Source organism: Paenibacillus vini, from assembly GCF_018403325.1.
GTDB lineage: Bacteria > Bacillota > Bacilli > Paenibacillales > Paenibacillaceae > Fontibacillus > Fontibacillus vini.
Genome location: NZ_BOSL01000001.1, coordinates 402648 through 460318 on the forward strand (window position 1 = coordinate 402648; position 57671 = coordinate 460318).

A 57671-nucleotide genomic window follows, 5' to 3' on the forward strand; every position below is an offset into this window, starting at 1 on the left:
GATGAAGATGGAAGCCGAGTTCGAAACGAGGAATACGACCAAGACAAAGAAGACAATTACGCTGCTGGCGACCAGCGATATTCACGGGTATCTCTATCCGACGAATTACCGGACGCGGGATGAAGTAGACCTAGGCCTTGGGAAACTGGCGGCCATCATCCGCGAAGAACGCAGGCAAGACCCTGATTTGCTGCTGCTGGACAATGGAGATATCATTCAAGGTTCGCCGTTAGCTGCGTATGCGATAAAGCATGGAGCTGAAGTTCATCCTGCGATCGAGGCGCTGAACGCGCTCGGTTACGATGGCGTCGTACCCGGTAACCATGAGTTTAATTACGGCCTTGAACCGCTCAGCAAAATAATGAAAGATTCTTCGTTCCCCTGGTTGTCCGCCGGAATAACGATGCAAGGGAGTTCGGAGCCTGCTTTTGGCCAGCCGTATCTCATTAAAATGATAGAAGGCATTAAAATCGCAGTACTGGGCGTCACCACGCATTACGTTCCAAACTGGGAAAATCCCGCGAACATCCAGGGACTTCGTTTTCATAATACGCTGGCAACGGTGAAGGAGTGGGTACCCCGCATCCGGATGGAGGAGCAGCCGGACGTGATGATTGTGGCCTATCACGGCGGATTCGAGCGGGATTTGCGGACCGGCGAGGCGGCGGAGAAATTAACCGGCGAGAATCAGGGGTATGCGATGTGCGCCGACGTGGACGGCATCGATGTGCTGATCACCGGGCATCAGCACCGGTTGCTTGCCGGAGAGGTTCGCGGCGTAACGATCATCCAGCCGGGCTGCAACGGCCAGGCGATCGGCAAAGTCAGCGTGGAGCTGGTCCATGAACAGGGCCAATGGACGATCCGGCAGAAGCGGGCGGAGCTTTTGAAGCCCGATGGGCCGCTGGAAGCCGAAACAGCCGTGCTTGCATTGAGCCGGGAGCTGGAGGAGCGGACGCAGCGGTGGCTGGATGAGCCAATCGGGCGGACCCAGGGCGACATGACGCTGGATAGCCCGCTGGGATGCCGGCTTGCGGAGCATCCTTTTATCGAATTCGTCAACCGGGTTCAGATGGAGAAGGCGGGCGTTACAGTTTCCTGTACGGCGCTGCTTCACGAGGAATCACCGGGATTCGGGGAGATCATCACCCGGCGGGATGTGCTTGCGAATTTCGTGTATCCGAATACGCTGGCCGTGCTGCGGCTGACCGGACGGGATATCCGGGCGGCGCTGGAGCAGACGGCCTGTTATTTCACGGTGGGGAAGGACGGGGACCTAGAAGTGAATCCGGTTTATCTGGAGCCGAAAGCCCAGCATTACAATTACGATATGTGGGAAGGCATCGAATACGTATTGAATGTGGCTAAGCCTGAGGGAAGCCGGGTAATCCGATTGCTGTATGAAGGCGCTGAGCTATCGGATGAGCTGGAGCTGGATGTCGTCATGAACAGCTACCGGGCAGGCGGGGGCGGGGATTACGATATGTTCCGGGGCAAGGAGGTCATCAGGGAGATTTCCGCGGATACCGCCGACTTGGTCGAGGAGTATATCGGTCGGCATATGACGATATCAGCACTTTGCAACAACAACTGGAAGGTGGTGCTGGAGCCTTAAACCGCGACCAACGGCCAATCAGCACTGTCATCCTTTTTGAGATCCGTTTAGAATGGAATTATGGCGCCCGGCAGCAGTACCGTGCTCGCCTTAAGTGATAACCAAAGGGGCTGTAACATCTATGACGATCTCCGCCCATACCTTGCTCTCGGGCCTTTTTCTATTCATCGCATTACTGGCGGCGTTATCCATCGTCTTCTCCAGTTGGAGGAACGGGATCTCGCCTATGCCTACCTCGGCCCCCGTACGACAAGCGGTCATTACCGAACTCAGCAAGCTGAGCGGCATCGAAACGATCATTGAGGCCGGGTCGGGCTGGGGGACGCTTGCTTTTCAGGCCTCGCGTCTAAATCCTGGATGGCGTATCATCGGCATCGAGAATTCGCCCGTGCCGCTCGCGGTTTCCCGCTTGATATCAAGATGGCAGTCTAACCGGAATACCGTTTTTATTAACAAGGATTTGTATGAGTATGCCTTTGAGGAAGCGGATGCGGTCCTCTGTTATTTATATCCCGGAGCGATGAGCCGGCTTGACCCGATTTTTCGTGAGAAGCTGGCTTCCGGAACCTACGTGATCAGTATTTGCTTCGCGCTTCCCGGCTGGACGCCGGAACGGGTGGTCACTTGCAGAGATATGTACCGGACGAAAATCTACCTATATAAAACTCCGCTTTAGAACTCCGCAACAGACTCGGCACCAAAAATTTCCTCATTAATTGCATAATTCGACATAATTCTTCCACGTGGAACATTTTTCGACAAGAGCCTCGCGTTGCGGGGCTCTTTGTATAGCTTTAGTAATTTATTTTTGCTTTAAAAATTCATGTGTGTTCAGCGGTTGAAGGTACGTCGGGTAGACGTTTTCTTACGCCGTCTTAGGTGCTGGGGAGAATCGTTCGATCAACGCTGCCCGGGTCATTACCAGCCGGAGGGGGATCAGTTTCTCGGCATGAGGGCCGATGCGGGCTCCGTTCCGCGGGTGGAAAACCGTAAGCAGCAGCCGTAAGTAAGAGGTGGTCAGTGACCGGAAGGTGCCTTGTTTCAGAGGATGCGTTTCAAAACCTAATCCGTGGGTAATACCTCTGTGCAGCAAGGTGATCCCCTGCAGTGCTTTTACATGCCTAAGTTGGGGAAGATTTTTCACTTCCTCGCTGATTTGGCGCATGGAACTGCGCGTCAGCCGGGCTACCCGCAGCGCGACCTGGTTGGCATCGTGGGTACGAAGCATATCCAGAATGAACCGGTTATCCAGATGGAGCTCCCCGATCCAATCGCCCGTACGGATCAAGGTCCCATCCTGACAAGCAATGCTCGGCCCATGGTATTTGATCACGAACATTTTACATATGCCGTAATGCCCGGAATAAAGAGAGCGGGCCCTGCCGAAACGGTCGAACCATTGCTCCCAGCCCATCCAGGCCCATTGAATGAACCGTTTTAAATATGTGGCGTTCGCAGGCTGCATCTTTGATCCTCTCTTTCACTATACATATCGTAATGCCGTCTTCAGTATAACGACTGCCGGGGCTTATGAAACCGGGCGGATGTCGCAATCCCGGCAGGACTGAAGTCCAGTCTCTATACTAGACCCTGTGCTTGTGCGCAAGAACTCGACAAGAAACATTTTTGTAAAATCAAGGGAAAGATCGCGGTTTTGTAGTAAAATAAATAAAACATCAAGCCGGTAATGGAGGAAAGGGATGAAGGATTTTAGGGATCGATTCAGTTCCATCAGAGATAAACAAAATCAGCTGAGCAAGGAATATCAGGACCTTATGGCCGAGTTTGAAGCCAACGATGCGGTAAGGGAGAACGAGAAGCTGCGCCGGGAGTATGAAGAATACAAGCAGCGGGTCGGCGTACTGGAGGCTAGGCTGCATGTTTTGGAAAAAGAAAACGGCGGGCTCCGCCACGCCCTCTCCGAACAGATTCTGGACGAGAAGCTTAATTTGATCAAAGCGTCGCGGGAAAAGCTGGAGACTTATTTTGCAACTACGGGGCCTGGGCATATGAACCGTTTGGATGCGGTGGATTATGGCGCCAGACAACGGATGCATGCGCTTTACGAGCAAGCGGAGAGACATCTGGGAGCGGATAAGGAGGTCATCACCGCCAAACTGGGACAGTTCCAGGAAGAACTGAACCACCGTATGGCGGACCATCGCCGGCATGTATTGGAGGAGGACCGGAAAATCCGGCAAGAAGCGGCGCAGGGATATGAGCAGCTGGTAACGGAAGGCGTTAGCGAAGAGACGATGCAGCGCCGGATGAAACAGAACCGGTTGGAAATGAAAATCGGAATGAGCTGGATCAACAAGCTGGCGATTTTGCTCATCATTTTGGCGGTAGGCACATTTTTTAGATATTCCTTTTCCGCCTGGTTCAACGACTATATGAAGGGTGGAGTCATCTTCTTGCTGGGGGCGCTGATGCTGGCCGGCGGAGCATGGCTGTTCCGGAAAAACAAACAGGTCTTCGCGCTGGGGCTGCTCGGCGGAGGCATCTCGGTATTGTACGGATCGGTATTTTACAGCTATTTTTTATTGGAAATCCTCAGTTTATTTGTGGCGCTGGCCATTTCGATCCTGATCACGGCCACGGCCATTTTGCTGTCGCTCAGGTATGAATCCCGAACGATCTGTTCCTTCGGGTTGGTAGGCGGATATCTGCCTTTCTTTTCTTACATGGCGGCATACGGTCTGGAAGGAAGCGCCGTATATGTCTCGATGGGCTACCTTTTCCTGTTGAATGCGCTGATTCTGATCATTTCATTCCGCAAGCATTGGCTGGTCGTCAATTACATAAGCTTTGTTTTTAACATCGTGTCGATGCTGGTGCTCGTGTTCATTGCGGATCTTCCGGCGGTAGGCATGCTGTATTCCGTCGTTACGTTCCTGATGTATCTGGGCATTACCTTGTATGTTCCGTTTAGAAATAGAACCAAGCTCTCCTGGTGGGATTTCGCCCTGCTCACGCTGAATACGGTCATCAATTGCGCGACCCTGTACAGCTTGCTGGAGCGTGCGGATTGGAACCATCTCAGGGGCTTGCTGGCACTGGTATTCTGCGCGGCGTATTTTGGGCTTGCCCGGATGTCCCGCAAGTATCTGGAGCCGGAAAAAGAAACCCGACTGCTGTTCTACGGAACTTCGCTTACGTTCTCACTGCTAATCGTTCCGTTCCAGTTCGGCATTGCTTATATGTCCCTGGCATGGCTAATCGAGGGGATTCTACTGTCGGTACTCGGCCACCTTTACCGTTACAAGCAGCTGGAGCGGATCGGCTGGGGGATCGTGGGGCTTTGCCTTGGCGCCTTCTTGCTGGTCGATTCCTGGGTCAGCCTGTTTAATCAGGATGCGCTTGATTTTTCCTGGAAGTACACCTTTGTCTCGCTGGGGCTGCTGGGGCTCATTTTGTTCTATGCCATTCGGCTGCAGGATGCGGGAGATGCGAGACGCTACGGTTCGGGAGAAACGACTCTGCTTTCGGTTATGAAATATGTGGCGCTCGTCAATACCTGGCTGTACCTGCTGTATGAAACTGGCCGTATCTATAAACAGCTTATGCCTGGGGGAGCGGACCTGTACGACTTCTACAGAGTGCTCCTGATCGGCGCCGTCACGTTGGTTGCGGCTTACGCCTTGTCCAAGACAACGGTTCTCTATGATAGTTTCGTCAAGTATTACACCCGTATTTTGTACGGTATCGGATATCTTGCTTGTATGGCGGTCACCTTTACGATCCCGGCGCTAAATCCGTCCGGTTCCTATAATTCAGCTGAGAATATAATGGCCCTGGTGATTCTGATCGGCTTTAATTTACTGGTCTTTTTCAGCGGACGCGATTTGATTATCAGCATTTTTGAAGAACAAATGGGGATGCGGGAATGGATTCCGGTCATTCTTGCGGTGTACCTGTTCGGTACGATTACGGCATTCCTTGGCGTGCAATTCAGGCTGGGGCATATCGGATGGCTGTTTAGCCTGACGTATTTGCTGCTTGCGATCGGATACATCGTTTACGGGTTCCGGCATAAATATCTCGTGATCCGGCGGGTTGGATTGGGCTTGACCCTGCTTTCAACCGGTAAAATGCTGCTGTTCGATTTGAACCTGATGTCGACGGGCAGCAAAATTGTGGCTTATTTCAGTTTCGGGGTCGTGCTGCTGGGGATTTCCTACATTTATCAGAAGGTATCCAACAAGTTGGGAGCAGAAGAGGAGAACATCTCGGCGGACTCGCAAGGTTAAAAAGATAAAGGGAGACTCTCCTGATGAACATGAACTGGAGTTCGGGGGCGGCAAAAGGCTTCCGCTTAATTTCCACCCTGCTGCTGTCATTGGCGCTTATGATTGTGGTAACAGGGTGTTCGAGTGATAAAGCGGCCGGGAATTCCCCGGCCCCACATTCTATAGCTCCTGATAAAATAGCCCCGGATTCTACAGCTGCGACCGTGGTGCCTGGACGATACTTGATTTCAAACTACAGTCCTGTAAATGTGGGTTTCGCTGAAGTGACCGCCCTGAACGCAGAACAGAGCCGATATCATTTAAGCTTGTCGGTCGTCAGGGGATTCAGCCACCATAACGGCGCTATGGAATTTGATTTCGGATGGGACGCAGACATGTCCGAATTTAAGCCGGAGGATGAGGAGTTCAAGGATGTCTCCTTACGATTTACGGAAAATTCACTTACTGTGGATTATCCGGGCACAGGATATGGCGGCATGAACGCCGAGCCGAAGGGGACTTACTACTTATCGAATTCCGATAGCAAGGAGGCGTCGTTTCTAACGAAGCTATATGAATTGTTTGGGCTGCCGGAAGCCTATAGCAGCGGTTATTCCGACGTTTACACCTTCGAGCTCGACGACACACGGCTTTTGTTGCTTGTAGAGTCTCAAAACACTCTCGATAAGAGCGAAGTAGCCGAGCGACATCTGGCTCTGTATGATATTCCGGCCCGAAGCCTGGAGAATTTGGGGGAGGCAGCGGACTACAATGTGGCTGATAACCGGGATAAGCTGCAGTCCTTGGGAGCGGATAAGGATCTTGTCTACAGGGTGCTCCGCAAATCCTACCATGATCGGCTCATCGATTTGGAAATGCAGAAGTTTGATGAGGGCGAGCCGGGATTTTTGAATACGGAGGAGTACAAATTAAGTGAGCAAGAGGCCTTCTATATTGCAACTGGACTGAACAACATGACCAGGTACGTTAATAACGCCCGGGGAGAAGACAATATCGGGTCGATCTTTATTATGGAGGTTGACCGCTCGGATGAAGCAACCGTGGTCGTTCACCTTTACGAGCTTGTTCGAAACGGGGAAGATGACGAACACACCGCCACCAGTGACTGGCTGGAAGTAGACCGTGCCTCGGGCCGGGTAAGCAGCAGTTTGTTTGATTAACCGAATAGAGTTATGCGGCTTCGCCCCGTATCACGCTTGGCATAAGTTATCGACAATGCCAAGCGTGGTGCGGGGCTTTTGTGTAACTAAATTTGCATCTAATTCGTTTGAAGAACAGGTATTACGGGAAATAGGAATGAAACGGATGATGCTTCACGGGAATGGAACTTTGTGTATAATAAGGCCAATGAAGAAGGAAGGTAGAGTCTGCGCATGACTACGTTGCTCATTGTGGAAGATGACACTAGCTTGAATAAAGGGATCGCCCTTACTTTAGCGCAAGACGGAATCGCGATCGAACAAGCCTATGATTTGGCCGGGGCGGAACGCCGGTTTGCCCAAGGCGGCATCGATTTGATCGTGCTGGATGTAAACTTGCCGGACGGAAGCGGGCTGGATTTTTGCGAACAAATCAGACGGACCTCGCAGGTGCCCGTCATTTTTTTGACGGCCAATGATATGGAGTCCGATATTGTGCTGGGCTTCGAATTGGGCGGTGACGACTATATCACGAAGCCCTTCAGCCTGATGGTGCTGCGCTCGCGCGTGATGGCGGTGCTCCGCAGAAGCCGTTCGCTCTATGAGGAGAAGCTGGTCATCGGTCCGCTTGAACTCGATTTTGGGAACATGGAATTCCGTAAACAGGGCTGCAGCCTGTCTCTAAGCAAAACGGAGCAGAAATTGCTCAAGGCGCTGGTGTCCAACCGGGGCCGGATTTTGACGAGAATGCAGCTTATGGATCAGATCTGGGACCGGGAAGCGGAATTTGTGGATGAGAACGCACTGACGGTTACGGTGAAGAGACTGCGTGCCAAAATCGAAGACGATCCGTCCTCGCCGGTCTATCTTAAAACCGTTTATGGGTTGGGTTATGTATGGACTGAAGGAGCGGGCGATGAGAAAAAAGGGTGATTCCCGCTGGGGCATCATATATGCGGTATTTGCGGGGCTTTTTGTGCTGGTGACAGGAGGATATATCGGAGCCGTGACGTATTTTACCGGCCTCGATACGGCGGTAGGATGGGCTTCGGCGGCGTTCGTTATTCTATTGCTTCTGCTTGGGGGGCTCCTTGTGGGAACGATGAGGTCGGAGGCATCCGCAACCGTCACGGCGCTAAACGAGATGATGGACCGGGCCATGGGCGGACAGCCGCGGCAAACCGGTTATACGGAAAGCCGGGTTTCCTCTCTTGAGCACAAAGTTATGCGTTATGTCGAGTTGTCTAACACTCATAAACGAAAGGCGGAGGCCGAGAAGAGCAGCATTAAGGCGCTGATCTCGGATATTTCCCACCAGACCAAAACGCCCCTCACCAACATTGTTCTGTACACCGATCTTCTCGGAGAAACTCCGGGACTCGATGAAGAGGCCCGCCAATATATTGCAAGGATTAGGGATCAATCGGGCAAGCTGGATTGGCTGATTCGTTCCCTGATCAAAATGTCGCGGCTGGAGACAGGCGTCATAGCGATCCATACGGAACTCGCTCCATTGATCGGAACGGTATCGGGGGCTGTTTCGCAAATTTATGCCGCGGCGGAGCGCAAAGGGATCGAAATCAGGATCGATTGTGATCCCGGAACGATGGCCAGGCATGACGCGAAATGGACGGCGGAGGCGCTGTTCAATCTGCTGGAGAATGCGGTGAAATACAGCTATTCTACCGGCGGGGTGATTTCCGTTACCGCCCGGGCGAACGAGATGTTCACCCGGATCGACATCGCCGATAACGGCATCGGGATTGAGGAAGGCGAGTGGAATGCCGTCTTCAAGCGGTTCTATCGCAGCCCGAGAACGGCGGATTACGAAGGCGTCGGTATCGGCTTGTACCTGACCCGTGAAATCCTCACGGCCCAAGGCGGATACATTAAGGTATCCTCCGTGCTTGGCGAGGGCTCCGTTTTCACGGTATTCCTGCCTGCGCTTTGAGGAGACAATATGACCATTCCGTTATATTTCGGACACCGGGGTGTCAGATTGATTTGCTATATTGAGTCTGTACCGTCAGGTGCGGACTCTTATTTATGTAACGCAGACATCAATAAACCCGGAGGAGAATACGAATGTCGATATTGCAAATCGATCAATTGAAAAAATATTACGGCAAAGGCGAATCGGTAGTCAAAGCCCTGGATGGAATATCGCTCACGGTAGATCGCGGCGAGTTTGTAGCAATCGTCGGAACAAGCGGAAGCGGCAAAAGCACGCTTTTGCATATGATGGGCGGCCTGGACCGCGCGACGGAAGGGAAAGTGCATGTGGACGGCAATGATATTTTTGCCATGAACGACGAGCATCTGACCATATTCCGGCGGAGGTCGGTGGGCTTTGTGTTTCAAAGTTATAATCTCATTCCGATCTTGAATGCCTATGAAAATATTGTGCTGCCGATCGAGCTGGATGGCACCCGGGTGGACAAGGAGCATGTGGACCGGATTATTGGTGCGCTAGGGTTGAAGGAGAAGGTGCTTCATTTACCGTCCAGCTTGTCGGGGGGGCAACAGCAGCGGGTAGCGATCGCCAGAGCGCTGGCGACGAAGCCGTTCATCGTGCTGGCGGACGAGCCTACGGGGAACCTGGACAGTAAGACAAGCCAGGAAGTGATGATTCTGCTGAAGCAGCTCAGCGAAAAGTTCAATCAGACCATAGTGATGATCACTCACAATGAGGAAATTGCCCAAACTGCGGACCGGATTATCCGGATCGAGGACGGCCGGATTGCACCCCGTCCCGGAGCCGGCGGAGCGGGGAGGTAGGCTATGAGAATACGCAATAAAAACGGACAAGGGATTTACCGGCTGGCCAAGCGAAGCCTGCGGACCAACCGCATGCGCAACCTGATCATTGTTTGTGCCGTTGTACTGACGACGCTGCTGATCACCTCTGTGTTCACGATGGGCTTCAGCATTAATCGTTCTATGGAGCTGTCGAAAATGAAGACGGTGGGCAGCGATTACCACGGGGGCTTCAAGTATCTTACGCCGGAAGAGACGGACAAAATTGCCCATCACCCTTCGATCAAAGAATACGGCAAGTTCATCCATGTCGGTGATGCTATGAATGAGGTGTTCCGGACCTCACGTATGGAAATTAGCCAGTTCGATGAAAACACCGCCAAACATAGCTTTATCCATTTTAAAGAAGGCGGGCTGCCGGACGGCGAGAATGAAATCGCCATGAACACCTGGGCGCTGGATTTGTTGGGCGTTTCGCATCAATTGGGGGCCAAGGTGCCGCTGGAGATGGAGATCAACGGAGAGCGGATGTCGAAGACGTTTGAGTTGTCCGGCTTCTACGAAGCGGATCAGTTCGTCGCCATGGCGGGACTAGCCTTTGTTTCGGAGGCATTTGTTCAGGAGAATCTTTCGGGGATCAATCCTGAGCAGACAAGACTTACGGGAACCTACACGAATACGACGGATCTGTCCGTCATGTTTAACAATTCTTTTGGCATTGAGGATAAAATTAAGAAGGTCCTGGCGGACACCGGAATCAAGGCGGAATATGGAGTAAACTGGGCGTACGCCAGCGTTGGGATTTTTGAAGATCCCATGAATGTGCTGCCTTATGTAGGGCTGGTACTGATCATCATGCTGAGCGGATATTTGCTCATTTATAATATTTTTCATATTTCCGTGGTCCGGGACATTAAATTTTATGGCTTGCTGAAAACGATCGGGACGACGCCAACGCAGCTCCGCAGGATCATAACGATGCAGGCGAACCGGTTGTTCTTGATCGCGTTGCCTTTCGGCCTGGCCGCCGGCTATGGGATCGGTGTCTGGCTGACGCCGATGATGAGCACTTTTTCCTCGATGGAAGAGGAAACGGCGTTTTCGGTTAGCCCGTTGATTTTCATCGGAGCGGCGGTGTTCTCGTATCTCACCGTCCGGATTGCCGCCAGCAAACCTGGTCGAACTGCCGCGCGGATATCTCCCATCGAAGCCGTCAGGTATACGGGGTTGGGCGATGTCAGCCGTAAAAAGAAAAAACGCTCGACGCAAGGGGCCAAACTGCTCCGCATGGCCTGGGCGAACCTGTTCCGGCATAAGAAAAAGCTGGTTTTGATGCTGGCTTCGCTGTCTCTGAGCCTGATCCTGTTCAGCATCATATATACGGTGATTTCGTCTTTTGACGTAAACAAGTATCTGAGCACGTTTATTTCGGGCGATGTCGTTGTGAAGGAAATGCCGGATCCATCCCAGCGCGGCTCGGTGGGAGGGACTACTGCGATCACAAAGGACATTATCCAATCGCTTGCGGCAATCGATGGCGTTGAGCACTTGGATAAGGTGTATTTTCGCAGCGAAAGTCTGAAAATCGACGAGAAGATCAAGCGGTATTTAGAGCCATTGGCAAAAGACGAAGATCCGAGAATGCCTATATATACTTCCGTACTTGGTAGCGGCGCGGTCTGGGTGCAACTTCATGGAATTGATCCGGGTTGGAATGATGTCCTCCAGAAAGGCGATATTCTCTCGGGTTCCTTTGACCCGGAGAAATTTGCCTCAGGCCAATACATGCTGATCACAGTAGCAACTCTGGGAGAAGACGAAACGGCTTCCTATTTCCGGCCGGGTGATCGCATTCAACTAGAGGGGATGGATAAAAGCTATGAGGTAATGGCGGTGCTCAAGCAAGAAGCGCTCTATGCCGCAGGAACTCAGTCTTATACGTCGGGCGGATTCAATGCTTATATACCGGGGGAGGAGTTTGCACGATCTGTTGCGGATCCCGGCATCCTGTCAGCCACCCTGCACGCCGATCCCGCCAAGCTGGAGCAAGTATTGGGGAGCTCTCAAGCATTGGTCGACTCGTATCCGGACTTGATGATGAAATCCAGGGAAGATTACCAGAAGGAGATGGACGGATTTATCCGCGTCTTCCAAACCATCGGCTACGGACTCAGTCTCATCATTGCGCTAATCGGTATCCTGAACTATATCAACACGGTTATCACGAGTATCATTACCCGGCGCAATGAATTCGCGATTCTGGAGAGCGTGGGCATGACCCGCAAACAGTTGAAGAAGACGCTGATTTACGAAGGATTATATGGAGTTGTGCTAGTCGCGTTGATCGGCGGCACCGCCGGGTTGTACCTGACCTATGTCGTTGCCAAAACCATTTCCGTGAATCTTGCGTTCACGGTGTTCCATATGTCCGTATGGCCCGTCGCTTCTGCGATCCCGCTGCTGGCTGTGATCTCTCTTGCCATAACACTGATCGCATATCGTTGGCTGTCCAAGGCTTCGATTGTGGAAAGGTTGCGGGAGGCGGAGTGAGGGAGATAGGCGTTAAAATGAAGAAAACCTCCAAGTAATTGGAGGTTTTTCTTTATCATGTTACGTTAATTTGATATGTAGGGAGTTCTAATTAAAGGCTTCCATGTTGGCCAAGAGTTGTGAAAATAGGATCGGATACAAGAAATACCACCGCTAAAACCAAGCCACCTGCTAATAAAGCCGCCTTTCTTTTCATACGGCCGCACACACCTTTCTAATAAGATGGTTATATGATAAGTGTATTTCACTGGATGCCTGATCCCTATATTCCTCAAATAACCCGACATACTTTAAAATATGCTGCTCATTATTTATTTTACATGAAAAATCCAGACCTTGTAACAAATTTGTAAAACCATTTTCGAAATCACCCGTCCGAAGATAATATAGGGTCAGTTCGTATAAGAAACTGTCATAGTAATCAAACATAATTTCGGTTCTGTATAGCTGATTCTTTTGGGGAGCAAATGCTTTGATTTCTGAATCAAATTTAAGCAGAACGGAATTTAAATCGAAATGATGCCGATTTGCGGCGAATAACATATTTAATAGCGCCGTAATAATTTCATCAGGCTTAGTTTCAATATAATCAACGTAATCCGGAAGTACACTGGAATCTCCGCTCATAATCCGATTTGCGAAGATGTTGGCCTGTGCCCATTCTGCAAAAAGCAGTTTCCAATGTTCCGTATCTTTATCGGATTCTCTCACCCAGCTTAAATCGGCATATTCATAGGTGTATTTTAAGGCCAGATCATAATCTCCCCTTCCTTCGGCAACACAAGCATAAAGAAGACTCGCATAAGCGATATATGTAAACATCGGCCTGCCTAATTTGTTCTGGTACTCCAAGAACACCCGCTCGGAACCCGGCTTATGAAAATATAATATTTTGGCCTTATTCTCCATCTCGCGGGTGAAAGTTTCTACATTGTCCCACTGTTGAAGAGATCGATACACATTGGCTAAATCCTTAAGGGCCTCAATTTGAAATACTTCATCCAGTCGATCTACGTAAGGTTCAAATTGACAGACGGTTTTGAAATTCAGCATTTGGTCTTTTCCTACCCGGATCTTAAACAGCCGATACTGGCACATCGCCAACCGCTCGGAATGCTGTTTCCGCTCACTGTCTGCCACATTTTCATAGAGGATTTCCGCTGCTTTATAATTGCCGGCCTGGAATAATTCCTCTGCCATATCAAACAGGGGTCCGGCATAAATCAAATGATCCAGCAGTAAATTTACGACATCCTGAATGCAGTCCAGCTGGTCCAGTTCTGCGCAATTTAATAGCAGAGGGCGGATGCGGCGCCAATCGGAGCGATTCCCATCCAGGTACTCACGAATGTAGTTGGTATAAAAATGGCCTCTAGGATAACCCAGCACCTCAGTAATGGAGTCCAACTGATCAATCGTCAGCTTACGTGTACCGCTTAATATGTAACTAACCGTTCCTACATTGAAATCCAGCTTCTTTGCTAATTGACTTACACTAAGCTCATTACGTTTCATAAATAAATTCAATTCCGATAGAATCGAGTGAGAATTCAATGGCACCACTCCTAGAGTCATTCTCATACCAAGGATATGAAAATTACTAGTAATGCATTGGAGGATTTATATCTGGTATAACACTAATATATCCATATACTGGGATGCGGTCAATTAATTTACTGTGAAATGAGAGATTAGAGAAATAAGGGGCGTTTTTGGAGGTCAAACAGACAAAAAAGGCCCTAAGCGGGCCTTATCTGTGATAGGAAATTTCCGGAGAATTCCGATTAAGCGGCTCCGTTACCTTGCTTCCGCTCCTGGGCATAACTGATGGCACCAATGATAAGAGCCAGCGTTACGATCGCCGCTCCCACCCAAGGGAGCGAAGCAAGCCCCATATGGGTAATCACGAGTCCGCCGATAAAAGCGCCTGCGGCGTTTCCGAAATTCCCGGCCGAGTGGCTGGACGTCGAGGCGAGCGCAGGGGCCGCTTGGGCCAGATTCATGATCCGTACCTGTAGGCCGGGCATTACGCCGAAGGAGGCGACGCCCCAGAAGAAGATCGTAATGACCGCAAGGACAGGGCTCTGAATCGTGAAGGTAAAGACGCCTAAAATCACGGCCACCATTAGATAGAGCCCGAGCAGGGAAGGCATGAGCTTCCAGTCGGCAAGCCGCCCACCGATCATGTTGCCGAGCGTTACGCCGCAGCCGAAGATCACCAGAATCCAGGTGACGCTATGCTCGGCAAAGCCGCTGATTTGCTGGAGCAAAGGGGCGATATAGGTAAAGACAGCGAACAGACTCGTGTTGCCGAGCGCTCCGATCAGCAGGAACAGCAGCAGCTTGGGACGGAGCAGTGCGCGAATTTGCTGGGCTACGCCGCTTTGCTGCTCTTGGCGCAAATGCGGGACAAACAGCAGGATTCCTCCCAAGGCGATTACGCCCATCAGGGCGATGGCGCCGAAGGAAGCCCGCCAGCCGAGCTGCTGTCCGATAAAGGTTCCAAGCGGGACGCCGACGATATTTGCAATGGTCAGGCCGGCCATCATGATGGATACGGCTCCGGCACGCTTTTCCGGCCGGACAAGTCCGGCGGCTATAACGGCACCGACGCCGAAAAAGGTGCCGTGTGTCAGCGCCGTCAGAATCCGCGCCGCCATCAGTACGGCATAGGTCGGAGCAAAGACCGATATCCCGTTGCCGAGAATGAACAGGATCATCAGCAGGCAAAGCAATCCCTTTTGAGGAATACGCTGGGTCAGCAGTGTCAAAATGGGTGCCCCAATGGCGACGCCCATGGCATAAGCGGTAATCAGCTGCCCTGCCGAAGAAATGCTGACATGCAGGTCGTCCGCAACATTTGGTAAGAGTCCCATAATTACAAATTCGGTCATGCCGATGGCGAACGATCCGACAGTCAGGGACAGTAGAGCGACCGGAAATGGTTCTTTTACGGCCGGTTTTTCAGAGATGATTGGAGTTGTATTCATGGTGTACACCTTTCAATTTACTATAAAAAAGTAAGTTCAGTTCCTAATTATTGAGCTTAACCGGAATAAGATCAAGGGCAAATTCTGGGTGATAACGCTTTAATGGAATAAACATTTTAGCGGGGACCAAAAAGCCTCCGATTCATCCCATACGGATGAGTTCGGAGGCTTCATTATTGGATGGTTTACAGGTCGGCGCCGTTGCTCTCGATCACCGAACGGTACCAGCGGCCGGAGTCCTTGATCGTCCGTTTTCCGTCGGCGTAATCGACATGGACGAGCCCAAACCGTTCATGGTAACCTTCGGCCCATTCGAAATTGTCCATAAAGGACCAGCAGAAGTACCCTTTGAGCGGCACGCCTTCGGCTGCAGCCCGGCGGTATTCCCGCAAATAGCGGTGTAAGAAGTCGATCCGCTGAGAGTCATGCACCTGTCCGTCCAGGCTCACCCAATCCATGCTCGACAGGCCGTTTTCGGTGATCATGATCGGCAGCCCATATCGTTCGTGGAACATTTTCGGTCCCCAATACAGCGATTCCGGGGTTACCGTCCAGCGGATCATCGTTTCCGGATGACCGACCGCATTGCCGATGATTTCCGGCTGTCCGTCCGGCCCCGCTTGCACGGGAGTTCCATGATAAATGTTCAGACCCAGGAAATCCAGCGGTTGGCAAATGGTCTCCATATCGCCTGGCTTAATTTCCGGCAGCCAAGGCTCGAATACGCGCAGTCCGTCTTCCGGATATTTCCCGAGGAATACCGGGTCCATGTACCACGTATTCATCCAGAAGCCCGGATCCGTAATACCGAAGGTTCGTGCTCGTGCGGCTTCGATATTTTCCGGTGTCGGCGTGACCGGGAAAGAGGTGATGCCTACCGGTGCATAGGCGATTTCGCATGGCTGTTTGGAGGTTTGACGCAGCGCTTGAACCGCTTTGCCGTGAGCCAGCAGCGAGTTGTGCGTCGCCTGCAGGAACTCGGCCATGCCGAGCTTGAGGCCCGGGGCATGCTCTCCGGTAAAGTGGCCTAGCCCTAAGTAACATTGCGGCTCGTTTTGCGTGAACCAATGGGTGACCCGGTCGGACAGCCGGTCTGCGATGACCCGGGTGTACTCCGCGAACCAGTCGGAGCTGTCGGGATGCAGCCAGCCCCCTTTTTTGTACAATTCATGAGGGTAGTCCCAGTGGAACAAGGTTACATAAGGATCAATGCCGTTCTCAAGCAGTTCGTCGATCAGGCGATCATAGAAATCGAGGCCTTTCTCGTTGATTCTTCCGGTCCCCTCTGGCAGTACACGCGGCCAGGAAATCGATAACCGATAGGCTTGGAGCCCGACTTCCTTCATCAGTTGAACGTCTTCTTTATAACGATAGTAATGATTGCAAGCGGTATTTCCGGTGTGCCCGCTTTTTACGAATCCGGGAATTTGGGAGCACATATCCCACACGGACAAGCCTTTACCGTCTTCTCTTGCAGCCCCTTCAATTTGATAAGCGGCCGTTGCGGCGCCCCAGACGAAATTAGGTTGAAAGCTCATAACGATCTCCTTTGTATGCGTTTGTTATCATTAATTATAGTATATGTAATAACAAAATAACACGACTTGAACCGAACATTGATAGAGCGAGGAATGGCGCTAACGTTAACCAAAGCAAATGGGGTGCCCACGAGTCTCGTAATAGACGTATGCCTTCGTCGATCAGGTCCATATTGATGCCTCCGAACCCGATCATAAAGCGTTTTTCTATGCGTTCCTCCGGTTTGTTCCAAAAAAATGCGGCGGAGGAGACCCGGACACCGGCCTGATCGGCCAGCGCAATCAGTTCAGCCTCCGGCAGCGGCGACCGGACTTCCAGGATGATATGCAGTCCGGCGCTGTCTCCAAGGATATCGGCATGGCTTCCGAAGTGATTTCGGATGGAGGCCGTCAACTGCTGGTTCTTTTTACGGTACACGTTTCGCATTCTCCGGACATGCTTTTCGAAGTAGCCCTTTTGCATAAACAATTGCAGGGTACGCTGATGGATTCGTGAAGCCGAGGCCTCGAACATGATGTCCCGCCGCATTTCATGGAAGGACGGAACCAATCGTTCGGGAAGGACCATGTAATGGATGCAAAAATCCGGAGCCAGTACCTGAGAGAAACCTCCAAGGTAGATAACGTGATCGTTCGGTAGGAGTCCTTGGAGAGAGGGAACCGGCTTGCCCTGGTAACGGAATTCTCCGCCATAGTCGTCTTCGATCAGAAATCCGTCAGTTTCCTTAGCCCACTCCAGTAATTCCAGTCTGCGGGTGAGCGGCATGACGATGCCCAGCGGAAACTGGTGAGAGGGAGAGACGCTGGCGATTCGTGCGGAGCTCAGGCGAAGTAAATCGGGACGCAATCCCTCCTCATCAAGAGAGATCGGGTGTACATGGTATCCGATGGCACGCAAGGTTGCCGGGATGATTCGATACCCGGGATCCTCTACGGCTACGGCATTGCCATAAGGCTTCAACATTTGCCCAAGAAACTGGATAAGCAAATGCTGCTCCGCTGCAATGACGATCCGGTCGGGGTGGCAGACGACGCCGCGAAACTGGCGAAGATACGACGCAATTTCCTGGCGCAGACCTGCCTCCCCCTGGGCTTCCCCATAAAACAGCAAGTCTCCAGTCTCCGGTTGAAACAGCTGGTTGAATAACCTTTTCCAGATGGAAAAAGGAAACGGGCTGAAGTCGTTTTTAGACAAATGAAAGTCGTATGTCCAATCTTTTCGCTTCGGAAGAGGTGCAGGCTCAACCGCGGAAGATGCAAGTGGACTGCGCCCGGTTCTCTGATTTTGTTCTTGTCCTTCACTAAAGCTGCTGTTCAGGCTCAATTTCCCGTAGCTTTCCGGCAGCTTGACGACAAAGTACCCTTTTCGCGGCCGGCTCTCAATAAAACCTTCGGCAATCAGTTGCTGATACGCGAGCTCGACGGGTGTGGTGCTGACGGACAGAAACTCAGCCTGTTTCCGAATGGAAGGCAGACGATGTTCTTCCGGCAGAACGCCCGAAATAATGTCTTGTTTCATCGTTTCGTAAATTTCCATGTACCGGAAGGCAGGCTTGGAACTCGCCGTGTACGGACGCGGTAAGTGGTACATCCCATCACCTCAGCTAATCAATCTGTCCTTTAATTCTAAATAGATTTGTATATTTTTTAATATACAACAGCTTGATATAGTTGGGACAAGAGAATTATAGAGAATTATATTGAAGGAGATATGAAAAAGATGACGGTTCAAGCAAGGTTTTTGGAAGGGGAGCAGGTCTATTTGCGCCCCATTGGCGCGGAGGATGCGGAATGGTATTTTCATAATTTATACGACCCGGAGACAAGAAGGCTGACAGGAACCCAACGGCATTTTACGAAGGAGGGCATCTCCGCTTATATCGAGCGTAAAATCCAGGATGACTCCAGCGTGTTGTTACTGATTGCCCTGTGCGAGAATGACGAGCTGATAGGAGACATCGCGTTGCAGGACATCGATCCCTATAATCGGAACTGCAATATCCGGATTGCTATAAGCAGTCTGGCCCAGACCGGCAAAGGCTACGGCACGGAGGCGTTAAATCTGATGTTGGATTACGGATTCGGCATTCTGAATATGCACCGGATTGAACTGAATGTTTTTGATTACAATCCAAGGGCGCTGCATGTTTACGAGAAGCTGGGCTTCAAACGGGAGGGTGTCCAGAGAGAGGCCTTGTATTATAATCATGAATATCATGATTCAATTACGATGGGCCTGCTGGAGGATGAATTCCGGGCAAGGAAGTGAAGAGGGAAGTATATAGATGAAGGAAACGTTGAAGAAGGATCAGACCGGCCAAAGTAATAGAAGGGAATCCAAACCGGAAGAGGCGATTGCGGTGTTCTTTTCCTTTTCCTTGGTTTGCGCTGCGGTTATTATGCTGCTGGTCGTTCAAGGGACGTATAGCCTGCCGGATATCTTATCTTTCAAAAAGTCTCCACTGGAGTGGGCGCTCTATACCTTAATTCCCTTAACGGGAATCCTGTTGCTCGGGGTGATTCTGACGAAGCGCCTTTCCTCAGAGCATATTGACGACGCCAACAAGAATTATCAACATCTTTCATTAATGAAGATAGTGCTGTTCATGTTCTCGGCAGCCTTGTTCGAAGAACTGTTGTTCCGTGGTCTCATCCAAAACGGACTGCTGTTATTTTTGAAAAAGGAATGGTTAGCGATTCTGGCGACGGCACTCCTGTTCTTGGCCTTCCATGTGCAATATTACAAGAAGCCGCTAATGCTCTTAAATATAACCGTGCCCGCTTTGGTCTTTGGTTGGGTTTATGCCGAAACCGATAATATTCTCGTCCCTTTCTTCATTCATTTCCTCTCGAACCTGTTGATGACCCTATTTTTTAAATATAATTGGATCAGACTAAAGGAATGAACCTGAAAATGATCCTACCATAGAGAAGCTTATTTCTGTCCAAAAAAAGGGGCGGGAATAGGCTTTTTTTGTTTTGACTTAGCTATTGTATGAAATGGGTCATTCTAGTAAAATACCCAGTTAGATACTGTTAAATGGAAAAATTTATCTCTTCGATTAAAGGAGGAAATTATGATGAAAAAGGTACTATCGATGTTTACGGCAATTCTTGTATTGGTTACGATTCTCCCGGCTAGTTCGTTTGGGGCGGCGGTTAAAATGCCGTTGAGGGTAGAAGTGAATGGAGAACGAATTTATTTTCCTGACGCTCAGCCATTTGCGGACAAAAACCAGCGGGTACAGGTTCCGGTGCGTTTTGTGAGTGAGGCTTTAGGGGCGGATGTGGACTGGAAGTCAGCCACAAAAACAGTGACGGTAGTGTTGGATTCCGATTCCATTATTTTGACCTTGGATAAAAAAGCGTACACCTTAAACGGACAAAAGAAACAAATGGATACGGCCGCACTCCGTAAAGAAAGCCGAACGTTCGTCCCGCTGCGCTTTGTGAGTGAAGGACTCGGCGCTACGGTGGAATGGGATGCTGCGATCAATACGGTGCTGATTACAACTTCTGATATGAGCGCCAGCGGCAGCAATTCGGCCAGTACCGGCGGTAACTCTTCGACGGATCCGAAGGAACCGGTCGACTCAGAGAACCCGAAAGATCCAGCCAAACCAACCAATCCTGAAGAACCTACAGGCCCTAACGGTGGGTCAGACGAAGATACGGTAAAAGAAGATGTGATCCATGGATTTAAGGTGTATTACAATACGGGGTCTAAATTGAGTATTGATGACGATGGAAAGTATGACAAACTAAAGTCGGGTAGTTTTGTGCTTGGATTAAGAGTTACATTTACAACCAAGGGTAGAGATTATAACAAACAAGTTGAGGAAATGGAGGCTGTTTTAAGGCAACAGGTAGAGTCAAAGACAGTGGATACCATTATGGCATACGTGAAAAAGAAAAAAGTACGGGGGGATATCCTTGAAACAAAAGTGTTCAAGGATGATACTTATGAAATTTGGGTGGGATCTCAGGAGAATGAAGATACTAGTTTGAAGATTTATATGAAGTAGGTGTGTCATGAAGAAAATAACAATGTGGATTTTAATATCAATACTTTTATTTAGCGTGATTCCATATAAAGCACTGGCAGTTGAGAAGAGCGATGCAAGTAAAGTTGTTAAACTTTTAAATGAGTTAAATGAAGCCGGTGCTTCCGCTGCTGATGAAGTTCTTAAAAGAGCGAATCATGATATGAATGAAATATATGAAAAGGAAGACTATTTCTTAGAAAGAACCGGAAAGGGAGCTTTTAATCAAGAAGGAATAATAAAAAAAAGAATACAGGAAGGCCTAAGCAAGCCTACTGAGTTTTATGGATTTGAAATAGTATACGGTAAGAGTCATGATGACTACTTTGAAGATATTAAAATGTATCGCTATTCAGGATACTCTATTAATGGAGATCCTGTTTCCACCAAGGGGTTTCCTTGGGATGCGGGATGGAGCGGAAAGCAGATTCAAAATTTCGATCTGGTTTCTGAACCTTGGAAAAATATGAAAGAGGTTCGCAAGAATAACTTCGACAACTACAAAATGAAAAACGTCCCCGACAACCTGAAAGAAGCCCTTCCCGACGGTACCTTTGAGAAGTTAATTCAGGCCGGATTGGACCGCGAATATGGCGGGAGAAAATACGGGGATGGACTCATGTATCACAAAAATAAGGAACGGGCCGGTCTTGTCGTCTACACCAAAGGAGCCAAACCCAACCGCGGCAAAGGAAAGTGGATCGATTACGTTCATGTCATTCAGCCTCCTACTTATCTCTCCCAAGGGTACGGCCGCATTTACATAAACCATAAGGATGGAAGCATTACTTACCTTGGAATCCCGATTGCCGCTTTCTCTACCTTAGATCAAGGACCAGATCTGTCTGCCGAGTTCGAAACTCTGCCTTCCGCAGAGGTGGCCGAAGAAGGGGTGCTGGTGAGCGTCCGGATACGGTCGGATTTTAAAGAACCGGTCACAGCTCCATATGAATGGATTATTACCCGAAAAGCCGATGGCAAGCGATTGACGGCTGACGATGGCCTGAAATTCACGGGACACGCACTCGCGGAGACTGGGAATCTAGCCATCCCTGCGGGCGGGAAAAGGTTATTGAATGCCTCGTTTATAATGCCGGACAGCGATGTCCGCGTCCAGTTCAAAATTAACAAAGACGGGAATTCACCGAAAGAAGACGATTTGACAAACAATGTTCTGGATTCGGACCCGGATGCGATTAAGCTGACGGTTCCGCAAGCACTGCCTTATGATGCCCTGTCGATCAAGTATAGGGAAGACCTTCCGTCCAATACGGCAACTTTGCAGCTTCCCCAAGGAAAGTGGAAGGAAGGTGCCAATGCAACGGGACGGTTAAATGTTGTAGAGGACCCTAAGGATTTATACCGGAATTTTGATGATGATCCCAACCCGGACATTAATGAACCAGGAGAATCCTTTACTAGGTCCCCGATCGCCAGATACACGATAAAGCGGGAGGATTTTGGGGATAATCCGGCAAAGGGATCGTACTTGAATCCGGAAGATCCCGAAATCCCGTTGACTAGGGACGGAAAAATTTCTTATTCCGGCTCTGTGAGTAGGCCGTACACCTACGAAGAATCCTATCAATCCTGTGAGGGAAAGGATAAGGACGGCCAAGATATCTGCACCACCCAAACAAGGACCGTTGAGAGCACCGCCACTGCGGACTTCACTCCCGGCGAACTCCCTTCTGTTTTCAAAATGTACGTCTATAACGGTATGGAAGAGGTCCCTCCGCCTACTGATTTTAAAACAGAGATTGAAGAGAACAGTCCGCAATCGCTGCAAAAGAAATTGTACTGGGTGAATGAGCCTTATAAGTTCGACGTCATACGCTGGATGAATCATTTGGGCGAAAACAAAAAGCCGTATAAATGGGAGATGGTTCCCGGACAGTATGAGCGGGAATTTACTCAACAAGCCAGTGGAGAGGTTACTATACACGCTGAGAAGACGATGGAAGAAGAGTACGGCCAGGCGAGAAGCGCGGCGAGCAAGCGGACAAACAAGAAGTCGCAGTATGACAAGGCGGTATTTGCAACCGATAAGGAACTGCAGAAGTATGATTACCCGATCAAATCGGGGTATTATTTTAATCCGGCAGGGGAATACACTTTTACCGTTAAGACGGTTACTTACAAGCAGACGACGGAGGATACCGCAGATCACCAGGATCTGGTTGATTCTCTAATTGATTCTTTTAAATATGAATCGGACCTCATTTATATCAATAGCAACAAGGAAGCAGTCAACTTGCGGAATGAAAAGCTCAAATCTAATAACCGCGGGGGCTTTGCGACAAAGCCGGGGGTTTTGACAGCAAAGAATAACACGGGTGTAAATGGTGCGGTGCTTCTGGAAGTTCTGGATAGAAACGACACGACACAGAAACGCTACACTAAAAAAGTGAACGAGATCCCGCACTCCCAAAACCGCGACGGTTATACCCATGATTTTTGGAAAATGGTGATGGAAGGTTATAGCCTGTCCAAGACAGAAGGCAAGAACCTGTATTACAAATACCGGGAATACGTTAAAGATGGTCAGCATATTTACAGAATTACTGAGACAACAAAAGTCACGATCAAGATCAATCCGAACAATCTTCCGGTATATACGCATGCGAACATGCAAGATGGGGAGTATTCAATCCACGTTTCGATGGACTCTATTGATTTGACGGGGAATCACGCCTATAACGTGCTGGGTAGTATGGATGGCGTAGAGGAACTGGATCATATCGGCATCACCGTCGTTGGCTCCATGTTTGATGATTTGAATAATTAGTTTTGAACCCTATACCCCTTTCATTACATCCATGTCAATCACCCTCACTTTGAAAGAGACACGGAGTAATGGAGGGGTATTTATTCGGAAGGAAAGTCAGGACAATACAAGCTCGGAAAGGAGGGCCATGTTGAATCAGAAAGTAGATCCGGATCAAATCAAGGGGCTTGCAAACCATATGGAGCGTTTGCGCATGGGCATTGGGGAAAGCACAGCTAATGTATATCGGGATATCTCACAATTGATTAGAGACACCCGCTCTGCTTATTCCGAATCTTCTGTCCAAGCAGCGGTAAATGAGGTCGATCGGGTGCTTCAGGAGATTCGGAAGTTATCGCAATCCATTGATGACCGTCTAGGTAGTAAAGCAAAGACGCTTCGCCGGGTAGCGCAGGATTACGTCAGAGTAGAAAAGGAAGCAGAACAGAAGATCCAAAGTGCCATGAAAACGGTACAACTTCGTGCAGGTAATTCGGTGGAACTGAATAAGCGGGTACAGAAGGTAGTGAAGGTTAAGACGGTAGAAAGCCTTGACGATGTAAAACCCAATGATGCCAATTTGAAGATGCTTCTTCGTCAGTTTTTGGATGAATTCGGCTATGAGGTTATGCCTGGAGAAGTAAGCGTGGACATTACAATGGATGAGCATGTTCTTGATTTCTGGGAATTTGCTTTGGCTAAAGGATATGATCCCGTAACTTATGATTATTTGGAATATTGGGAACGATCCGAAGCGTATCGGCGATTGGAAGAAAAAATAAACGAGTTGAGATCGGCCCAGGAATCCTATAAAGAATCCATGCTGGACGGTTATGAGGTACTGGCATTTGGCAAAGGCTTCTATATAGGGCTGGACAATAGCATCAACAATATAGCAGATAAATTCGCAGAAATCGTTTCACATCCGGTTGCTAGTGGAGAGGCTCTACTTCAAGGAATTAAGCAGGTCTATATAAATCTGAATGAGGAAGCGGGTAAGTTCAGTAAGGATCCGCTAAGTTATATTCGGAAGGCGGCAGTGAATAAATGGGCCTCACTTAAGGATGTATATGTAGAACTGCAGGAACTCAAACCGAGCCAGAGGTGGGAACGCATCGGCGGCATGGTGGGGGAGAATATTATAGCCGCAGCAACAAGTGCAGTTGGAGGAGGTATTGTTGGGGCAGGACTTAAGAAGGTATTTATTATAATAGAATCGAAGATAGACATAAATATACCGATTAAGGATATCGACAAAATAACAGGAAATGAAACGAAGCCGCCTTCTGAACTCCAAAGTCCTGATGTGACTAAACCTCCAAAAGCAGTTGAGGCACCGCAGACTCCAGAGGTGAATAAGTCGATTGAGGGGACGGGTAATGTTACAACAGGTTTAGGAACTGTACAATCAAGGATAAATATTGCTAATGGGAGAACCAGATTTACTCCATTAAGAGATACAGGAGAACCAGTTTCAGCAGGATTTGATCATATTCTTGAAGGGCATTTTAACAGACCATTAGCTAATAGTAGGTCGATTTTCTCAATTGCGCCGGATAAGTTAAAGGAAATTCTACAGAGTTCAGACGTTGTCAAATCTACTGTTACAGACATTGGTGGGGGTCAGTTCACTAGAACAGTAAATGTTGGAGAGGTTGTTGGTAATTCAGCCTTAAAATATGGTGGTGGAGAAACCACTTGGATTAAAATTTTTACAGACAAAGCAGGTAATTTGATTACAACTTATCCTGTACCAGCACCATGAGGCTTGATATTTAGGAAAGGATGATAGAAATGCAAGACTTTGAAAAAACATTGGACGCTTTCATTTGGGAAGACTTTAAAAGTTTAATGAGCAACCCCTTATTATTTAACAGTTATGTCGATTATTTTTTAATTTTGGTTGATTGGATAAAAAAGAATAAGGCTGGGTTGGAATATTCAGTATATTGGAATAGACTTAGCCCAATTTTGGATGTTGATATATATGACTATATTTCAAAAGAACCGGAGATATTGCTTGATCTAGAATCAAAAAGGATGTTTAATTTAAAGCCAGATACAGTAGATTCCTTTGTAATGAGATTAGGTGACACACTTTGGGATTTGGTTAAACTTCGTTCAGGAAAAGATTGTCCAAGGTGTAAAGATGATGAGTTGAATTATGTTGTTGCTGAAGTTCTGAAGACAGCGGAGAAAAAATTAATTTTAGAGTGTGATACGTGCGGCCGCACTTTGAATAGTGACGGAACGGAATGGTCTGATGGAGTAGCTATCATTCATCCAGCAAATGAGTCTATTGTAAACAAATATTTAGGCGTGAATTAAGCAAGTCCTATACTAACCCTGATTGGCTTCATGCCTTTCAAGGTTTCTTTTTTGGGTGGGCCTACCCAGTGCTGAATAAAATTTTTGAAAGGAAGATACTATGGCTTCAATAGCTGAATTAGCAGAAGAGATTAAAACTGATAAGATAAAAAGCGAAGATTTAATAGTATGTTTAGAAGCTAAAAATTTAAGGGTTGTTGCTATGGCAATGTTCAAATTGATTGAAAGAAATTACTGTAATTTAAGAATTGTAGATAGGCTAGCTGGACTCGGGGAACTTTTAACAGACAGTAAATTTATTGGACCATGGCAATTCGGACATGTTGCAATAGCTACGCTTTCTCTTCTAGACAATGAGGATGCAAAGATTAAGTTTAACGAACTTTTTGAGAGACTAAGTGATAATGTTAAATTTTTAGTAGATAACTTTATTAAATCAGAATCATATAAAACATAGGGAGTATTTGCAGGATTGAAAAACTGGGGTTTACAATTTTTACAACAAGATCGTACAATACAACCAACAAACCAAACACTAACTGATTCTAACACTTGATAAACTTTCAAGCTCTCTCCAACTTGTTTTATGAGTAGGAATGAGCTTTTTTTGATGAGGTGAAGTATATGGACAACAAGGACTTAGCAAATGCGTTGGATAGATCGGAAAATTACGAGACCTATATTGCAAGTATGAATAATGCTGAACTTATTACAATCATAACAAACTTAGATAATTTAGATGAAGTAACTACTGCTTTAACAGAACTTTCTATAAGAGATAAGGAAGGGGCAGTACCTTATTGCCTTAAAATACTCAAAGAAGATTTGGGAGATGAATTTCTTCAAGCTGTTGCATTTAATATGCTCTATGAAGTTGACCATGAAAAAGCAAAAGAGATTATTACCGAAAAATTAACAAATGCATCTACAGCATTGATAGGAGCAATAATGGATAATTTATCAACCGATAGTTTACAACCATTCGGAGAGTCACTTTCAGCTGAGTTTCTCAATGCAATTTTAGAAAGATATTTTGACTTAAGTGATGCCGACAAGGAACGTATCCATGATAACTACGAATGGTTCCAAGAATCTTTTGAGAAGAAGCTAAGCATTATGTAGCTGCTTACGGTGGTGCTACCTCAATCCCCACATTACAATTCCTCCCTGCCTATGCTATACTTAGAACAAATGTTCTACTAAAGCACGGCAGGTGAAAAGATGACCAATCCGGTGATAAATATAGCGGTAAGACCCTTGGTGGAGTATGTGTTTAGCAGTGGCGATCTGTCCAGCGGGTTCCGCACTATGACCACGTTGGTCGAGGGGACGAAGGCCCATCAACAGGTGCAGCGGCAGTATGGGGAGACGGACCAGAAAGAAGTATATGTATCTGCGGAGATTCCTTACGGGGATCTCCTCTTTGTCGTGGATGGACGTTGCGACGGGCTGCTTGCGGAAGAAGACGGGCTGATGACGATTGATGAGATCAAGTCTACTTCAGGCGACCTGGCGCTCATCACGGAAGAGACGTATCCGGTGCATTGGGCGCAGGCCAGATGCTATGCGTATATGGTAGCCAGGGAGCGTTGCTTGCCGCGGATGAGGATTCAGCTGACGTACATGCAGCTTCCAACCGGTGAACTGAAACGATATCGCGAAGAGGCGGATTATGCCGAATTGGAGTCTTTCGTTCAAGAGGTGGTTCGGCAATACGCTCCTTACGCCGAAATGCTTCGCACACACCGGGAAGCCAGGGATCGCAGCATCTCACAACTCTCTTTTCCGTTCAAGACCTACCGCGCCGGACAACGGAAACTGGCGGGAGCCGTCTATAAAACGATTGAAGAGAAAGTCAGTCTGTTCGCCAAGGCGCCTACCGGAATCGGAAAAACGATCTCCACCACATTTCCCGCGATCAAAGCGATCGGGGAGGGGCATTTGCAGCATCTGTTTTACTTGACCGCCAAGACGATTACCCGGACCGCGGCGGAGGAGGCTTTCGCGCTTATGCAGGCGGGCGGGCTGCATCTGCATGCCGTTACGATTACGGCAAAGGACAAAGTTTGCTTCCAGGAAGAGGTTAGCTGCCGCAAAGAGGACTGCCCGTTCGCGGACGGATACTACGACCGGATCAATGGCGCCGTGCTGGATATTTTGACTCATGAGACGTTAATCGGGCGGCAGGTGATTGAGAAGTACGCCCGCAAGCATCGGGTTTGCCCGTTCGAATATTCGCTGGATCTCGCCTATGCGGCGGATGCGGTGATCTGCGATTATAACTATATTTTTGATCCTAAAGTGTCTTTAAAAAGAATGTTCGGCGAGCAAAAGAGCCGGACGGCCCTGCTGGTGGACGAGGCCCATAACCTCGTGGACCGGGCGCGCGAGATGTACTCGGCGGAGTTGAACAAAGCCGATTTTCTGGCCCTGCAACGGGTATACAAAGGGATGAATCCCGCTGTATACCGCGCTGCCAAGGCGGTCAACGGCTTTTTCATCGCCCTGCGAAAAGAAACGGAAGGACCGCACCGCATCGACCGGAACAAGCCGGAGGAATTGCTCAAACTGGCTGAAGAATTCATTTTCCATGCAGAGCAGGAGCTGGCCTCGCCCGGACCGGGGGCCGGGGCGGCCACTGAGGATGCGGCGTTGCTGCTGCAAACCTATTTTGCCGCACAGAGCTTTGTCCGAACCGGTAAACTGTATGACGAACGTTATGTTACTTATGCGGAGATTACTGCCAAGGACCTGAGAATTAAAATGTTCTGCCTCGATCCCTCGCACCTATTGCGGGAGATGGGAAAAGGATTCCGCTCCCGGATTCTCTTCTCCGCCACCTTGTCGCCGTTGTCCTATTACCGGGACATGCTGGGCGCAACGCCGGAGGATTATACGGTCTCGATTCCGTCGCCGTTTGCTCGCGAACAGCTAGAAGTGACCATACATCCGCTCTCGACCCGGTACCGGGACCGGGAGCAGACCAAAGAGGCGCTTGCGGAGTTGCTGAGACAGCTGGCCCTCGGGCGTTCCGGCAACTATCTGTATTTTTTCCCTTCCTACGCCTATATGAATCTTATCTATGAACTAGTGACCGCCGGGCCCATGGAGAACGTTCGCTTCCTGGTGCAGCAAGGGGCGATGTCCGAACAGGAACGGGAGGATTTTCTTGCCGCATTTGATGCGGATAATAAGGAAACGCTGGTGGGTTTTGCGGTGATGGGCGGCATATTTTCCGAAGGGATCGACCTGGTCGGCGACCGGTTGACCGGGGTAGCTGTGGTTGGTGTCGGGCTGCCGCAAATCGGCCTGGAGCGGGACATCATCCGGGATTATTTTAATGAACAGGGCAAGGACGGGTTCGATTATGCTTATGTTTTTCCGGGAATGAACAAAGTGCTTCAAGCCGGAGGCCGGCTTATTCGCTCGGAGAATGATCATGGAGTGCTGTTACTAATAGACGACCGTTACCTTCATCCGCACTACAATAGGTTGCTGCCCGAAGAATGGCGATAGAAGGCTATACTCTAGCATGTTTTCATGTATACGTGAATAGAATGTGGGGAATCAAGCGTTTGAACTTTTTGTGAAAAGAGGAGGCAGGCGCACATGACGATCACGGGAGTCACGTATATTAAAGTTTCGGTTGTTTACTTTGTAATCGGGGTGCTGCTAGGGATGTACATGTCCATAGCCCATGATTACACGTTGACCGGGGTACACGCTCATCTTAATCTGCTGGGCTGGGCTTCGTTTGCGCTAGCAGGCGTTATTTATTGGTTATTTCCAAGAGCGGCGGCAAGTGTACTAGGCAAGATCCAGTTCTGGGCCCATTCGATCGGTTTACCGATTATGATGATCGGCCTTGCTTTTGTACTGGAAGGCAAGACATCGTTCGAGTCGATCATCCCGATCGGAGCGACACTGGTGGTGGTGAGCGTAATTTTGTTCGCCATCAATGTATTTATGAATGTCGGACCTCGGGCCGGCATCCGTAAATAAAGGGAAAGCACTTTTAAAAATGCCCGCCGTCCATGGCTTTGGACGGCGGGCGTTATTTTTATTGCGGATTGGTGGTCCAAATGCCCGCGGTTTTGACGAACACCCGCTTCGGCAGTTTGAGGGTAGCCAATGCCAGTTCAGCCACATCTTCCGGCTGCATCATCCGGTCCTCATCCCCGATCTTGAGGCCGGTGTTTACGGCCAGTTCCGTATTCACCGTGCTTGGCGTAAGAGCCACGACACGGATGTTGGATTTGCGGACTTCCTGCATCAGCGATTCGGTCATCCCGAGCAGCGCAAATTTGGAAGCGCAATAAGCCGAGCCGGTTGCAAATCCGCGTTCTCCGGCCGTTGAGGCGACATTGATGATATCTCCGCTTTGTTGTTCAAGCATATGCGGCAGGGCGGCGCGGGTTACATGATAGGTCCCCATTAGGTTGACCCGGATAATCCGTTCCCAGTCAGCCGGGTCCATGTCCACCAAGGTGCCGAACTTGGCAATCCCCGCATTGTTGATCAGAATGTCTACAGAACCGAGTTCTTCAATCAGCTTCGAAACAGCGGAAGTCGCTTCGCTTTGTTCGGAGATATCGGCGGAGGCGATATGTACTTTAATCCCGTACTCGCTGCCAAGCTGTTGCTGCAGAGACTCCAAATCCGCGGTTGTCCGTGCGATCAGGCCGAGATGTACGCCTTCCTTGGCGAGCGCAATGGCCAGCGCCTTGCCGATTCCCTTGCCTGCCCCCGTAATAATGGCTTTCTTATTTTGAAGTTCCATTCTTTTACCTCCTGGATAATTGATTTCGATTCATTGCTGCTCCTCCATTATAATGGATTACCCGACTGAAATCCTATTCAAGGAACAATGCCGGACGAGGACCAAGGCAGTTTCTGACAGATTCTTGACTCTTATGTATATCAGAAGTATCATTAAAGCATAATAGTTAAGAGGTATTAACTATTAAAAGCTAATAATTATTATTTAAAGATAGAGGTGATCGAGGCTGGAAAAGGGCGATTTACTTTCGTTCATGTTATCGCAGCAGATGACCAAGTTTGTCGTTTCGTACGGTAAACTGCTCGATCCCGATGTTACTGCTCAGCAGTATCTGATTCTGCAGATTTTAAGCGGTACCGGGCAGCGCAATAGCTCGGAATTGGCGGAAGAACTGGACGTAACTTTGCCCGCCATAACGAATCTGACGAATAAATTAGTGCGCAAAGGGTACCTTGAACGGAGGACATCCGATGCGGACAGGCGGAGCGTAAATCTGCATTTAACGGATCAGGGCCGGGAAGTCGAAAGGCGGCTTGTGGCCAGATATAAAGAGCTTACTCAGCAAATGTGGTCCAACTTTACGGAGCAGGAGCTGGATTTGTTATTGGCATCCTACCAGAAGATGATCGATAGCTTTCAACACATCCAAAGCCAGGATCCGGATTCGGATTCAAAATGAAAACCAAAAGATTCGAAATAACTCATCAGGAGGAACTGAACATGGGAAGATTAGATAATAAAGTAGCTATCATTACGGGTGCCGCCGGCGGCATGGGATTGGCCGATGCGCTTCTTTTTGTCAAAGAAGGCGCCAAGGTAGTTATTACGGATATCCAGGAAGAAAAGATTCTGGCGGCAGCGGAAGAAATTAATCAAAATGGCGGCGAAGCTCTCGGCGTGGCTCACAACGTTACATCTGAAGAAGACTGGAAGCGCGTCGTGGATGAAACGATCGCGAAGTTTGGCAAGATCGACATTCTGGTCAACAATGCAGGTATCTCCAGTCCTACCCCAATGATGGATACTACCGTCGAGCTCTGGAACAAAGTTATGGATATTAATATCAAGAGCGTGTTCCTGGGTCAAAAATATGTAATTCCGCATATGATCGAAGGCGGCGGCGGTTCGATCGTCAACATTTCCTCGATCGCAGGCTTGACCGGAGGCAACGGGGCAGGCCCGTACACCGCAAGTAAAGGAGCTGTCCGCATGCTGACGAAGGCGACGGCCGTAGACTTTGCGAAACACAACATCCGCGCCAACTCGGTGCATCCGGGGATTATCCAAACCCCGATGACAGAAGGCTTGATGAAGGACGAGAAAATGAAAGCCTGGTTCAATTCCGTAACTCCGCTTCCGCGTCTTGGTTTGGCGGAAGACATCGCGGCCGGCGTGTTGTTCCTGGCGTCGGACGAGTCCTCGTACATTACCGGAATCGAACTTCCGATCGATGGCGGTTACACAGCCAAGTAAACGAATTACGATATATATTCTTATGGGAAAAGAACCCGGCATAGGTGCCGGGTTCTTTTTTGTTAAATACAGGATGTGTAAGGTTAGAAAATGTAAGTTTAAATTGAGGCTGGTGCTGGCGCGCGGTATTAAATATAAATAACTGTAAAACCTCCAGCTATTTTCTCGGATTATATGGAATATTGTTCAACAGGGCCAAATTAGATGCATCTTTTCCAGCTAAATTAGTCTCCTACCCTATTTAGAAACAAATTAGCTGGAGGAAATACAGTTAAATGTTAATCTCAAATAGGATTTTAGCCATCAAGGGACGAAATTAATGGGTGTAAGCTCATGCCATGATTCGTGACATGATTTCATGACATGATTGAGTAACCGAGTAGAGAAGGTGCATACTGAGGTGAAAACGGAACGCTTGTTAGCCATGACGGTCCTGCTGCTGAACCGGGGGCGGATGAGCGCCAGAGAGCTCGCCGAACGGTTCGAGGTGTCCGTCAAGACAATTTATAGAGATATGGAAACCCTAAGCCTGGCGGGAATTCCCGTAACGGCCCTGCAAGGGACGGCCGGCGGTTTTGAGATCATGGATCGATATACGCTGGACCGGCACTTGGTCTCGCAAGGGGAGATCGCCTCGCTGCTTACGGCCCTCAGAGGGGCAAGCCAAGCATTAGAGGATCGGACTTATGCGGACCTGCTTGAGAAATTCAAAGCTCTGCTGCAGCCTTCCGGGAAGACCGCCTGGGAGTCCGGCGGTTCCGAACTGGTTTTTGACTTTCAACCCTGGGGTCAAGGGCCGGCGATAAAGCAAAACGTTGCCATGTTAAGACAGGCGATTGTGGACAAGCGATTGGTCCGCTTAATTTACATACATCAGGACGGAACTGAACATATCCGCGTCGTTGAGCCGGCATCCTTAATTATGAAAGGCTCGGTATGGTACCTGCAGGCTTATTGCCGGATGCGCGGTGATTTTCGAGTGTTCCGCCTTTCGCGGGTCATGGAATTTTCCTTGTTGCAGGAGTGCTTTAATCCTCGCGAGGCTCCCATATTGGACGGTTTTAGCTGGGATCCGGCCTGGTCCCGCAAAGATGAGTGCGAGGTGAGTCTGATCTTTCGGCTCGAAGCCCGCTACCGCATAGGGGACGTGTTTCTCCCGGAACAGATTCGGGTGCAGGAGGACGGGAATATCTTCGTCCAAGGGGTGTTTTCCCGGGATGAGTGGTTTTACTCCATGCTGCTCAGTTTTGGCGATCTGGTCAGGGTGTTGACCCCCGGTTCGCTGGTACAGGAAATGAAATTGCGGGCGGAGCGGATTGTCCGGCTGTATGAGAGCGATCCTCCGATTTCTAACTGGACATACTGATGTCCACATTCCCGAATTACAATGGACGTAGGAATGAAGGGAGACTATATAAGATGCCAAAAACCTATGTTCAACAAAAAGATATCAGACTGACCGGGATCAGCGTACGGACGACGAATGCGGAGGAAGCAGGGCCGAATGGACGCCTTCCGGAGTTGTGGGACCGTTATTTTCGGGAGAGGGAGATCATCCCGGCGGCTGCCGGAGAGAACGGAACGGGCAATAATACGCTCTATGCGCTTTATATCGATTATGAGAGCGACGCCTCGGGAGCATACACGGTGATCATCGGTCATGAGCAAGGGACAGAGAAAGCTGGGGATCAAGAGCTGCACGAGTCCGGAATTGAATACACCGATCTCACTAAGAGCGGCTTGCTGCAAGCCGTTATACCGGCCTCCGAATTTATCGTATTCGAGACCCGCAGGGGTCCGGTGCAAACCGTAGTGGCGGAAGCTTGGGGACGAATATGGGCTTATTTTGAGGATGCGCAGGAAAAGCGGGCTTTTACCGGAGATTATGAGCTTTACGACTTGAGGGACTTCGATCCCGGGAATGCGGTCGTTTCGATATATATTGCAGTACAATCCTAAGCTTGGATAAGGGAGGACTAAGCATGGAATTCATGACCATGACGCCGGAGCTGCTGGAGACGGAGCATATTTGCTGTGCCTTGGGCGCCAAAGCTTATGAAGAAGCGGTAAGCGGCAAAAAAAGCTGGCTGAAGGACCGGATGGCTGAAGGTCTCGTCTTCTACAGGTTAAATGAGCGTGCCAAAGTGTTCATCGAATATCTTCCGGCTGAAGCGGCATGGGTTCCTGTGGATGCCCCCAATTTTATGATGATTAATTGTTTGTGGGTTAGTGGAAAATATAAAGGTCAGGGCTATGGACGCCGTCTTTTGGAGCATTGCATTGAAGATGCCCGGAACAGGGGGATGGACGGGATTGTGCATGTGCTTGCCGGCAAAAAAATGCCTTATTTGAGCGAACGCAAGTTTTTCCTGCACCATGGCTTTCGGATCGTTGACGAGGCAGGCCCTTACTATGAATTGGCCGTGCTGCAATGGAACGATTCCGCTCCGCAGCCGCTTTTTCGCCAGGAGGCCAGGTCGCTTGCCGTGGATCAACCCGGGATCGTCGTTTACTATACGCAACAGTGCCCGTTTGCCTTCGGCGTATTGCAAGAATGGAGAGCTGCGGCTGCGGAACGAGGCATTCCCTTTTGTGCGCATCTCTTGAACTCCAGGGAGGAAGCGCAGCGGGCACCGGTACCGTGGACGACCTTCGCCTTCTTCTATAATGGAAAGTATGTCAGCCATGAAATGATGAGCCGGGGAAAGTTCGAACGGATGCTTGATGGGATGCCAGGCGGGAATCAATAATTAGCCGCTTAGGCATCTTTTTTTAAATAGCGCTTGACAATAGATCGAAAATAAATTATCTTAATATCAAGATAAATGACATCGAGATAAAACAAATTGAGATAAACGCTGAGCATACGCTAAGGAGGAATGCAGCATGACTTATAATCAGGAGGATGCCCTGAATCTTCATATCGCCTTATCGCGGGCCAGCCAATGGGTGAATGCCCATACGGACCGGGATATCCGGCAGCACGGTTTAACCCGTACGGAATTCGGCGTTTTGGAACTGCTCTACCATAAAGGCTCTCAGCCGATTCAGCAAATCGGCGGTAAAGTACTTATGAGCAGCGGCAACATTACTTATGTCGTCGACAAGCTGGAGAAGAAAGGCTATGTTCGCAGAAGAGCTTGTGAGGAAGATCGCCGCCAGACCTTTGCCGAAATCACGGAGGAAGGCTCGAGATTCATTGAAGAGGTATTTCCCAAGCATGCGGAAGTGATCGCTAAGGCAACTGAGGGACTGAATGCAGAAGAGAAGAAGATCGCTTCAGACCTGCTGAAAAAGCTGGGGAAGTATGCCCAGGAGGGCTTCAAATAGCGGCCGGCGGGTTAGCGGGTGAGTCGATTAGAAAAAAAACACGAACCCCGAGTCGATACAGAGCCGGGATTGGCCCGGAGGAAGGAAGGCTTGGGGACTCTTTTTAGATCATATATCTTAATATCAAGATTCTTTATTTAAAATTATAATCAAAGGAGAAATGAATGATGAGTATAGCATTGGGCTTGTTGATTTTACGGTTGGTGGTCGGGTTATCCTTTATGGCGCATGGGGCGCAAAAGCTGTTCGGTTGGTTTGGCGGCTACGGTCCGAAGGGGACCGGAGGATGGATGGAATCGCTGGGATTGAAGCCCGGGGTACTGATGGCTGTAATGGCAGGAGCTGGAGAATTTATCGGCGGGCTGCTGTTCGCGGCGGGATTGCTTACTCCTCTCGGCGCTGCGTTGATTGTGATTACGATGATCATGGCGATCGTTACGGTGCACGGCAAGAACGGATACTGGTCCACGGCGAACGGGTATGAATACAACTTGCTCATTATCGCGGTTGCCCTTGGCGTAGCTTTGATCGGTGCCGGCGATTACTCGCTGGACGCTCTGTTGTTCTAATTCGGAAAGAGGAGACTGTGAAATGAGCGAATTTATTGATTTAGTAAAAAAACGCCGGTCGGCCAACAAATTTTTGAAAGACGTGGAAATCCCGGAGCAGGATCTGGATACGATCTTCAATCTGGTCAAGTACGCGCCTTCGGCATTCAATTTGCAGCATACCCGTTATGTCGTGGTCAAGGACCCGGAGCTTAAGGAAAAAGTATACGAAGTCGCCAATAAACAATATAAGGTGCGTACCGCATCCGCCGTGATCGCCGTTCTGGGAGATCCTAAGGCTTACAAGGACGTAGCTGCGTTAAATGAAGGGCTGTTGAATTTAGGAGTCATCAATAAACAAGAATATGATATGACGGTTGAATCGACGCTCGCATTCTACGAGGAGCGGGGAGAGACGTTCCAACGGGAGGATGCGATTCGCAACGCCAGCCTGTCCGCAATGCAGATGATGCTGATTGCCAAGGAGCTGGGTTGGGATACTTGTCCGATGATCGGATTTGATCCGGATGCTTTGAGAGAAGCACTGGAGATTCCGAGTGATTACGTGCCGGTCATGCTTGTCGCCATTGGCAAAGAAGACACATCCAGTCAGCGTCCGCGCGGCTACCGGAAGCCGGTCGCCGAATTCGTTAAATACCTATAAGGAAGAAAACAATATGTCACAACGCACAGCAGGAATTCATCACGTTACCGCTTTTGTACAAAATGCTCAGGAAACCGTCGATTTCTATTCAGGGGTGCTTGGTTTGCGCCTCGTTAAAAAAACTATAAACTTTGATGCTCCGGAGGTATATCATCTGTATTTTGGCGATGAGAAGGGAAGCCCGGGCACCATCATTACATTCTTCCCGGCGCCGGGATCACGGCGTGGCCGGATCGGGGGAGGTCAGGTCGGGGTTACCACCTATGCCGTGCCAGAGGGTACTCTTGATTTCTGGCATCAACGATTGCTGAAATTTCATGTGTCCGTCGAAACGAGAGAACGTTTCTCCGAGAAAACCTTGCTTTTCCGGGACAACTCCGGATTGCTGCTGGAGCTTGTTGAACGGACGGAAGGCCCAGCAAGCACTTGGGCGTTCGGCGGCGTCCCTGTCGATAAAGCAATTAAAGGGTTTGGGGGAGCTGTCCTTTACAGTGTGTCGCCCGATAAAACGGCCCATCTTCTGGAGCAAGTACTTGGGATGGAAAAAATAGGACAAGAAGGGTCCTATGCACGATTCAAATCGGAGGGGAATTTAGGTAATATTATCGATATCAACATCCAGCCCATGGAATACGGTGCCGGTGGTGCCGGAACCGTCCATCATATCGCCTGGAGAGCCAAGGATGACGGGGATCACGTCGCTTGGAGAAATAAATTGGCGGGCCTCGGGTATCATGTCACGCCGATTGTCGACCGCCAGTATTTCAATGCCGTATACTTCCGTGAGGAAGGAGGCATCCTGTTTGAAATTGCCACCGATCCGCCGGGATTTGCCCGGGATGAACCTGCAGATAAGCTTGGCGAGAAGCTGATGCTGCCGGATTGGTACGAGGAACAGCGGGCGCTGATCGAAGCGAACTTGGAACCGATCGAGGTTCGTATATTGAAGGAGGATAAGGAATGAAGCATATTTATCAGCAAGGAACCAATGCGGAAGCGCCGGTGCTGGTGCTTCTGCATGGTACCGGCGGAACGGAAAGGGACCTGCTTCCGTTGGCCGGGATGATCTCGCCGCAATCCTCGGTGCTCAGCATCCGGGGGAATGTGCTGGAGAACGGCATGCCGCGCTTCTTCAAACGGCTGGCGGAGGGTGTATTCGATGAGGAGGATCTCGTGCTCCGCACGAAGGAGCTCTATGATTTCCTGGATGAGGCGGCCGAAACTTACGGTTTTAACCGCCGCAACCTGGTGGCCGTCGGCTACTCCAATGGCGCAAATATCGCCGGAAGCCTGCTGTTCCATTACAGCGATGCGTTGCGCGGGGCGATTCTGCACCATCCGATGGTGCCGCGTCGGGGCATTCAACTGCCGGATCTCTCGGGAGTGCCCGTGTTTATGGGAGCTGGACGCAATGACCCGATCTGTCCGCCGCAGGAATCGGAAGATCTTGAACAGTTGTTGAGCGAAGCGGGAGCTGTCGTCAACCTCCATTGGGAGTCCACCGGCCACCAGTTGACCGGATCGGAAATCGACGCCGCATCGGCCTGGTACCAACGGACTTTTTCGTAACGTAACCGTACCGTAAGGAGTGAATCCACCATGCTATCCATCGATCCGAATCTGCAAAGCGAGCGGGACAATTACAAACTGTTGACGGGCAGCATCATCCCTAGACCCGTTGCGTTTGTAACTACGCTGTCCGGAACCGGCGTGTTAAATGCGGCGCCATTCAGCTATTTCAACATCGTGACGGCCGATCCGCCGATGATTTCGGTATCGGTCCAGCGCAAACAGGGTCTCCCCAAGGACACGGCCCGGAATGCGATGGAGCTGGGCGCCTTCGTCGTCCACATTTCGGATGAGTCCAACATCGAGCAGATCAATGAGACGGCGGCCGCGCTCCCTCCGGACGAGAGCGAGATCGCCCTGGCGGGATTGACGCCGGTTCCGAGCGAGAGCATTCCTGTTCCGGGTGTCGCCGAGGCGAAGGTCCGGATGGAATGCGTGCTGGAACGGGCGATTCAGCTCGGCGGCACGGCGGAGCAACCGGCGGCCGATCTGCTGATCGGGCGGGTGGTCCGCTTCCATATCGCCGAATCCGTGTATGAGGGCGGGCGGATTACTGCCGCGGAGCTGAAGGCGGTAAGCCGGCTCGCGGGCAACGATTACGCCGGCGTTGGGCCAGTCTTCTCCATTCGCCGGCCGGAATAAGATTGTAAGTCAAGCAGCGTTTTCCTGTAGCCGTGGTTGCAGGAAAACGTTTTTTTTATTAATCTCATAGAGAACGAGTTTTAAATTATGAAGAGTTAAATCAGGAGGGAAGACAGATGAAGTATCGGACATTGGGAAATACAGGGCTGAAGATCAGCGAGGTCAGTTTCGGGACGTGGGGAATTGGCGGGGACTGGGGAGGCTCGGATGATGCCGAGGCGCTGCGGGGCCTTGATTATGCCATTGGGCAGGGCGTCAATTTCTTCGATACCGCGGACGTTTACGGCGGAGGTCATGCGGAGGAGCTGCTGGCGAAGGCGACCAAGGGCAAGGAAGACGAAGTACATATCGCCACCAAGTTCTGCCGGGCAGGAGACATTCATGACCCCCGCACCTACTCCGAAGCTTCGATCCGTGAGTATTGCGAGCGCAGTTTAAAGCGCTTGCAACGGGAGCGCATCGATTTGTACCAAATTCATTGTCCTCCTTTTGAAATATTGAAGGATGGCCGGGTGTTTGAGGAATTGGATAAGCTTCAGGCCGAAGGCAAAATACGCCATTACGGCGTGAGCGTCGAGACGGTGGAGGAAGGGTTATTCTGTCTTGATGTTCCCGGCGTGAAGGCGCTGCAGGTGATCTTTAACCTGTTCCGGCAAAAGCCGGCCGAGCAGCTGCTTCCTAAGGCCGAGCAGTCGGGGGTCGGCATTCTTGTCCGATTGCCGCTGGCCAGCGGGCTGCTGACCGGCAAGTTTACGAAGGAGACGACGTTCAATTCGAACGATCACCGGAACTTTAACGCCAACGGCGAGGCATTCAATGTGGGCGAGACGTTCGCGGGGCTGCCGTTTGCCAAGGGCGTGGAGCTGGCATCTGGGTTGTCCTGGATCGCCGAAGGCCGGGGCGACATGGCCCGCGCTTCGATGCGCTGGATTCTGGATCATCCGGAAGTCAGCTGCGTGATCCCGGGCTTCAAGAACGTTCGCCAGGTCGAAGACAATCTGGGTACGCTGGAGGTACCGTCTTTTACTCCTGAAGAACTGGAACGCTTACGTGATTATTATCTCAGCCAGGTGGCAGAGCATATTCGCGGAGCATATTAAGATATACAAGAGGGAGTGAGAGAAACGAATGCTGGAATGGGCTGAACAGACGGACGGAATCTGGCAATACGTCGCGCTATTCTTGTTGGCGGCGGCGCCTTGGCTGGATGTATTTATCGTCGTTCCGGCCGGTATTGTATGGGGGTTATCGCCTGTCGCCGTCGCGGTCGTCGGTTTTGCGGGCAACTTTATCATGATCGTACTGCTGGGACTACTATTTCATACTTACCGGAATTGGCGGGATAAGCGAAGGTTGAAGAAGGGAATTGTTGAGGAGAGCAAAAGGGAAACGAGAGCGAAGAACCTGTGGGAGCGCTTTGGTCTTCCGGGGTTGGCGCTGCTGGCGCCGGTGCTCGTAGGCACGGATCTTGCGGCTTTGATGGCGTTGACCTTCGGCTCCTCACGCACCCGGGTGATCGGCTGGATGGGTGTCAGCCTGGCGGTTTGGACGGTCATCATGACGCTGGGGTCCGTGTATGGATTCAGTTATATTAACTGGATCTGACCGCATGACCCGATGAGCGCAAACCATAGGGCTTACCGAAAAGTAAATAAAGACAATCAAATGGCGGTGCTATGGAGATGTAGATAATCTATGCACCGCCATTTTGTATATTCTTGGTGCCTGAAGAACAAAAAGGGCCTTCCCTCCAGTCTGGTTCACTGCATGTTTTAGTTTTCACTACCATACAAGTATGGTAGCATTAACTTGTGAGTACGCTTTCATGGGAATTGAAAAGTTCAACTGAAGGGGCGGATGAAAAATGATGAATGTGCTTTTGGTAGATGATGAGCCCTGGGTGCTGGAGGGACTCCGCACCATGGTGAATTGGGAGACTCACGGGTTTCAGGTATGCGGGGAAGCTCTGAACGGGCCCGATGCGCTCAAGATGATCCAGGAACTGCGGCCTGAGCTTGTCGTTACCGACATCAATATGCCTGTTCTGAGCGGGTTGGAGCTTGTGGAACAATCCAACAAGACGCTGACACGGCCACCCAAATTTGTCATATTAAGCGGGTATGACAATTTCAACTACGCCCTTACAGCAATGAGACACAAGGTTACGGAGTATTTGCTTAAGCCGATCGACGAGGATGAGATCGGAACTATATTGGAGCGGGTAGGGAGAACGATCCGGGAGGAGCTTGCCACGGAACAGAACCAGAGCCGCGTGCAGTTCCTGTTCACGAATAATCTCCTGAACCGGTTCATCCAAGGGGAATATAACGAGAATTTGGAACGGCAGGCGGTACGCTCGCTGGATTTGGAGCCTGGAGCCAAGCTAACCTGCGTACTGATTGAAGCCGTCCCTGGTACGGATGATTTAAGACATCGGGTACGGGAATATTTCTCGAAAGAGAGGGACCGGTCGTTTCTGGACAGCGCGGGAAGAGTCGGGGTGATCCTCCCGGTGGATGTTTACTCTTCGGCGCGCCTGGAGGAAATTGGCCTGCGGATGCACAGGGAGCTTTCCGCCGACTTGAATCGGCCCGTCATTATAACGTTTAGCGATTCACGGGACGGAATCCCGTCCATTCGGGAATTGTATTTGCAGGCGCTGGAGGTCGTTAAATGTAAGCGCAGTCATGGTAAAGAGGGCGTTTTTTACTATAAATACTGCAAACAACCGGCAGGAGCGGACGATATCTTCAAAGAGAAAATAAAGCAGCTGATCGAAAAGGTGCTTGCTGACGATAAGGACAAGATTAGCTGCCTGGTTGATGAATTACAGGCCCTTTTTGTTTCCGGGCTGCACAGCATCGAAATCGCCAAGTCCCATATTGCCGATCTGGAGCTGACGCTGTGCAATCGGGTTGCGGCCAAGAACGGGGAACCCGATGCTTTAATGAAAAGCATGTGGGAACAGTACGGCAGCTTGACCGGAATAGACAACTATCCCGGCCTAAAGAAGTACGTGCAAGCTCTATGTCTGGAGGCGGCCTCGCTCCTTTCACGGCTGGACCTGCAAAATGAAAACAACACGATTTTTCATGTCATCCAATACGTGGAACGGGAATACAAGAACAAGCTGCAGCTTCAGGACCTGGCTAAACATTTTCATATGAACGCCACTTATCTGGGGCAATTGTTCAAGAAAGAAACCGGCAAGCCGTTCAACGAATATCTGAATGAGAAACGGATTGAGGAAGCGAAAAGTCTGCTCAAGCGAACGCAGATCAAAATATCCGAGGTGGCGCTGCAGGTGGGCTATCCGAATACGGATTATTTTATTAGCAAATTTAAGAGCAGCACCGGGATGCTGCCTTCGGCATATAAACACGAGGCTGAAAAGAAACAGGCAGATCAATAGCAGGATGGTGCGGAAATGTTGAAGAGGCGATTCAAGTTCAGAAAAATTGTAAACGATATTCCCTTGAATTATAAATTTATTCTGATTTACCTGATCGGCGTACTGCTGCCCATCATCATTATTCATCTCGTTGTAATGAACCGTATGTCGGACCTCATTAAGGCTCGGGAGCAGCAGAACCTTGAAATCTCGCTGGAACGGGCCAGAAAGGACATCCATGATTTCATGGACGGCGGAGTGGCCGTCAGCCATGCCCTGAATACGGATAAGACGCTCTATGAAATGATGGACCGGACTTATAAATCCGAGGTGGATTTCTACGAGACGTTCGATGAACAGCTTCGCAACCGGGTAAGCAGCTATATTCCGGTAAACAATCAGCTCCAACGGATCGGCATCTACACGAACAATCCCACGATCGTGTCGGGGGGCAATTACCATGTGATTGATGATGAGGTTCGAAACAGCGATTGGTACCGGTTATGGAATGAATCCAGCGACCCGGTTCTGGTGGCCGCCTACCGGGCAACCGAAGTGAGTAACCGGACCTCAACGGTCCCTTATTTAAGCGTGATCGAGGAATTGGATTACTTCGACGTTTACGATAGATATTTCAAATTGCTTCGTATCGATATCGACCTCAGTAAAATTTATGACGTAATTGTCCGGGAGCAGAAGTACTTGGATCTGTACTTGGTCAACGAACATAACGAAATCATTATGTCGGCAGAAAGCGGCTATCAGCGGGAAGTTACCGATAACTATCCGTTATTTCAGTTAACCGGCGATCAGAAGGATAAAGACGTTCGTACGGTGTCTATCGGTACGGCCCGGTACGTAAAGGGCTGGAAGCTGGTCGGCGTCCCACAAGGCAAGAGAGTGGCGAAGGCCATGTTCGAAATGCAAGTATCGATCGGCGTGCTTGCCGCGGTAATTACATTGTTTACGTCCGTTTTTATTTATATCATGCTTAGATCTTATAATTACCGGGTGAAGAGGCTGTCCCGGCACATGCAGAAGGTCACGAACGAGAAGTTCGACCTGATTCGGATCGATGAAGGCCGCGACGAGATCGGCGGATTGATTCAGAATTTCAATATGATGACCGCGCGGATCAACTCCCTGATCAACAATGTTTATAAATTGGAGATTCAGAAGAAAAGCCTGGAGATGGAGCGGGTACGGGCGGAGTTGAATTTCCTGCAAAGCCAGATGAATCCGCACTTTCTGTTCAACACGCTGAATGCAATTCTCGTCGTCTGTACGAAATACGAGTATTCCGAAGTTACGGATATTATCAAGAGCCTGTCCAAGCTGCTCCGGAGACTGCTTAGCTGGAAGGAAGATCTGGTGACCCTGGAGGAAGAGATCCTGTTCACCGAAATGTATCTCAAGATCGAGAAGTTCAGATTCAGGGATAAATTTGAATACAGGTTTGATATATCAGAGGATGTGCTGCATTACAAGATTCCGAAGATGAGCATTCAACCGCTTGTTGAAAATTCCTGCAAGCACGGCATTCAGGCCGTGGACGAGGCGGGAATCATCACGATCAGCGCGGAGCTCGCCGACGGTCGGCTTCGAATTGCCGTTTCCGATAACGGAAAGGGGATCGAGCCGGTCAAGCTAAGAGAAATGATTCTTGCCGTTCGCAGCGAGAATGTCTCCGGCAACAGCATCGGAATTCGGAATGTATACCGCAGACTGGAGCTTTATTATGACGATCTGGTCCGTTTTGACATTGTGAGCCAGCCGAATAAAGGAACGGAGGTCTCCTTTGAAATTCCCATCAAACAACTAAACCAACAAGAAGGACTGGACAAGGGGGAATAAAGCATGCGCTTTAAAGTGATCTTGATCGATGATGAGCCCGCTGCGTTGGAAGGCATGCAGTTATGGATCGATTGGGAGAAGCTCGGGTTTGAAATATGCGGCACCTGCAGCAACGGGGCCGAAGGTTTAAGAAGCATTGAGGAGCTGAAGCCGGACCTCGTGGTCACCGATGTGAATATGCCGCTGATGGACGGACTGGAAATGATCGGCGCTTGGCAGAAGAACGGTGATCGGAAGGTCAACTTTGTCATAGTGAGCGGATACAGCGAATTTGACTATGCGCGGAGAGCAATGAGCTTCGGCATCCTGCATTATTTACTGAAACCGATCGACCAGGATGAAGCCGAGAAGGAGCTGCAGACCGTTTATCAGGAAATTCTGCACGAATACGAACGCCAACAGATCAGCCAAGTTGCCTCTTATGAAGAAACTGTCGGCCTGTTAAAGAAATTGGTAACCAAAGAGCCGCCTACCCAGAGCGAGCTGACGGTTCTGGAACGTTTGTCCGGCATCCGGGAGACCTGGAATCTTTGCCTGGTGAAATGCGATCCGCCGGTCTACTCGCAGCTACGGGAAACGGCGGCTTCGTTGTTGTCCGATCGGGAAGGTATTTATCTGATTGATCTTGAGATGCATTGCTTCGGTATTGTTTTCGGGTATGATCCTGCAAGGGGACAGAGGGACGAATCGTGGGAAATTTTAAGGGAGCTGTCACAGATCTACTCCTCTTATCACGTCTTTATGTCTGTTGGGGCCGGCGAATCATCGCTGTTCCATCTGGAAAATTGCTATAGGACGGCTAGAGAAGCAATCGTTCATAACTTTTACGATCCTGCATACGCCGCCATCAAGGAGTATGAGGCGGTCAGGAGCTGCCGATTTCAGTACGACTACGACCAGATCCGGCTGATCGACGGCATAGCGGGCGCGATGAATCTGCTGGATGTCTCCGGTTTTGAGGAGGCGGTGGAATCGGCGGCGCGAAGTTTCCGGGAGATGGAGATTGTACCGGAGATCGTCAAGAAAATCGTGATTCATTTGATGTACAAAATCATGGAGTATTTACGGGAATCGGACGGGGAACAGGTCGAGTCCCTGTTAGCGAAATATAATCTTCTGCTTTCGGGGCTGTCGGACGCCGTGCTTCTCCTGGATGACTTAATGGGCCATCTGCTTAATTGCGGCAGGGATACAATCCAAATGATGCACCGCGAACAGTCGCTCAAGTCGCAAGGCATTATTCAGGAGATCAATGAATACATCCGCGGACATTACCGGGAAGCTCTGACCATCAAAAGGCTGTCGGAGGTTTTCTATTTGCATCCGGTATACCTGGGGCAGCTTCTGCAGCGGAAGAACGGCATTAGCTTTAACGAGTTCGTCCACAACCTTCGGATCGAAGAAGCCGTCACACACCTTAAGCAAAATCGGCAAAAAAACAGTGAAATCGCAGAGAAAGTAGGTTACGCCAACTACGGCCAATTTTTAAAACAGTTCGAAAAAAGGATGGGTATGTCCCCAAATGAATTCAAAAACAGGAACTAATATTTTTAGGGGTAATGCTTTAATTGCGATATAGTTCCAGTTTGGCAGCGCTTTTACAATAAAGATAAGTTACATGAAAGGGCTTTCAAGTCTAGATGTAACAAATATATTCGGAGGTGCTTTACATGGGGGGCAAGTCCAAATCGATTTTCCGGCTTGGCGTAATCATGTTGTTATCGCTCAGTGTTATCCTGTCGGGATGCGGCGGCGGAAATAACAAAGTTGCAAATTCCGGAAAAGGCAATAACGGCAATAGCGGACAAGTAACCGGGGAGAATGCCGCAAATGGAGTGGAACCGTTTGAAATTTCTGTTTTCATTGGTCAGCCCGACCAGCAACCAACACCCGACAACAAGATCTACAAATTAATTAAAGAAAAGACAGGCGCATCTTTTAAATTCGAGTTCCTGGCAGGCGACATTGACCAAAAGCTTGGCGTTATGATCGCAGGCGGCGACTATCCGGACATGATGACAGCGAATCAAAAGCTAACGGCGGCAGGCGCGTTTATCCCGCTCGAAGATTTGATTGAAGAACATGCTCCGAACTTGAAGAAGCATTATGAGAAGTACTGGAACATGATGAAAGACCCTAACGACGGTCACATTTACAATCTTCCTAACTACGGTGCGACGAATGCAGACGTTAACTCTTCCTGGTATTCTGGTCCAGCCTTCTGGATTCAAAAGGACGTATTGGCAGAAGCAGGATATCCACAAGTTAAAACATTGGATCAATACTTTGACCTGATTAAAGAATACAAGGCAAAACATCCGGAAATCGACGGAACGCCGACGGTTGGCTTTGAAATTCTGAACTATGACTGGAAAAACTGGGGTCTGTTTAACCCGCCTCAGCATTTGATCGGTCATCCGAATGATGGCGGCGTAGTCGTTAAAGACGGAGTAGCAGAAATTTTCGCCGATAAGGACTTTGCAAAACAGTATTATCAAAAGTTGAACCAAATGAATGCCGAAGGCGTCATTGACAAAGAAACGTTCACTCAAAACTTTGACCAATATATGGCCAAACTCTCCAGCGGCGCAGTTCTGGGTATGTTTGACCAACACTGGAACTTCCAAAAAGCAGAAGACGTACTGATTACCCAAAAGAAAGATAATCGAACCTACGTCGGTCTTCCGCTTGTATTTGATGAAAGCATCAAGGATCATTACAAAGATCGTCCGGCTCTGAACCTGAATAACGGTTTCGGCATTACTGTCAACGCATCCGAAGAACAACAAATTAGAATCATCAAGCTGTTGGATACGTTGATTCAAGAAGATTGGCAAAAAATCTTGGCCTGGGGTATCGAAGGCGAAGATTACATTGTCAAAGACGGCCGCTTCATGAAAACGCAAGAACAACGCGATCAGTTTACCGATGCAACCTGGAAACTGGCGAATAAAGCCGATTCCTTCTTCGGTCAAGCTCCAAAAATGGAGGGTTTATTCTCGGACGGAAATGCTACCGACGGCGCTGCTCAGCCTGAGGAAATGCAGGCTGCTTTGAGAGATTATGATAAGGAATTCCTCTCCAAATACGGATACAGCACTTATGTTGACTTCTTCAGCCCGGCTCCTGAGAACGATATTGCCTACCCGGCATGGTCTGTTGATTTGGTAGACGGATCTGAGGCGAAAATCGCAAATACGAAGCTAAACGAGTTGCAAACGAAGTTCTTGCCAAAGGCAATCCTGGCAAAACCGGGAGAGTTCGAAAGCGTATGGGCTGACTATGTCAAAGAAATCGGCAAAGTCAACATCAAAGCCTACGAAGACCGTATTAATGAAGTGCTGCAATGGAGAAAGGACTCTTGGACAGTGAAATAAGGTTTTGAATTGGAAGGTGGGAGGCGGTCATAAGCCTTCCACTTTCCGAAATAATAGGTTTTGGGGAGAAAAAAACTATGGAGCAGACCTTGAAGAAAAATCGAGCCGATCGGACGCCGAAAAAAGATAAGAAAATCACCTGGTCCCTCATCAAGGATCAGAGCCAGCTGATTTATATGTCCGTGCCTCTGCTGGCGTACATCCTATTGTTCGCCTATTATCCAATCTGGGGCTGGACAATGGCTTTCCAGGACTACAAACCGGCTAAGGATTTTAGCGATCAGAAATGGGTAGGATTTAAGCATTTCGAGTTTCTATTTAAAGACGACAATTTCTTGCAGGTGTTGCGCAATACGTTGGCGATGAGTGTCATTAACCTGATTCTAGGGTTTACAACCGCTATTATATTGGCGTTACTGTTGAATGAAATTAAAAAAATATTTTGGAAAAGAACCGTACAAACGATTTCCTATCTTCCGCACTTTTTGTCCTGGATTATCGTTACCGGGATTGTGGCGACAAGCTTGGCTTCGGACGGGATCGTCAATGATGTTCTGATGAAGCTTCACCTGATTAGTGAGCCGATCCAATGGCTCAGTCATGGCAAATACTTCTGGGGAATCGTCGGGGTGTCGAATGTTTGGAAAGAAGTCGGCTGGAGTACGATTATATATTTGGCTGCGATGTCATCCATTGATCCGGCGCTTTATGAAGCCGCGGATATTGACGGTGCAAGCCGTTACCGGAAAATGTTCCATGTAACATTGCCGGGTATCAAGCCTACAATTATTATTCTGTTGATTATGCAGGTCGGCCATATTCTGGAGGCGGGTTTTGAAATTCAGTACTTGCTTGGCAACGGTCTCGTTGTCGACTGGTCGCAAACGATTGATATATTCGTCCTGAAATACGGGCTCGCTCAAGGCAACTATTCCTTAGCAACTGCTGCCGGTATATTTAAAACGGTCGTTAGTGTGACGTTGCTCCTGATTGCAAACGGAGTCTCCAAACGACTAGGGGAAGAGAGGCTATTATAGTTATGGCAAACCAAACCATCAGCCCTGGACCGGCATCAACTGCCGCAGTGTCTAGACCTATCGGAAGAAGCAGACTTGAACCAATTCTTTTTAATACGTTTAATACCTTGTTTATGATTGGTCTTGTTATTGTTACACTATATCCTTTCCTGAATACGATCGTCGTTTCCTTGAACGCAGGGAACGATACGATCCGCGGTGGCATCTACCTCTGGCCGAGAGAATTTACTTGGCAGAACTACAAGGCGGTATTCGCTTCGGGAACGATCTATAACGCATTCTGGATTTCCGTGGCGAGAACGGTGCTTTCGACGCTGCTCAATCTGGGTCTGACGACCATGCTGGCTTATACACTGAGCCGGAAGGAGTATGTGTTCCGCAAGCCGATTACCCTGGTTTTTATCCTGACAATGTACTTTAACGCCGGTCTGATTCCGGGGTACTTCCTGATGAAAGACTTGCATTTGCTTAATACCTTCTGGGTATACGTTATTCCATCGATGATCAGCGCATTTAATATGATCGTCATCCGGACCTATATCGGAACGATTCCGGAAAGCTTGGTTGAATCGGCGAGAATCGACGGGGCCGGAGATTTTAAAATCTTCATCCGGATTATCTTCCCGCTTTGTAAACCGGTGTTGGCTACCATTGCGTTGTTCGTAGCTGTAGGTGCCTGGAACTCCTGGTTTGATGCATTCATTTACACTTCATCTCATCAAGAGCTGAGTACGCTGCAATATGAATTGATGAAGCTGTTATCATCCAGTATGAACTCGAACAGTAATCCGTCAGTTGCTAACGGCATCGGAGTGAAAACCGACATGGTTACGCCAATTTCGATCCGTGCCGCGGTAACCGTCGTAGCCTCTGTGCCAATCCTTTTGGTATATCCGTTCATGCAGAAATACTTTGTAGTCGGACTTAACGTAGGGAGCGTAAAAGAATAATGACTAAACCATCGATAACCTATTCCAACCCGGTACTTCCGGGATTCTACCCCGACCCGAGCATCGCTCGGGCCGGGGATGATTATTATTTGATATGCAGTTCCTTTGAATACTTCCCAGGAGTGCCGATCTTTCACAGCAGGGATTTGATTCATTGGGAGCAAATCGGGCATGTGCTGGATCGGCCCAGCCAGTTAAATGTAGCGGACCGAAAAAGCTCGGACGGTATTTATGCGCCGACTCTAAGATATCATGACGGCACTTTCTATATGATTACCACGGATGTGCGGGGGATCGGCAACTTTTATGTAACGGCTACGAATCCGGCGGGTCCTTGGTCGGATCCGATCCTTGTTCCGTATGGCGGCATTGATCCGTCCCTGTTCTTTGACGATGATGGCAAAGTGTATGTAACTGCTCAGCAAGGCGCGGACTATGACTCGCATGCGATTCAGTATGAGATCGACATTGCTACAGGTAAGGCTTTGTCCGAGCCGGTCGTCATATGGAGAGGCGATGGCGGGCCGTGGACGGAAGGGCCCCATTTGTACAAAATAGGCGGGAAGTATTACATCATGACCGCCTCCGGAGGCACCGCGAAGGAGCATCGGGAGATTATAGGCCGGGGCTCCAGCCCTTATGGGCCGTTCGAATTGTATGAACATCCGATTTTGACACACCGCGGCATTGAACATCCGATTCAATATTTGGGACACGCCGATCTGGTGGAGGACGGCAATGGAGACTGGTGGGCCGTATTCCTTGGAGTGCGTCTCGTCGATTCGGGCTATAGCGTGCTTGGAAGAGAAACTTTCCTCGCGCCGGTGATCTGGAATGAAGAGGATTGGCCGATGATCGATAACAATGAGGGCACCGTGAACCTTGAAATGCGGGTAACGCGGCTGCCGGGGGGTTCGTCGACAAAGGCGCGGACGACGGCGTTTTCGGAAGGCAGCGACGATTTTGATAAAAGCGGGTTATCGCATAGTTGGACGTTCCTTCGCAATCCTGCAGAGGGAAGCTGGTCCTTGGAGGAGCGGCCAGGTTGGCTTACTTTGCGCGGACAGTCCGCAGGGCTGAGTGATGTCGGCCAGGTGGCTTTTGTCGGCAGAAGACAGCAGCATGTACAAGCGGAATGGAGCACCTATCTTGATTATGGTTCGATCATGGACGGGGAAGAGGCCGGAATTTGCGCCAGAAGAGATGAGGATGCCCACTACGAGATCTTCATGAAGCAGGAGGCCGGACTGAGAACGATCGGTGTCAGGCTGACGGTGAGGGGCGAATGGTTGATGGCGGCCGAAGTGCCGACGGATTCCGACGGAGTGTATCTAAAAATTCGTTCCGATGTCACCGAGTATTCGATGTACTATTCGTTGGACGGACAGGAATGGATTAAACTTAGCGGCGGGCCAGCCCGAGCCTTGTCACCGGAAGACTTTGTAAACAAAATGTGTTTTACCGGTATTGTCATCGGCCTTTACGCCAGCGGGAACGGAAAGACCGCTTCAGGCAAGGCTCATTTTGACTGGTTTGTAACCCGGCAGACAAGAGGAGGTAATTGAAGTGAGTTCAACCGAATCGACGGTTCCTGCTCTTAAGGATTTGTTTGCAAATGATTTCCGGATCGGTGCGGCGGTCAATCCGCACACGATCCGGACGCAGGAGAATTTATTGGCACGTCACTATAACAGTATTACTGCAGAGAACGAAATGAAGTTTGTCAGCGTACATCCGGAGGAAGGAACCTATACCTTCGATGAAGCCGATGATCTCGCCGCCTTTGCCCGCAAGCACGGTATGGCCTTGCGCGGCCATACCCTGGTTTGGCATAACCAAACCGGCGACTGGCTGTTCAAGGATAGCCAGGGCGGACCTGCGAGTAAAACCTTGCTTCTGGAACGGCTCCGCTCCCATATCCAAACCGTGGTCGGTCGCTACAAGCAGGATATTTATGCGTGGGATGTGGTGAATGAAGTGATCGCCGATGAAGGCGACGCTTTGCTCCGCCCGTCGAAATGGCTCGATATTGCCGGTCCTGACTTTATCGCCAAAGCGTTCGAATACGCTCATGAGGCAGACCCCAATGCGCTGTTGTTTTATAACGATTACAACGAATCTCATCCGCACAAACGCGACAAGATCTATACTTTGGTCAAGTCGCTTCTCGAACAGGGAGTTCCCATTCACGGGATCGGTTTACAGGCCCACTGGAACCTGTTCGATCCTTCTCTGGATGACATCCGGGCGGCTATTGAGAAGTATGCCTCCTTGGGATTGCAATTGCAGCTGACGGAGCTGGATATGTCGGTATTTGAGTTCGAGGACAAACGGACCGATCTCCGGGTGCCTGCCCCGGGTATGCTGGAACGCCAGGCCGAACGGTATGAAGCTGTATTCCGGCTGTTGAAGGAATACCGCGAGGTGATCAGCGCGGTTACTTTCTGGGGAGCCGCCGATGATTATACGTGGCTGGATGATTTCCCGGTGCGCGGCCGGAAAAACTGGCCGTTCTTATTCGACGAACAACACCAGCCCAAACCCGCTTATGACCGTTTGGTCAACCTCACCGGGAACTGATTCCTAGAGATCTGAATAAGAGATCTGAATAGAAGATCTGATTAGGAAATCTGAATAGAGAATCTGAATAGAAGATCTGATCAGGAAATCAGAGCATGAGATCAGAGCAGGAGATCAATATAATACAGTACAAAGGAGCGCCCCCTAAAGGGGTGTTTCTTTCCATTTATATAAATAATTCATTTTGCAGGAGGAAAACAGCATGGGAGTGGGGAGTACATTGTATAGAACTTGGCTTCAGTATAACGAAGTCGGGGAGAATGGATTTCGCGGCATGTACAGAGAATTGCTTGGCCGGATCGTTGTGGCGGGGGAATCCTCTGGAGCTTTTGCCGCGGCGTTGCGCGAACTCGAACTAGGCGCCAAGTCCATGCTGGGAATAAATCCTGAATTTATGAATGCGGCTCCCTCCAGCGGTTCTTATTTACGGATCGGGATAAAGACGGGAGAAGCATCTAGCGGGGATCGGGCGGTCTCTGCCTGGGGTAAGGAAGATGAGGCTTTTTCGCTGAAAAGGTTCTCGACAGACGATAGTATTCGGCTTGAGCTGACCGGAGGCTCCTCTTCAGGCGTGCTCTACGGTGTATTCTTTTTGCTCCGGGCCATCGCCCTTGGGATGAATCCGCAAGAGCTTGCGGCAGAGGAAACTCCGGTCAACCGGCTGCGGATGATCAACCAATGGGATAATGCCGATGGATCAATTGAGCGCGGCTATGCGGGCAACTCGATCTTCTATGAAGGCGGGGAAATCGTCCAAGATACATCTCGTATCCGCGATTATGCCCGGATGCTCGCTTCGGTGGGAATCAACGCGATTTCTATTAATAACGTGAATGTGCATGAAATAGAAACCCGGTTCATAACCGAAGAGGGGCTGCCTGAAGTAGCCCGCGTAGCGGACGTGTTCCGGGAATACGGCATTGCGCTGTTTCTCAGCATCAACTTTGCGGCACCGCTTGTAATCGGAGGTGTCGGCACCGCTGATCCGCTGGATGCAGAAGTCCGGCAGTGGTGGGCAGAAACGGCAAATCGGATCTACCGGCATATTCCCGATTTTGGCGGATTTGTCGTCAAGGCCGATTCCGAGCACCGGCCGGGACCGTTTGCTTACGGCCGCGATCATGCCGATGGAGCGAATATGCTGGCTGAAGCGTTGGAGCCGCACGGAGGGCTCGTCATCTGGCGCTGTTTCGTCTATAACTGTATGCAGGACTGGCGGGACCGGTCCACGGACCGGGCGCGTGCTGCATATGACCACTTTAAGCCGCTTGACGGAAAGTTCCGCGACAATGTGCTGCTCCAAATCAAGAACGGCCCGATGGATTTTCAGGTGCGGGAGCCGGTATCTCCGCTGTTTGGGGCTATGACCCGAACCAATCAAGTGCTCGAATTTCAGGTTACTCAGGAGTACACCGGGCAGCAGCGGCATTTGTGTTACCTGGTTCCGCAATGGAAGCAGGTGTTGGATTTTGATACGCACGCGGTAACTAGCGGCGGAGAAGTGAAAAATATCGTGGAAGGCTCGCTGTTCGGCATGAAGATCAGCGGGGTGGCGGCGGTGTCCAACATCGGGAACGATGAGTGCTGGACCGGGCATCCGCTTGCCCAAGCCAATCTATACGGATATGGACGCTTAATCTGGAATCCCGACCTCTCCGCCGAGGAGATTGCGGAGGAGTGGGCGAGGCTGACCTTTGGCAATCAACCGGTTGTCATCGATAAAGTACTGCATATGCTGATGGCCTCCTGGTCAATTTATGAAAGCTATACGTCCCCTCTGGGCGTGGGTTGGATGGTCGTACCTCATTACCATTACGGTCCGGATGTAGACGGCTACGAGTACTCGCGGTGGGGGACCTACCATTTCGCTGACCGCGATGGTATCGGCGTCGACCGCACCGTAGCTTCGGGTACGGGATATACCGCTCAATACTTTAGCCCGAATCGGGAGATGTACGATTCGCTGGAGAATTGTCCAGATGAACTGCTGTTGTTTTTCCACCACGTGCCCTACAGCCATCGCCTACACTCCGGCAGCACGGTTATTCAGCATATCTATGATACGCATTTTGCCGGAGCTGAAGCGGCGGAAGGATTGGGAATGGTCTGGTCTGTCTTGAAAGACCGGGTCGATGCCGAGCGTTTTGAAGCGGTCGAGGCAAGACTGGCGGAGCAGGCTGAACACGCCAAGCATTGGCGGGACGTGATTAATACGTACTTCTACCGCAAGTCCGGGGTACCGGATGAGCAGGGGAGACAAATTTATTAATTTTGTCTTTCCTAGGCGCACAAAAACGAAAAATGTCCACCTAAAAGGAGGACAAAGGGATATATAAATCAAAGTCCCTCCTGAGGAGGACGATGTAAAAGGCAGCACCCGGAGATGCATTTCCGGGTGCTGCTTTTTTATTTTCCTATTGCAATAGTTATACGCCGGAGTATGCCATGAAGCCGCCGTCCACCGGGATGACGGTGCCGGTAACGAAGCCGGAAGTGTCGGCGTCGACCAGCCAGAGCAGCGTACCGAGCAGATCTTCGGGAACCCCGAAGCGGCGCATCGGTGTGTGGCTGATGATTTTGCGGGAGCGCTCGGTGAGCGACCCGTCTTCATTCGTCAACAGGCTGCGGTTCTGTTCCGTCAGGAAAAAGCCGGGGGCCATGGCGTTGATGCGAATGCCGGACTCGGCCAGATGTACGGCCAGCCATTGGGTAAAGTTATTGATCGCCGCTTTGGCCGCGCTATAGGCGGGTACCTTGGTCATGGGGGACGGTGCGCTCATCGAAGAAATGTTAAGCACGGTCGCTCCGGGCCGCCCTATCATTTCTTTGGTGAACACCTGCGTCGGAATCAGGGTTCCGACGAAATTAAGGTCCATGACGTTACGTACTCCCGTCAGGCTGAGATCAAAGAAGGTCGTCACACCCGGGTCAACCAGGTCGCTGCTCTTGAACGTTTCGTTGGTCGTGTTGGCGCTGGGTTGATTGCCTCCCGCACCATTGATCAAAACATCGCATGGACCGAGCTGCCCACGCACCCGGCGCTCCGCTTCCTGGACGCTAGCGGCATCCGTCACATCGCAGGCAATTGTAATCGCCAAGCCGCCGTTCATGCGGATTTCTTCCGCAACCTGTTCGCCCCGCTCCAGCGTGCGGTTCAGGATCGCCACCTTCATTCCTTGGCGGGCCAGCTCCAGAGCCATCGCCCGGCACAGCACGCCTGCGCCTCCGGTGATGACCGCCGTTTTTCCATCCAATGAACTGTGTTTAGGCAGTGGGCACATGATCATGCTCCTCCTTTAACGAAGACCCCGTGCTTTGTGAGGAAAAGGCGTCCCACAGACCCCATAAGTACATGATGCCAAGCGCGCGGTCATACAGGCCGTAGCCGGGACGGCAAACCTCTCCCCATAGGTGGCGGCCATGATCGGGACGGCAATAGCCTTTGAAATCGCTATCATAATAAGCTTTGACGATGCTGCTAATATCGACCGTGCCGTCCGATGTCCGGTGGGAGGTTTCGATGAAATCTCCGTTCTCATAAACGCGGACGTTCCGGATATGCGTGAAAGGAATCCGTCCTTGGAATTCGCGGATCATAGATACGATGTCATTGTCCGGACTTACGCCGAGAGATCCGGTGCACAGCGTGATGCCGTTGGAAGGACTGTCATGCAGGGACAGAAATCTTCGGAAATTGGCCTGATTCGTCATAATCCGAGGCAGCCCGAAAATCGGCCACGGCGGATCATCCGGGTGGATGGCCATTAAAATTCCGTTTTGTTCGGCTACAGGGATGACGGCATCCAAGAAGTACTTCAGGTTCTCCCAGAGATCTTCTTCCGATACCTGGCGATAAGCTTCAAACAGCGAGGTCAAATGCTCCAGCCGTTCCGGTTCCCAACCCGGCATCGTCAGGGCGCTGTTCTGATTGATCAGACGTACGAGTTCCAAGGGATCGACGCCACGAATTTTAGCCTGCTCGAAAAAGAGGGCGGTTGAGCCATCCTCCATCTCTTTGTGCAGATCCGTCCGAACCCAGTCAAACACGGGCATAAAGTTGTAGCAAATGACTTTTACGCCGGCCTTGGCCAGCTTTTCAATCGTCCGGATGTAGTTGCCGATATAGAGGTCGCGGGAAGGCAGACCCAACTTAATGTCCTCATGTACATTTACGCTCTCCACTACTTCAGTATGTAGACCGTATTGATCTCCCAACCGCCGGATCTCCATAATGCGCTCCATCGGCCACTCTTCTCCCGCCGGAATATCATGAAGCGCCCAAACGATACCTTCCACGCCGGGAATTTGTTTGATCTGATCCAGCGAAACCGTATCATTGCCCTCGCCGAACCAGCGAAATACCATACGCATGATTCCACCGCCTTATGAATGTATGAATGAATATGTGAATGACAATATGTGTCGGGAAAATTGGAGTTACTGCACGGTAACGAAAAAGTCCGGGAATTTCTCTTTGAGCACGCTCAGATTCGCGATGCTTAAAGTCAGATGCTCGCGCATCACGCTGTCGGCCCGGCTTTCATCCCGCAGACGCACCGCTTCGAACATTTGCCGATGCTGATCATATAAATGCTCCCAATGCGGGTCAGTCTTCAGCCAGAGGATCCGGCTGCGGTTTAAATGAGCGTTCATTTGCTGAATCACCGACCAAGTGCCGAGCTTGCGGCAGCCCTCGAACAGAATGCGGTGAAACTCCTCGTCCAGCTCAAACATGGACCGGCCATCATGCAAGCGAAGAGATTCCTGCTGCAATTCCAGATTGCGTTCCAAAGCGGTCAATTGTTCCTCCGGAAAGCTCTGGCAGGCAAGCTTGATCACGGCGCGCTCCAACTGCTCCCGCATAAATCGCGCCTCCTCGACCAAGTCGGGGTCGATTAACGAAACCTTTGTACCCCGCTGAGGCAGGACCAGAAGCAGTCCTTCCTGGGCCAGGCGCACGAAGCTTTCGCGAACCGGGGTCCGGCTGACTTGGAAGGCTATCGACATTTCCTTTTCCGATAAGGTCGTTCCCGGTGGCAATTCAAGGCTGACGATCTGCTGTTTTAATTGCGCGTAAACATTGTTTCCCGCAGAGCCTGCCGGGGCATGCAACAATTCCTTCAAACGATCACCTCCTATTTTGTTCCATACTACCATACTTGTATGGTAGTATGGAACTGAAAAGTTGAATATATTTTTACTGTACCAGGGAGGGTGTTGGGGAATGCAGCCGTGGGATTTGGAAAATTTACTGTTGAACGGAGTAAGCGCCAAACGCTTATACCATGACTTTGCAGCGGGGATGCCGATTTACGATTATCACAATCATTTAAATGCGGATGATATTGCCGCCAACCGGCGCTTTCGCAATCTGACCGAGCTTTGGCTGGAAGGCGATCATTACAAATGGCGCGCCATGCGCTGGCTGGGTATAGAGGAGTCCTTGATTACCGGGGAGAGCGACGATCTGGCCAAATTCAAAGCCTGGGCCGGCGCTGT

50 protein-coding genes (1 of these 50 only partly in view) are annotated in these 57671 nt (G+C 50.0%); 41 read left to right on the forward strand and 9 right to left on the reverse strand.

Features of this window, described 5'->3' with window-relative positions; all coding sequences use genetic code 11:
- Window position 1 precedes the first annotated feature (1 nt).
- Window positions 2-1615, forward strand: coding sequence for a bifunctional metallophosphatase/5'-nucleotidase (locus KJS57_RS01885; protein ID WP_244861345.1), 1614 nt, complete (start codon window positions 2-4; stop codon window positions 1613-1615).
- 121 nt (window positions 1616-1736) lie between these two features.
- Window positions 1737-2291 (forward strand): class I SAM-dependent methyltransferase, encoded by a 555-nt coding sequence (locus KJS57_RS01890; protein WP_213653557.1) that lies wholly within the window; start codon window positions 1737-1739, stop codon window positions 2289-2291.
- A 189-nt stretch (window positions 2292-2480) separates the two neighbouring features.
- Here KJS57_RS01890 and KJS57_RS01895 read toward each other — a convergent pair whose 3' ends face one another.
- Window positions 2481-3080, reverse strand: coding sequence for a YkoP family protein (locus KJS57_RS01895; protein WP_213653558.1), 600 nt, complete (start codon window positions 3078-3080; stop codon window positions 2481-2483).
- Between the two features lie 235 nt (window positions 3081-3315).
- Here KJS57_RS01895 and KJS57_RS01900 point away from each other — a divergent pair, with 235 nt between their 5' ends.
- The 6 genes from KJS57_RS01900 to KJS57_RS01925 all read left to right on the forward strand — a co-directional run bounded on the left by KJS57_RS01900 (window position 3316) and on the right by KJS57_RS01925 (window position 12311).
- Window positions 3316-5865 (forward strand): DUF2339 domain-containing protein, encoded by a 2550-nt coding sequence (locus tag KJS57_RS01900; RefSeq protein WP_213653559.1) that lies wholly within the window; start codon window positions 3316-3318, stop codon window positions 5863-5865.
- Between the two features lie 23 nt (window positions 5866-5888).
- On the forward strand, window positions 5889-7025 hold the full coding sequence (locus tag KJS57_RS01905; protein ID WP_211023119.1) for a hypothetical protein: 1137 nt from the start codon (window positions 5889-5891) through the stop codon (window positions 7023-7025).
- A 213-nt stretch (window positions 7026-7238) separates the two neighbouring features.
- The gene (locus KJS57_RS01910) at window positions 7239-7937 is read left to right on the forward strand and encodes a response regulator transcription factor (protein WP_213653560.1); all 699 of its coding nucleotides are present in this window, start codon (window positions 7239-7241) and stop codon (window positions 7935-7937) included.
- Window positions 7921-8955 (forward strand): sensor histidine kinase, encoded by a 1035-nt coding sequence (locus KJS57_RS01915; RefSeq protein ID WP_213653561.1) that lies wholly within the window; start codon window positions 7921-7923, stop codon window positions 8953-8955. Before KJS57_RS01910 ends, KJS57_RS01915 begins: the two co-directional genes overlap by 17 nt.
- 134 nt (window positions 8956-9089) lie before the next feature.
- The gene (locus tag KJS57_RS01920) at window positions 9090-9782 is read left to right on the forward strand and encodes an ABC transporter ATP-binding protein (RefSeq protein WP_213653562.1); all 693 of its coding nucleotides are present in this window, start codon (window positions 9090-9092) and stop codon (window positions 9780-9782) included.
- Window positions 9783-9785: 3 nt separating this feature from the next.
- Window positions 9786-12311, forward strand: coding sequence for an ABC transporter permease (locus KJS57_RS01925; protein ID WP_213653563.1), 2526 nt, complete (start codon window positions 9786-9788; stop codon window positions 12309-12311).
- A gap of 192 nt (window positions 12312-12503) precedes the next feature.
- On the opposite strand, the gene KJS57_RS01930 is transcribed toward KJS57_RS01925, so the two are convergent.
- The 4 genes from KJS57_RS01930 to pdxR all read right to left on the reverse strand — a co-directional run bounded on the left by KJS57_RS01930 (window position 12504) and on the right by pdxR (window position 18430).
- Window positions 12504-13838: a helix-turn-helix domain-containing protein gene (locus KJS57_RS01930; RefSeq protein WP_244861346.1), complete on the reverse strand. Its 1335-nt coding sequence runs from the start codon at window positions 13836-13838 to the stop codon at window positions 12504-12506.
- 257 nt (window positions 13839-14095) lie between these two features.
- Complete coding sequence (locus tag KJS57_RS01935; RefSeq protein WP_213653564.1) at window positions 14096-15301, reverse strand: MFS transporter; 1206 nt, start codon at window positions 15299-15301, stop codon at window positions 14096-14098.
- Window positions 15302-15486: 185 nt separating this feature from the next.
- The gene (locus tag KJS57_RS01940; protein ID WP_213653565.1) at window positions 15487-16839 is read right to left on the reverse strand and encodes a GH1 family beta-glucosidase; all 1353 of its coding nucleotides are present in this window, start codon (window positions 16837-16839) and stop codon (window positions 15487-15489) included.
- A gap of 34 nt (window positions 16840-16873) precedes the next feature.
- The gene (gene pdxR, locus KJS57_RS01945) at window positions 16874-18430 is read right to left on the reverse strand and encodes a MocR-like pyridoxine biosynthesis transcription factor PdxR (protein ID WP_213653566.1); all 1557 of its coding nucleotides are present in this window, start codon (window positions 18428-18430) and stop codon (window positions 16874-16876) included.
- A gap of 129 nt (window positions 18431-18559) precedes the next feature.
- Here pdxR and KJS57_RS01950 point away from each other — a divergent pair, with 129 nt between their 5' ends.
- The 10 genes from KJS57_RS01950 (at window position 18560) to KJS57_RS01995 (ending at window position 29979) form a co-directional block, all read left to right on the forward strand.
- The gene (locus KJS57_RS01950; protein ID WP_213653567.1) at window positions 18560-19108 is read left to right on the forward strand and encodes a GNAT family N-acetyltransferase; all 549 of its coding nucleotides are present in this window, start codon (window positions 18560-18562) and stop codon (window positions 19106-19108) included.
- A gap of 16 nt (window positions 19109-19124) precedes the next feature.
- On the forward strand, window positions 19125-19745 hold the full coding sequence (locus KJS57_RS01955) for a CPBP family intramembrane glutamic endopeptidase (protein WP_213653568.1): 621 nt from the start codon (window positions 19125-19127) through the stop codon (window positions 19743-19745).
- Window positions 19746-19919: 174 nt separating this feature from the next.
- Window positions 19920-20864 (forward strand): copper amine oxidase N-terminal domain-containing protein, encoded by a 945-nt coding sequence (locus KJS57_RS01960; protein WP_213653569.1) that lies wholly within the window; start codon window positions 19920-19922, stop codon window positions 20862-20864.
- A gap of 7 nt (window positions 20865-20871) precedes the next feature.
- Window positions 20872-23670: an Athe_2463 domain-containing protein gene (locus KJS57_RS01965; RefSeq protein ID WP_213653570.1), complete on the forward strand. Its 2799-nt coding sequence runs from the start codon at window positions 20872-20874 to the stop codon at window positions 23668-23670.
- Window positions 23671-23800: 130 nt separating this feature from the next.
- Window positions 23801-25414: a WXG100 family type VII secretion target gene (locus KJS57_RS26590; RefSeq protein ID WP_213653571.1), complete on the forward strand. Its 1614-nt coding sequence runs from the start codon at window positions 23801-23803 to the stop codon at window positions 25412-25414.
- A gap of 29 nt (window positions 25415-25443) precedes the next feature.
- On the forward strand, window positions 25444-25977 hold the full coding sequence (locus KJS57_RS01975) for a hypothetical protein (protein ID WP_213653572.1): 534 nt from the start codon (window positions 25444-25446) through the stop codon (window positions 25975-25977).
- A 100-nt stretch (window positions 25978-26077) separates the two neighbouring features.
- Complete coding sequence (locus KJS57_RS01980) at window positions 26078-26434, forward strand: hypothetical protein (protein ID WP_213653573.1); 357 nt, start codon at window positions 26078-26080, stop codon at window positions 26432-26434.
- A gap of 167 nt (window positions 26435-26601) precedes the next feature.
- Window positions 26602-27099 (forward strand): hypothetical protein, encoded by a 498-nt coding sequence (locus KJS57_RS01985; protein ID WP_213653574.1) that lies wholly within the window; start codon window positions 26602-26604, stop codon window positions 27097-27099.
- A 99-nt stretch (window positions 27100-27198) separates the two neighbouring features.
- Window positions 27199-29493 (forward strand): ATP-dependent DNA helicase, encoded by a 2295-nt coding sequence (locus tag KJS57_RS01990; protein WP_213653575.1) that lies wholly within the window; start codon window positions 27199-27201, stop codon window positions 29491-29493.
- A gap of 93 nt (window positions 29494-29586) precedes the next feature.
- Window positions 29587-29979: a heme-copper oxidase family protein gene (locus tag KJS57_RS01995; RefSeq protein ID WP_211023097.1), complete on the forward strand. Its 393-nt coding sequence runs from the start codon at window positions 29587-29589 to the stop codon at window positions 29977-29979.
- Between the two features lie 58 nt (window positions 29980-30037).
- On the opposite strand, the gene KJS57_RS02000 is transcribed toward KJS57_RS01995, so the two are convergent.
- The gene (locus tag KJS57_RS02000) at window positions 30038-30757 is read right to left on the reverse strand and encodes a 3-ketoacyl-ACP reductase (RefSeq protein ID WP_213653576.1); all 720 of its coding nucleotides are present in this window, start codon (window positions 30755-30757) and stop codon (window positions 30038-30040) included.
- A 253-nt stretch (window positions 30758-31010) separates the two neighbouring features.
- Between KJS57_RS02000 and KJS57_RS02005 the strand changes: the two genes are divergently transcribed.
- From KJS57_RS02005 to KJS57_RS02110, 22 genes are all read left to right on the forward strand, one after another.
- Complete coding sequence (locus KJS57_RS02005) at window positions 31011-31436, forward strand: MarR family winged helix-turn-helix transcriptional regulator (RefSeq protein WP_211023095.1); 426 nt, start codon at window positions 31011-31013, stop codon at window positions 31434-31436.
- A 41-nt stretch (window positions 31437-31477) separates the two neighbouring features.
- Complete coding sequence (locus KJS57_RS02010) at window positions 31478-32230, forward strand: SDR family NAD(P)-dependent oxidoreductase (protein ID WP_213653577.1); 753 nt, start codon at window positions 31478-31480, stop codon at window positions 32228-32230.
- A gap of 400 nt (window positions 32231-32630) precedes the next feature.
- Window positions 32631-33596, forward strand: a complete 966-nt coding sequence (locus KJS57_RS02015) for a helix-turn-helix transcriptional regulator (RefSeq protein WP_213653578.1) — start codon at window positions 32631-32633, stop codon at window positions 33594-33596.
- 53 nt (window positions 33597-33649) lie between these two features.
- Entirely contained in the window at window positions 33650-34189 is a 540-nt protein-coding gene (locus tag KJS57_RS02020) for a GyrI-like domain-containing protein (RefSeq protein ID WP_213653579.1), read from the forward strand.
- A gap of 23 nt (window positions 34190-34212) precedes the next feature.
- A complete protein-coding gene (locus KJS57_RS02025; RefSeq protein WP_213653580.1) occupies window positions 34213-34980 on the forward strand; it encodes an N-acetyltransferase in 768 nt (255 codons plus the stop codon).
- A gap of 136 nt (window positions 34981-35116) precedes the next feature.
- Entirely contained in the window at window positions 35117-35560 is a 444-nt protein-coding gene (locus KJS57_RS02030) for a MarR family winged helix-turn-helix transcriptional regulator (protein ID WP_211023091.1), read from the forward strand.
- A 167-nt stretch (window positions 35561-35727) separates the two neighbouring features.
- Window positions 35728-36129 carry a DoxX family protein gene (locus KJS57_RS02035; RefSeq protein ID WP_211023090.1) on the forward strand — a complete coding sequence of 134 codons (402 nt, stop codon included), beginning with the start codon at window positions 35728-35730 and terminating at the stop codon, window positions 36127-36129.
- A 22-nt stretch (window positions 36130-36151) separates the two neighbouring features.
- Window positions 36152-36772: a nitroreductase family protein gene (locus KJS57_RS02040; protein ID WP_211023089.1), complete on the forward strand. Its 621-nt coding sequence runs from the start codon at window positions 36152-36154 to the stop codon at window positions 36770-36772.
- A 13-nt stretch (window positions 36773-36785) separates the two neighbouring features.
- Entirely contained in the window at window positions 36786-37736 is a 951-nt protein-coding gene (locus tag KJS57_RS02045; RefSeq protein WP_213653581.1) for a ring-cleaving dioxygenase, read from the forward strand.
- A complete protein-coding gene (locus tag KJS57_RS02050) occupies window positions 37733-38341 on the forward strand; it encodes an alpha/beta hydrolase (RefSeq protein WP_211023087.1) in 609 nt (202 codons plus the stop codon). Before KJS57_RS02045 ends, KJS57_RS02050 begins: the two co-directional genes overlap by 4 nt.
- Window positions 38342-38371: 30 nt before the next feature.
- Entirely contained in the window at window positions 38372-38983 is a 612-nt protein-coding gene (locus tag KJS57_RS02055; protein ID WP_213653582.1) for a flavin reductase family protein, read from the forward strand.
- A gap of 116 nt (window positions 38984-39099) precedes the next feature.
- Complete coding sequence (locus KJS57_RS02060; RefSeq protein ID WP_211023085.1) at window positions 39100-40083, forward strand: aldo/keto reductase; 984 nt, start codon at window positions 39100-39102, stop codon at window positions 40081-40083.
- Window positions 40084-40111: 28 nt separating this feature from the next.
- Window positions 40112-40588, forward strand: coding sequence for a small multi-drug export protein (locus tag KJS57_RS02065; protein ID WP_211023084.1), 477 nt, complete (start codon window positions 40112-40114; stop codon window positions 40586-40588).
- Between the two features lie 259 nt (window positions 40589-40847).
- On the forward strand, window positions 40848-42395 hold the full coding sequence (locus tag KJS57_RS02070) for a helix-turn-helix domain-containing protein (protein ID WP_213653583.1): 1548 nt from the start codon (window positions 40848-40850) through the stop codon (window positions 42393-42395).
- Window positions 42396-42410: 15 nt separating this feature from the next.
- Entirely contained in the window at window positions 42411-44228 is a 1818-nt protein-coding gene (locus tag KJS57_RS02075) for a sensor histidine kinase (protein WP_213653584.1), read from the forward strand.
- A 3-nt stretch (window positions 44229-44231) separates the two neighbouring features.
- Window positions 44232-45773: a response regulator transcription factor gene (locus KJS57_RS02080; protein ID WP_213653585.1), complete on the forward strand. Its 1542-nt coding sequence runs from the start codon at window positions 44232-44234 to the stop codon at window positions 45771-45773.
- A 125-nt stretch (window positions 45774-45898) separates the two neighbouring features.
- Window positions 45899-47605, forward strand: coding sequence for a type 2 periplasmic-binding domain-containing protein (locus KJS57_RS02085; RefSeq protein WP_213653586.1), 1707 nt, complete (start codon window positions 45899-45901; stop codon window positions 47603-47605).
- A 77-nt stretch (window positions 47606-47682) separates the two neighbouring features.
- A complete protein-coding gene (locus KJS57_RS02090; protein ID WP_211023079.1) occupies window positions 47683-48642 on the forward strand; it encodes an ABC transporter permease in 960 nt (319 codons plus the stop codon).
- Window positions 48643-48644: 2 nt separating this feature from the next.
- Window positions 48645-49592: a carbohydrate ABC transporter permease gene (locus tag KJS57_RS02095; protein ID WP_211023078.1), complete on the forward strand. Its 948-nt coding sequence runs from the start codon at window positions 48645-48647 to the stop codon at window positions 49590-49592.
- The gene (locus KJS57_RS02100; RefSeq protein ID WP_213653587.1) at window positions 49592-51157 is read left to right on the forward strand and encodes a glycoside hydrolase family 43 protein; all 1566 of its coding nucleotides are present in this window, start codon (window positions 49592-49594) and stop codon (window positions 51155-51157) included. The genes KJS57_RS02095 and KJS57_RS02100 overlap by 1 nt, the downstream gene beginning before the upstream one ends.
- Before the next feature lies 1 nt (window position 51158).
- On the forward strand, window positions 51159-52172 hold the full coding sequence (locus KJS57_RS02105; protein WP_213653588.1) for an endo-1,4-beta-xylanase: 1014 nt from the start codon (window positions 51159-51161) through the stop codon (window positions 52170-52172).
- Between the two features lie 202 nt (window positions 52173-52374).
- Window positions 52375-54441 carry an alpha-glucuronidase family glycosyl hydrolase gene (locus KJS57_RS02110; protein ID WP_213653589.1) on the forward strand — a complete coding sequence of 689 codons (2067 nt, stop codon included), beginning with the start codon at window positions 52375-52377 and terminating at the stop codon, window positions 54439-54441.
- 157 nt (window positions 54442-54598) lie between these two features.
- Here KJS57_RS02110 and KJS57_RS02115 read toward each other — a convergent pair whose 3' ends face one another.
- The 3 genes from KJS57_RS02115 to KJS57_RS02125 form a co-directional block, all read right to left on the reverse strand.
- Window positions 54599-55453 carry an SDR family oxidoreductase gene (locus tag KJS57_RS02115; RefSeq protein ID WP_213653590.1) on the reverse strand — a complete coding sequence of 285 codons (855 nt, stop codon included), beginning with the start codon at window positions 55451-55453 and terminating at the stop codon, window positions 54599-54601.
- Complete coding sequence (gene uxuA, locus KJS57_RS02120; RefSeq protein WP_213653591.1) at window positions 55437-56543, reverse strand: mannonate dehydratase; 1107 nt, start codon at window positions 56541-56543, stop codon at window positions 55437-55439. The genes KJS57_RS02115 and uxuA overlap by 17 nt, the downstream gene beginning before the upstream one ends.
- A gap of 66 nt (window positions 56544-56609) precedes the next feature.
- Window positions 56610-57296 carry a GntR family transcriptional regulator gene (locus KJS57_RS02125; RefSeq protein ID WP_244861347.1) on the reverse strand — a complete coding sequence of 229 codons (687 nt, stop codon included), beginning with the start codon at window positions 57294-57296 and terminating at the stop codon, window positions 56610-56612.
- Window positions 57297-57396: 100 nt separating this feature from the next.
- Here KJS57_RS02125 and uxaC point away from each other — a divergent pair, with 100 nt between their 5' ends.
- On the forward strand, window positions 57397-57671 hold the start of the coding sequence (gene uxaC, locus KJS57_RS02130; protein WP_213653593.1) for a glucuronate isomerase. Its footprint extends 1141 nt past the window's final position; the window shows 275 of its 1416 coding nt (coding positions 1-275); its start codon is at window positions 57397-57399; the stop codon falls past the right edge of the window.

What these genes read in the sequence shown, in the direction of transcription:
- KJS57_RS01885 (WP_244861345.1), top strand. Translation starts at nt 2, where the DNA reads ATGAAGATGGAAGCCGAGTTCGAAACGAGGAATACGACCAAGACAAAG.
- KJS57_RS01890 (WP_213653557.1), top strand. Translation starts at nt 1,737, where the DNA reads ATGACGATCTCCGCCCATACCTTGCTCTCGGGCCTTTTTCTATTCATC.
- KJS57_RS01895 (WP_213653558.1), bottom strand. Translation starts at nt 3,080, where the DNA reads ATGCAGCCTGCGAACGCCACATATTTAAAACGGTTCATTCAATGGGCC.
- KJS57_RS01900 (WP_213653559.1), top strand. Translation starts at nt 3,316, where the DNA reads ATGAAGGATTTTAGGGATCGATTCAGTTCCATCAGAGATAAACAAAAT.
- KJS57_RS01905 (WP_211023119.1), top strand. Translation starts at nt 5,889, where the DNA reads ATGAACATGAACTGGAGTTCGGGGGCGGCAAAAGGCTTCCGCTTAATT.
- KJS57_RS01910 (WP_213653560.1), top strand. Translation starts at nt 7,239, where the DNA reads ATGACTACGTTGCTCATTGTGGAAGATGACACTAGCTTGAATAAAGGG.
- KJS57_RS01915 (WP_213653561.1), top strand. Translation starts at nt 7,921, where the DNA reads ATGAGAAAAAAGGGTGATTCCCGCTGGGGCATCATATATGCGGTATTT.
- KJS57_RS01920 (WP_213653562.1), top strand. Translation starts at nt 9,090, where the DNA reads ATGTCGATATTGCAAATCGATCAATTGAAAAAATATTACGGCAAAGGC.
- KJS57_RS01925 (WP_213653563.1), top strand. Translation starts at nt 9,786, where the DNA reads ATGAGAATACGCAATAAAAACGGACAAGGGATTTACCGGCTGGCCAAG.
- KJS57_RS01935 (WP_213653564.1), bottom strand. Translation starts at nt 15,301, where the DNA reads ATGAATACAACTCCAATCATCTCTGAAAAACCGGCCGTAAAAGAACCA.
- KJS57_RS01940 (WP_213653565.1), bottom strand. Translation starts at nt 16,839, where the DNA reads ATGAGCTTTCAACCTAATTTCGTCTGGGGCGCCGCAACGGCCGCTTAT.
- pdxR (WP_213653566.1), bottom strand. Translation starts at nt 18,430, where the DNA reads ATGTACCACTTACCGCGTCCGTACACGGCGAGTTCCAAGCCTGCCTTC.
- KJS57_RS01950 (WP_213653567.1), top strand. Translation starts at nt 18,560, where the DNA reads ATGACGGTTCAAGCAAGGTTTTTGGAAGGGGAGCAGGTCTATTTGCGC.
- KJS57_RS01955 (WP_213653568.1), top strand. Translation starts at nt 19,125, where the DNA reads ATGAAGGAAACGTTGAAGAAGGATCAGACCGGCCAAAGTAATAGAAGG.
- KJS57_RS01960 (WP_213653569.1), top strand. Translation starts at nt 19,920, where the DNA reads ATGAAAAAGGTACTATCGATGTTTACGGCAATTCTTGTATTGGTTACG.
- KJS57_RS01965 (WP_213653570.1), top strand. Translation starts at nt 20,872, where the DNA reads ATGAAGAAAATAACAATGTGGATTTTAATATCAATACTTTTATTTAGC.
- KJS57_RS01975 (WP_213653572.1), top strand. Translation starts at nt 25,444, where the DNA reads ATGCAAGACTTTGAAAAAACATTGGACGCTTTCATTTGGGAAGACTTT.
- KJS57_RS01980 (WP_213653573.1), top strand. Translation starts at nt 26,078, where the DNA reads ATGGCTTCAATAGCTGAATTAGCAGAAGAGATTAAAACTGATAAGATA.
- KJS57_RS01985 (WP_213653574.1), top strand. Translation starts at nt 26,602, where the DNA reads ATGGACAACAAGGACTTAGCAAATGCGTTGGATAGATCGGAAAATTAC.
- KJS57_RS01990 (WP_213653575.1), top strand. Translation starts at nt 27,199, where the DNA reads ATGACCAATCCGGTGATAAATATAGCGGTAAGACCCTTGGTGGAGTAT.
- KJS57_RS01995 (WP_211023097.1), top strand. Translation starts at nt 29,587, where the DNA reads ATGACGATCACGGGAGTCACGTATATTAAAGTTTCGGTTGTTTACTTT.
- KJS57_RS02000 (WP_213653576.1), bottom strand. Translation starts at nt 30,757, where the DNA reads ATGGAACTTCAAAATAAGAAAGCCATTATTACGGGGGCAGGCAAGGGA.
- KJS57_RS02005 (WP_211023095.1), top strand. Translation starts at nt 31,011, where the DNA reads ATGTTATCGCAGCAGATGACCAAGTTTGTCGTTTCGTACGGTAAACTG.
- KJS57_RS02010 (WP_213653577.1), top strand. Translation starts at nt 31,478, where the DNA reads ATGGGAAGATTAGATAATAAAGTAGCTATCATTACGGGTGCCGCCGGC.
- KJS57_RS02020 (WP_213653579.1), top strand. Translation starts at nt 33,650, where the DNA reads ATGCCAAAAACCTATGTTCAACAAAAAGATATCAGACTGACCGGGATC.
- KJS57_RS02025 (WP_213653580.1), top strand. Translation starts at nt 34,213, where the DNA reads ATGGAATTCATGACCATGACGCCGGAGCTGCTGGAGACGGAGCATATT.
- KJS57_RS02030 (WP_211023091.1), top strand. Translation starts at nt 35,117, where the DNA reads ATGACTTATAATCAGGAGGATGCCCTGAATCTTCATATCGCCTTATCG.
- KJS57_RS02035 (WP_211023090.1), top strand. Translation starts at nt 35,728, where the DNA reads ATGAGTATAGCATTGGGCTTGTTGATTTTACGGTTGGTGGTCGGGTTA.
- KJS57_RS02040 (WP_211023089.1), top strand. Translation starts at nt 36,152, where the DNA reads ATGAGCGAATTTATTGATTTAGTAAAAAAACGCCGGTCGGCCAACAAA.
- KJS57_RS02045 (WP_213653581.1), top strand. Translation starts at nt 36,786, where the DNA reads ATGTCACAACGCACAGCAGGAATTCATCACGTTACCGCTTTTGTACAA.
- KJS57_RS02050 (WP_211023087.1), top strand. Translation starts at nt 37,733, where the DNA reads ATGAAGCATATTTATCAGCAAGGAACCAATGCGGAAGCGCCGGTGCTG.
- KJS57_RS02055 (WP_213653582.1), top strand. Translation starts at nt 38,372, where the DNA reads ATGCTATCCATCGATCCGAATCTGCAAAGCGAGCGGGACAATTACAAA.
- KJS57_RS02060 (WP_211023085.1), top strand. Translation starts at nt 39,100, where the DNA reads ATGAAGTATCGGACATTGGGAAATACAGGGCTGAAGATCAGCGAGGTC.
- KJS57_RS02065 (WP_211023084.1), top strand. Translation starts at nt 40,112, where the DNA reads ATGCTGGAATGGGCTGAACAGACGGACGGAATCTGGCAATACGTCGCG.
- KJS57_RS02070 (WP_213653583.1), top strand. Translation starts at nt 40,848, where the DNA reads ATGATGAATGTGCTTTTGGTAGATGATGAGCCCTGGGTGCTGGAGGGA.
- KJS57_RS02075 (WP_213653584.1), top strand. Translation starts at nt 42,411, where the DNA reads ATGTTGAAGAGGCGATTCAAGTTCAGAAAAATTGTAAACGATATTCCC.
- KJS57_RS02080 (WP_213653585.1), top strand. Translation starts at nt 44,232, where the DNA reads ATGCGCTTTAAAGTGATCTTGATCGATGATGAGCCCGCTGCGTTGGAA.
- KJS57_RS02085 (WP_213653586.1), top strand. Translation starts at nt 45,899, where the DNA reads ATGGGGGGCAAGTCCAAATCGATTTTCCGGCTTGGCGTAATCATGTTG.
- KJS57_RS02090 (WP_211023079.1), top strand. Translation starts at nt 47,683, where the DNA reads ATGGAGCAGACCTTGAAGAAAAATCGAGCCGATCGGACGCCGAAAAAA.
- KJS57_RS02095 (WP_211023078.1), top strand. Translation starts at nt 48,645, where the DNA reads ATGGCAAACCAAACCATCAGCCCTGGACCGGCATCAACTGCCGCAGTG.
- KJS57_RS02100 (WP_213653587.1), top strand. Translation starts at nt 49,592, where the DNA reads ATGACTAAACCATCGATAACCTATTCCAACCCGGTACTTCCGGGATTC.
- KJS57_RS02110 (WP_213653589.1), top strand. Translation starts at nt 52,375, where the DNA reads ATGGGAGTGGGGAGTACATTGTATAGAACTTGGCTTCAGTATAACGAA.
- KJS57_RS02115 (WP_213653590.1), bottom strand. Translation starts at nt 55,453, where the DNA reads ATGTGCCCACTGCCTAAACACAGTTCATTGGATGGAAAAACGGCGGTC.
- uxuA (WP_213653591.1), bottom strand. Translation starts at nt 56,543, where the DNA reads ATGCGTATGGTATTTCGCTGGTTCGGCGAGGGCAATGATACGGTTTCG.